This is a genomic window from Streptomyces sp. NPDC048483, assembly GCF_040651455.1.
GTDB lineage: Bacteria > Actinomycetota > Actinomycetes > Streptomycetales > Streptomycetaceae > Streptomyces.
Window position 1 is genome coordinate 1 of the sequence record NZ_JBEZJZ010000022.1, and the last position, 48,642, is coordinate 48,642.

The 48,642-nt window shown below is 71.2% G+C and carries 45 protein-coding genes, 3 tRNA genes and 5 pseudogenes; 25 read left to right on the forward strand and 28 right to left on the reverse strand.

Annotated elements, in window-relative coordinates:
* Window positions 1–102 precede the first annotated feature (102 nt).
* Both AB0D04_RS14365 and AB0D04_RS14370 read right to left on the reverse strand, forming a co-directional pair.
* Complete coding sequence (locus AB0D04_RS14365) at window positions 103–522, reverse strand: hypothetical protein (RefSeq protein ID WP_362702779.1); 420 nt, start codon at window positions 520–522, stop codon at window positions 103–105.
* 27 nt (window positions 523–549) lie between these two features.
* Window positions 550–1,326: a DUF2127 domain-containing protein gene (locus AB0D04_RS14370; RefSeq protein WP_362702781.1), complete on the reverse strand. Its 777-nt coding sequence runs from the start codon at window positions 1,324–1,326 to the stop codon at window positions 550–552.
* 682 nt (window positions 1,327–2,008) lie between these two features.
* On the opposite strand from AB0D04_RS14370, the gene AB0D04_RS14375 reads away from it, so the two are divergent.
* From AB0D04_RS14375 to AB0D04_RS14405, 7 genes are all read left to right on the forward strand, one after another.
* Window positions 2,009–2,173, forward strand: coding sequence for a hypothetical protein (locus tag AB0D04_RS14375; RefSeq protein ID WP_362702783.1), 165 nt, complete (start codon window positions 2,009–2,011; stop codon window positions 2,171–2,173).
* A 62-nt stretch (window positions 2,174–2,235) separates the two neighbouring features.
* The gene (locus tag AB0D04_RS14380) at window positions 2,236–2,529 is read left to right on the forward strand and encodes a Dabb family protein (RefSeq protein WP_362702784.1); all 294 of its coding nucleotides are present in this window, start codon (window positions 2,236–2,238) and stop codon (window positions 2,527–2,529) included.
* 214 nt (window positions 2,530–2,743) lie between these two features.
* Window positions 2,744–3,553, forward strand: coding sequence for an RNA polymerase sigma factor SigF (locus tag AB0D04_RS14385; RefSeq protein WP_362702785.1), 810 nt, complete (start codon window positions 2,744–2,746; stop codon window positions 3,551–3,553).
* A gap of 219 nt (window positions 3,554–3,772) precedes the next feature.
* Window positions 3,773–4,621 (forward strand): RNA polymerase sigma factor SigF, encoded by an 849-nt coding sequence (locus AB0D04_RS14390; protein WP_362702787.1) that lies wholly within the window; start codon window positions 3,773–3,775, stop codon window positions 4,619–4,621.
* Window positions 4,622–4,817: 196 nt separating this feature from the next.
* On the forward strand, window positions 4,818–5,609 hold the full coding sequence (locus AB0D04_RS14395; protein ID WP_362702788.1) for a hypothetical protein: 792 nt from the start codon (window positions 4,818–4,820) through the stop codon (window positions 5,607–5,609).
* Window positions 5,610–5,742: 133 nt separating this feature from the next.
* Entirely contained in the window at window positions 5,743–6,216 is a 474-nt protein-coding gene (locus AB0D04_RS14400) for a VOC family protein (protein WP_362702790.1), read from the forward strand.
* A 140-nt stretch (window positions 6,217–6,356) separates the two neighbouring features.
* Window positions 6,357–7,193, forward strand: coding sequence for an RNA methyltransferase (locus AB0D04_RS14405; RefSeq protein WP_362702791.1), 837 nt, complete (start codon window positions 6,357–6,359; stop codon window positions 7,191–7,193).
* An 86-nt stretch (window positions 7,194–7,279) separates the two neighbouring features.
* Here the strand turns inward: AB0D04_RS14405 and AB0D04_RS14410 are convergent, their stop codons facing one another.
* The gene (locus AB0D04_RS14410) at window positions 7,280–8,059 is read right to left on the reverse strand and encodes a phytanoyl-CoA dioxygenase family protein (protein ID WP_362702793.1); all 780 of its coding nucleotides are present in this window, start codon (window positions 8,057–8,059) and stop codon (window positions 7,280–7,282) included.
* Window positions 8,060–8,505: 446 nt separating this feature from the next.
* Complete coding sequence (locus tag AB0D04_RS14415) at window positions 8,506–9,096, reverse strand: MarR family transcriptional regulator (protein ID WP_362702795.1); 591 nt, start codon at window positions 9,094–9,096, stop codon at window positions 8,506–8,508.
* Window positions 9,097–9,192: 96 nt separating this feature from the next.
* Here AB0D04_RS14415 and AB0D04_RS14420 point away from each other — a divergent pair, with 96 nt between their 5' ends.
* Entirely contained in the window at window positions 9,193–10,539 is a 1,347-nt protein-coding gene (locus AB0D04_RS14420) for an amidohydrolase family protein (protein WP_362702796.1), read from the forward strand.
* Between the two features lie 121 nt (window positions 10,540–10,660).
* Here the strand turns inward: AB0D04_RS14420 and AB0D04_RS14425 are convergent, their stop codons facing one another.
* On the reverse strand, window positions 10,661–10,882 hold the full coding sequence (locus AB0D04_RS14425) for a hypothetical protein (RefSeq protein ID WP_362702798.1): 222 nt from the start codon (window positions 10,880–10,882) through the stop codon (window positions 10,661–10,663).
* Between the two features lie 217 nt (window positions 10,883–11,099).
* On the opposite strand from AB0D04_RS14425, the gene AB0D04_RS14430 reads away from it, so the two are divergent.
* The 3 genes from AB0D04_RS14430 to AB0D04_RS14440 all read left to right on the forward strand — a co-directional run bounded on the left by AB0D04_RS14430 (window position 11,100) and on the right by AB0D04_RS14440 (window position 15,229).
* On the forward strand, window positions 11,100–11,582 hold the full coding sequence (locus AB0D04_RS14430) for a MarR family transcriptional regulator (protein WP_362702799.1): 483 nt from the start codon (window positions 11,100–11,102) through the stop codon (window positions 11,580–11,582).
* Window positions 11,583–11,602: 20 nt separating this feature from the next.
* A complete protein-coding gene (locus tag AB0D04_RS14435; RefSeq protein WP_362702801.1) occupies window positions 11,603–14,191 on the forward strand; it encodes an MFS transporter in 2,589 nt (862 codons plus the stop codon).
* 195 nt (window positions 14,192–14,386) lie between these two features.
* Window positions 14,387–15,229 (forward strand): YceI family protein, encoded by an 843-nt coding sequence (locus tag AB0D04_RS14440; RefSeq protein WP_362702803.1) that lies wholly within the window; start codon window positions 14,387–14,389, stop codon window positions 15,227–15,229.
* An 82-nt stretch (window positions 15,230–15,311) separates the two neighbouring features.
* Here AB0D04_RS14440 and AB0D04_RS14445 read toward each other — a convergent pair whose 3' ends face one another.
* The gene (locus AB0D04_RS14445; RefSeq protein WP_362702804.1) at window positions 15,312–15,935 is read right to left on the reverse strand and encodes an SUKH-4 family immunity protein; all 624 of its coding nucleotides are present in this window, start codon (window positions 15,933–15,935) and stop codon (window positions 15,312–15,314) included.
* A gap of 269 nt (window positions 15,936–16,204) precedes the next feature.
* On the opposite strand from AB0D04_RS14445, the gene AB0D04_RS14450 reads away from it, so the two are divergent.
* Complete coding sequence (locus AB0D04_RS14450) at window positions 16,205–16,582, forward strand: hypothetical protein (protein ID WP_362702805.1); 378 nt, start codon at window positions 16,205–16,207, stop codon at window positions 16,580–16,582.
* A 102-nt stretch (window positions 16,583–16,684) separates the two neighbouring features.
* On the opposite strand, the gene AB0D04_RS14455 is transcribed toward AB0D04_RS14450, so the two are convergent.
* The 4 genes and pseudogenes from AB0D04_RS14455 to AB0D04_RS14470 form a co-directional block, all read right to left on the reverse strand.
* Window positions 16,685–16,990, reverse strand: coding sequence for a hypothetical protein (locus AB0D04_RS14455; RefSeq protein ID WP_362702807.1), 306 nt, complete (start codon window positions 16,988–16,990; stop codon window positions 16,685–16,687).
* A gap of 490 nt (window positions 16,991–17,480) precedes the next feature.
* Window positions 17,481–17,625, reverse strand: a pseudogene (locus AB0D04_RS14460) (TolB-like translocation protein); the annotation flags it as partial.
* A gap of 89 nt (window positions 17,626–17,714) precedes the next feature.
* A complete protein-coding gene (locus AB0D04_RS14465) occupies window positions 17,715–17,933 on the reverse strand; it encodes a DUF397 domain-containing protein (protein ID WP_362702809.1) in 219 nt (72 codons plus the stop codon).
* Window positions 17,930–18,760: a DUF5753 domain-containing protein gene (locus tag AB0D04_RS14470; RefSeq protein ID WP_362702810.1), complete on the reverse strand. Its 831-nt coding sequence runs from the start codon at window positions 18,758–18,760 to the stop codon at window positions 17,930–17,932. Before AB0D04_RS14470 ends, AB0D04_RS14465 begins: the two co-directional genes overlap by 4 nt.
* A 175-nt stretch (window positions 18,761–18,935) precedes the next feature.
* Between AB0D04_RS14470 and AB0D04_RS14475 the strand changes: the two genes are divergently transcribed.
* The 4 genes from AB0D04_RS14475 to AB0D04_RS14490 all read left to right on the forward strand — a co-directional run bounded on the left by AB0D04_RS14475 (window position 18,936) and on the right by AB0D04_RS14490 (window position 20,951).
* The gene (locus AB0D04_RS14475) at window positions 18,936–19,112 is read left to right on the forward strand and encodes a hypothetical protein (protein ID WP_362702812.1); all 177 of its coding nucleotides are present in this window, start codon (window positions 18,936–18,938) and stop codon (window positions 19,110–19,112) included.
* Window positions 19,109–19,234 (forward strand): hypothetical protein, encoded by a 126-nt coding sequence (locus tag AB0D04_RS14480; RefSeq protein ID WP_362702814.1) that lies wholly within the window; start codon window positions 19,109–19,111, stop codon window positions 19,232–19,234. The genes AB0D04_RS14475 and AB0D04_RS14480 overlap by 4 nt, the downstream gene beginning before the upstream one ends.
* Before the next feature lie 3 nt (window positions 19,235–19,237).
* Window positions 19,238–20,419, forward strand: a complete 1,182-nt coding sequence (locus AB0D04_RS14485; protein WP_362702815.1) for a methyltransferase domain-containing protein — start codon at window positions 19,238–19,240, stop codon at window positions 20,417–20,419.
* 82 nt (window positions 20,420–20,501) lie between these two features.
* Window positions 20,502–20,951 carry a hypothetical protein gene (locus AB0D04_RS14490; protein ID WP_362702816.1) on the forward strand — a complete coding sequence of 150 codons (450 nt, stop codon included), beginning with the start codon at window positions 20,502–20,504 and terminating at the stop codon, window positions 20,949–20,951.
* A gap of 218 nt (window positions 20,952–21,169) precedes the next feature.
* Here AB0D04_RS14490 and AB0D04_RS14495 read toward each other — a convergent pair whose 3' ends face one another.
* From AB0D04_RS14495 to AB0D04_RS14530, 8 genes and pseudogenes are all read right to left on the reverse strand, one after another.
* The gene (locus AB0D04_RS14495) at window positions 21,170–21,532 is read right to left on the reverse strand and encodes a hypothetical protein (RefSeq protein WP_362702818.1); all 363 of its coding nucleotides are present in this window, start codon (window positions 21,530–21,532) and stop codon (window positions 21,170–21,172) included.
* 91 nt (window positions 21,533–21,623) lie between these two features.
* Window positions 21,624–22,034, reverse strand: a pseudogene (locus AB0D04_RS14500) (amidohydrolase); the annotation flags it as partial.
* A 57-nt stretch (window positions 22,035–22,091) separates the two neighbouring features.
* Window positions 22,092–22,865: a TetR/AcrR family transcriptional regulator gene (locus tag AB0D04_RS14505; RefSeq protein ID WP_362702819.1), complete on the reverse strand. Its 774-nt coding sequence runs from the start codon at window positions 22,863–22,865 to the stop codon at window positions 22,092–22,094.
* A 54-nt stretch (window positions 22,866–22,919) separates the two neighbouring features.
* Complete coding sequence (locus AB0D04_RS14510) at window positions 22,920–24,485, reverse strand: MFS transporter (RefSeq protein ID WP_362702821.1); 1,566 nt, start codon at window positions 24,483–24,485, stop codon at window positions 22,920–22,922.
* A gap of 127 nt (window positions 24,486–24,612) precedes the next feature.
* Window positions 24,613–26,853 carry a glycosyltransferase family 39 protein gene (locus AB0D04_RS14515; protein WP_362702822.1) on the reverse strand — a complete coding sequence of 747 codons (2,241 nt, stop codon included), beginning with the start codon at window positions 26,851–26,853 and terminating at the stop codon, window positions 24,613–24,615.
* Window positions 26,850–28,184: a bifunctional glycosyltransferase family 2/GtrA family protein gene (locus AB0D04_RS14520; protein WP_362702823.1), complete on the reverse strand. Its 1,335-nt coding sequence runs from the start codon at window positions 28,182–28,184 to the stop codon at window positions 26,850–26,852. The genes AB0D04_RS14515 and AB0D04_RS14520 overlap by 4 nt, the downstream gene beginning before the upstream one ends.
* 63 nt (window positions 28,185–28,247) lie before the next feature.
* Window positions 28,248–29,945, reverse strand: coding sequence for a HAMP domain-containing sensor histidine kinase (locus tag AB0D04_RS14525; RefSeq protein ID WP_362702824.1), 1,698 nt, complete (start codon window positions 29,943–29,945; stop codon window positions 28,248–28,250).
* A complete protein-coding gene (locus tag AB0D04_RS14530) occupies window positions 29,945–30,679 on the reverse strand; it encodes a response regulator transcription factor (protein WP_362702825.1) in 735 nt (244 codons plus the stop codon). Before AB0D04_RS14530 ends, AB0D04_RS14525 begins: the two co-directional genes overlap by 1 nt.
* Window positions 30,680–31,152: 473 nt before the next feature.
* Between AB0D04_RS14530 and AB0D04_RS14535 the strand changes: the two genes are divergently transcribed.
* Window positions 31,153–31,707, forward strand: a complete 555-nt coding sequence (locus tag AB0D04_RS14535; protein WP_362702826.1) for an NADPH-dependent FMN reductase — start codon at window positions 31,153–31,155, stop codon at window positions 31,705–31,707.
* A gap of 237 nt (window positions 31,708–31,944) precedes the next feature.
* Here AB0D04_RS14535 and AB0D04_RS14540 read toward each other — a convergent pair whose 3' ends face one another.
* The 3 genes from AB0D04_RS14540 to AB0D04_RS14550 all read right to left on the reverse strand — a co-directional run bounded on the left by AB0D04_RS14540 (window position 31,945) and on the right by AB0D04_RS14550 (window position 35,120).
* The gene (locus AB0D04_RS14540) at window positions 31,945–32,838 is read right to left on the reverse strand and encodes an amidohydrolase family protein (RefSeq protein WP_362702828.1); all 894 of its coding nucleotides are present in this window, start codon (window positions 32,836–32,838) and stop codon (window positions 31,945–31,947) included.
* 186 nt (window positions 32,839–33,024) lie between these two features.
* Window positions 33,025–33,888, reverse strand: a complete 864-nt coding sequence (locus AB0D04_RS14545) for a DUF2797 domain-containing protein (RefSeq protein WP_362702829.1) — start codon at window positions 33,886–33,888, stop codon at window positions 33,025–33,027.
* A 188-nt stretch (window positions 33,889–34,076) separates the two neighbouring features.
* Window positions 34,077–35,120, reverse strand: coding sequence for a helix-turn-helix domain-containing protein (locus AB0D04_RS14550; RefSeq protein ID WP_362702830.1), 1,044 nt, complete (start codon window positions 35,118–35,120; stop codon window positions 34,077–34,079).
* 99 nt (window positions 35,121–35,219) lie between these two features.
* Between AB0D04_RS14550 and AB0D04_RS14555 the strand changes: the two genes are divergently transcribed.
* On the forward strand, window positions 35,220–36,011 hold the full coding sequence (locus AB0D04_RS14555) for an NAD(P)H-dependent oxidoreductase (protein ID WP_362702831.1): 792 nt from the start codon (window positions 35,220–35,222) through the stop codon (window positions 36,009–36,011).
* A 78-nt stretch (window positions 36,012–36,089) separates the two neighbouring features.
* Here the strand turns inward: AB0D04_RS14555 and AB0D04_RS14560 are convergent.
* A tRNA-Met gene (locus AB0D04_RS14560) sits at window positions 36,090–36,163 on the reverse strand.
* Window positions 36,164–36,329: 166 nt separating this feature from the next.
* Between AB0D04_RS14560 and AB0D04_RS14565 the strand changes: the two genes are divergently transcribed.
* Window positions 36,330–37,040 (forward strand): hypothetical protein, encoded by a 711-nt coding sequence (locus tag AB0D04_RS14565; protein ID WP_362702833.1) that lies wholly within the window; start codon window positions 36,330–36,332, stop codon window positions 37,038–37,040.
* Between the two features lie 247 nt (window positions 37,041–37,287).
* Here AB0D04_RS14565 and AB0D04_RS14570 read toward each other — a convergent pair.
* Window positions 37,288–37,574 (reverse strand): annotated as a pseudogene (locus AB0D04_RS14570) (IS982 family transposase); the annotation flags it as partial.
* A gap of 142 nt (window positions 37,575–37,716) precedes the next feature.
* Window positions 37,717–38,454: a DUF6333 family protein gene (locus AB0D04_RS14575; RefSeq protein ID WP_362702835.1), complete on the reverse strand. Its 738-nt coding sequence runs from the start codon at window positions 38,452–38,454 to the stop codon at window positions 37,717–37,719.
* A 665-nt stretch (window positions 38,455–39,119) separates the two neighbouring features.
* On the opposite strand from AB0D04_RS14575, the pseudogene AB0D04_RS14580 reads away from it, so the two are divergent.
* Window positions 39,120–39,293 (forward strand): annotated as a pseudogene (locus AB0D04_RS14580) (LysR family transcriptional regulator); the annotation flags it as partial.
* A gap of 256 nt (window positions 39,294–39,549) precedes the next feature.
* On the forward strand, window positions 39,550–40,149 hold the full coding sequence (locus AB0D04_RS14585) for a hypothetical protein (protein ID WP_362702837.1): 600 nt from the start codon (window positions 39,550–39,552) through the stop codon (window positions 40,147–40,149).
* On the opposite strand, the gene AB0D04_RS14590 is transcribed toward AB0D04_RS14585, so the two are convergent.
* Window positions 40,135–41,046 (reverse strand): IS5 family transposase, encoded by a 912-nt coding sequence (locus AB0D04_RS14590; RefSeq protein WP_362702839.1) that lies wholly within the window; start codon window positions 41,044–41,046, stop codon window positions 40,135–40,137. The genes AB0D04_RS14585 and AB0D04_RS14590 overlap by 15 nt on opposite strands.
* Window positions 41,047–41,345: 299 nt before the next feature.
* Between AB0D04_RS14590 and AB0D04_RS14595 the strand changes: the two are divergent.
* Both AB0D04_RS14595 and AB0D04_RS14600 read left to right on the forward strand, forming a co-directional pair.
* Window positions 41,346–41,426 (forward strand): annotated as a pseudogene (locus AB0D04_RS14595) (hypothetical protein); the annotation flags it as partial.
* A gap of 177 nt (window positions 41,427–41,603) precedes the next feature.
* Window positions 41,604–42,338 (forward strand): site-specific integrase, encoded by a 735-nt coding sequence (locus AB0D04_RS14600; RefSeq protein ID WP_362702841.1) that lies wholly within the window; start codon window positions 41,604–41,606, stop codon window positions 42,336–42,338.
* 157 nt (window positions 42,339–42,495) lie between these two features.
* On the opposite strand, the gene AB0D04_RS14605 is transcribed toward AB0D04_RS14600, so the two are convergent.
* From AB0D04_RS14605 to AB0D04_RS14615, 3 genes are all read right to left on the reverse strand, one after another.
* Window positions 42,496–42,568: transfer RNA gene (locus AB0D04_RS14605), tRNA-Arg, on the reverse strand.
* A 142-nt stretch (window positions 42,569–42,710) separates the two neighbouring features.
* Complete coding sequence (locus tag AB0D04_RS14610; protein ID WP_362702843.1) at window positions 42,711–42,980, reverse strand: hypothetical protein; 270 nt, start codon at window positions 42,978–42,980, stop codon at window positions 42,711–42,713.
* A 279-nt stretch (window positions 42,981–43,259) separates the two neighbouring features.
* Window positions 43,260–43,350: transfer RNA gene (locus AB0D04_RS14615), tRNA-Ser, on the reverse strand.
* Between the two features lie 240 nt (window positions 43,351–43,590).
* On the opposite strand from AB0D04_RS14615, the gene AB0D04_RS14620 reads away from it, so the two are divergent.
* Together AB0D04_RS14620 and AB0D04_RS14625 are read left to right on the forward strand one after the other, a co-directional pair.
* A complete protein-coding gene (locus AB0D04_RS14620) occupies window positions 43,591–44,082 on the forward strand; it encodes an SSI family serine proteinase inhibitor (RefSeq protein WP_362702844.1) in 492 nt (163 codons plus the stop codon).
* Between the two features lie 190 nt (window positions 44,083–44,272).
* Entirely contained in the window at window positions 44,273–48,574 is a 4,302-nt protein-coding gene (locus tag AB0D04_RS14625; protein ID WP_362702846.1) for a PAS domain-containing protein, read from the forward strand.
* Window positions 48,575–48,642 lie beyond the last annotated feature (68 nt).

Below are 48,642 nucleotides of genomic sequence, written 5' to 3' on the forward strand. Positions count from 1 at the left end.
GTGCTGGTCACCAGCACCCCGCCCACCGCGCACAGCGATCCGTCGACCGCCCCGGACATCGCCGTATTCCGTCCGCTCCCGTTGCCCGGAGAGCGCCCGGCGTCAGTCGTTACGACGGCCCAGCGCGCGGCGGACGAAGTGGACGATCAGCCAGATCACCACGACCGCGATGACCAGGAAGATCACGAACAGCACGATCGCGATGATCCCCAGCTTCTTGAAGAAGCTCTTCGACTTCTTCTTCACCTTCTTCTTCCACTTAGAGGTCTTCTTCTCCTTGGAGACCGTCTGGGAGTGGTGGGAAGAGTGGATCGAGTGCGATGTGTGGTGCGAGGACGAGCCGTGGCCGCGCCCGAACTCCGGCGCGGACGCGGGTGCGGCGGCGACCGAGGTGCGGGGCGCCGCGGCGCTCTCCGCGGCCACGGCCGGCCCGGCGGTCATGGCCAGCAGGCCGAAGAGCAGGGCCAGGACGGCGGCCGGCCGGCGGCGGCTGCGCGTATGCGGATGCATGGTGTGGGACATCGTGGGTTCCCCCTAGGGTCGTGGGCGTCAGCCATTATGGGCGGCGGGTACCCCTGCCGAGGTCTCCACCTCCATGAGTGAGGCGCTCCGACGTTCCTCGTCGAAGGCCTTGCGGCCACCCCGCAGGCCGAACAGCCGCTTGGTGACCGCGATGTAGAGCACCGCGAGAATATTGACCACCAGCGTGGCGATCTTGAGCCAGCTGACCTTCTCCGCCAGCTCGTAGATCTCCAGCGGCAGGAAGGCCGCGGTGGCGACCACCGTCAGATACTCCGCCCAGCGCTTGGCGCGCCACAGCCCCACGCCCTCGATGATCTCCACCAGGGCGTACACGAGCAGCAGCGCGGCCACCAGCATCAGGGTGGAGTGCCGGTAGCCGAAGGTCTTCTGGATGGTGCCGACGACCGGCGAGTGGTCCAGGTCGTAGTGGAAGTGCCGGGCCACCGGGCGGAGCACCGCGATGTACTCGTCGAAGAACCGGCGGACCGCGTCCTTGCGGTTGCTGAACTGCCACACCCCGACCGCCGCCAGCACGATGAACACGCCACGGATCGCGCGCTCGACGGCCAGGAAGCGCAGGATGAACAGATCGCGCAGAACCTTGCCGCGCGGGACCAGCGGGGCCTCGGCGGCCGGGCCGGAGCCGTGCGGCGCGCCGAGCGCGAAGTCGCCGCAGCGCAGACACCGCCACGCCTCGCCGAGCGCGGTGGCCGCGCGCAGCTTCTTGCGCAGGCTTTCCTCGTGCGGGAGGTAGGTGATGTGCCCGCGGCGCGCGCAGGTACGCCGGTCCCAGTCGATCTTCATCCCGGTGCCCCGTGGCCCTTTCGTCGTCCCGCGCGTCCCGCGCCGCGGCGCGCCGCCGCGCTCCGTTTCTGTCGCGTACATGATGCATGCCGACGGGCCATCCGGGTCGTGCGGGGTGGGAGACGCCGGGCACACCGCGGGCGGTTGCATACGAAGGCGGACGGGAGGGGGTACGAGGGAATCACCGGGCATACGCCACGCCGGGTGCGGCCGAACGCCAGAGCCCCGGCTCCGAGCCGCCGCTGCCGGCGGGGCCCGGAGCCGGGGCTCCATGGTCGGCCGGGGGAAGCGGTAGTCGGGGGGACAGCCGCTCCCCCCAATGAGGACAGAACCCCAAAGCCCACGCCGCAGTCAGGGGGAATGCACGCGGCGCGGGCCCCGCAGTGGGGTACCGGTCCCCGGGCCCCGCGGATTCCTGCCAGATCCGCCGGGCACCCCTTCATCCTGCCCCTGCCGCCCGCCCACGCCCCGAGGCAAAGGGCCTCCCTTGGCGGGCCTTTGGTCCTTAAAGGCCAGATCAGCGACGGCGGCCCGGCGGCGCGGTCACGTACCGGCCCCGCCTTCACAGCTGCCGCCGTCGAACACCTGTGGTTACACTCACCCGACTGCGTCCGGGACGGGGGCGCAGCACCAAAGCAGGGCACATCCAGGGACTGCCGTAGGGACAGGGGAGACGGGACCGATGGCGCAGGCGAAGAAGATCGCGTTGTATCTGGTCATTGTCTTCGTGCTGTACACGATCATCACGTCCCCGGGGCGGGCCGCCGATCTCGTCCAGATAGGCTTCGAGGGCATCTCGTCCGCTGCTCAGGGCGTCGGCGAGTTCATGACCCAGCTGATCAAATAGTCGGCCGGGGCACCGGCCGGTCGCCCGACCGGCTGCGCACCGTCCGCCGCACGGAGGTCCCAGTGATCCGCCACCTGGTCCTGTTCAAGCTCAACGAAGGCGTCTCCCGCGACGAGGACCGGGTGCAGGCCGGCGTCCGCGCATTCGAGGCACTGAAGGACGAGATCCCGGAGCTGGCGTTCTGGGAGTGCGCCTGGAACATCACCGACCGCCCGATCGCCTACGACTTCGCGGTCAACTCCGCCGTGGCCGACACCGACGCCCTCAAGCGCTACCTCGAGCACCCGGCCCACCAGGCGGCCGCCGGACAGTGGCGCGCATTCGCCACCTGGGTGATCGCCGACTACGAGTTCTGAGCCCCGACAGCCCCGCGCTGCGAGCCCCTCCCCCCCTACGGGTGAGGGGCTTTGCCGTACCCCGCCCCAGTACGGGAAATCTTCCTCCCCACCTTCTTCCCTTCCGTCGGCCAACTCTCGCCCCAACACGGCGTTATGGGGTGCTTGCACACAGTGCACATGTCTTGTGATGCTATGACCGCTTTTGCCGGATACATGCACTGTGAAGGGTGGCGTGACCGTGACGGCCCGTACTGCGCCCAAGGCTCCATCGCGCGAGAGCCGTAGCGCGGACACGCGGGCGCTCACACAGGTGCTGTTCGCGGAGCTGACGGGCCTCGAACCCGGCACGCCCGAGCACACCCGGGTCCGCGCTGCCCTCATCGAGGCGAACCTTCCGCTGGTCAGGTATGCCGCGGCCCGCTTTCGCAGCCGTAACGAGCCGATGGAGGACGTCGTCCAGGTCGGCACCATCGGCCTGATCAATGCCATCGACCGGTTCGACCCGGACCGCGGAGTCCAGTTCCCGACCTTTGCCATGCCTACCGTCGTCGGCGAAATCAAACGCTACTTTCGGGACAATGTCCGCACCGTGCATGTCCCGCGCCGCCTCCACGAACTGTGGGTGCAGGTCAACGGCGCGACGGAGGACCTGACGGTACTGCACGGCCGCTCCCCGACCACCGCCGAGATCGCCGAGCGCCTCAAGATCGGCGAGGACGAGGTGCTCGCCTGCCTGGAGGCCGGCCGCTCGTACCACGCCACGTCCCTGGAGGCCGCCCAGGAAGGCGACGGCCTGCCCGGCCTCCTGGACCGCCTCGGCTACGAGGACCCCGAGCTGGCCGGCGTGGAGCACCGCGACCTCGTCCGGCACCTGCTCGTCCAGCTCCCCGAGCGCGAGCAGCGCATCCTCCTCCTCCGCTACTACAGCAATCTGACGCAGTCGCAGATCAGTGCGGAGCTGGGGGTGTCGCAGATGCATGTCTCCCGGCTACTCTCGCGGAGCTTCGCCCGGTTGCGGTCCGCAAACCGGATCGACGCCTGAGGCGCCGGCACCCAACCGCAAACAGGAGCGATCCCTCACCGGGACGAGCTACCCGTTCCTGCACAGATATGTCGACATGGCGCTACAGCGTGTTGCCGACATGTGACATTCTGCAGAAACCGCGTTTGCCGTGGCGCTGCCTCCGGTATTCAGGTGGAGGCATAACTCCTCGGTCCGCCTTGGCCCGAGGACACCGCAGCGACACCTCAAGGGGGTGGCATGTCCGTAGAACTGGGCAGCTCGAAGGTGCTTCCCGCGATTCCCGCGCCCGCGCCGCACCTGCACGAGCAGGTGCACAACGACGACGCCATCAACACCCGCACGCTCTCCCGCTCCCTGTTCCTGCGGCTGTCCACGCTCGACAAGGACTGCGCGGAACGCACCTACGTCCGCGACACCCTCATCGAGCTGAACCTCCCGCTCGTCCGCTACGCCGCGGCCCGCTTCCGCAGCCGTAACGAGCCGATGGAGGACATCGTCCAGGTCGGCACGATCGGCCTGATCAAGGCCATCGACCGTTTCGACTGCGAACGCGGCGTGGAATTCCCGACGTTCGCGATGCCGACCGTGGTCGGCGAGATCAAGCGCTTCTTCCGCGACACCTCGTGGTCGGTACGGGTCCCGCGCCGGCTCCAGGAGCTCCGCCTGGCCCTCACCAAGGCCAGTGACGAGCTCGCCCAGAAGCTCGACCGCTCCCCGACCGTCCCCGAACTCGCCCTGTGCCTGGGCGTGTCGGAGGAGGACGTCGTCGACGGCCTCGCGGTCGGCAACGCCTACACCGCCTCCTCGCTCGACTCGCCCTCCCCCGAGGACGACGGCGGCGAGGGCTCCCTCGCGGACCGCCTCGGCTACGAGGACACCGCGCTGGAGGGCGTGGAGTACCGCGAGTCCCTCAAGCCCCTGCTGGCCAAACTCCCGCCCCGCGAGCGCCAGATCATCATGCTGCGCTTCTTCGCCAACATGACGCAGTCCCAGATCGGCGAGGAGGTCGGCATCTCCCAGATGCACGTCTCCCGGCTTCTCACCCGCACCCTGGCGCAGCTGCGCGAGGGACTCATCGCCGATTGAGGTGGAGTCCGCCGAGGGGCCTGTGGGCAGGGCGACTTGCCGCTCGGCGGACTGGGACAGCGGGCCCTGCGGGGTGCCGTACGGGAGGGACGGCCGGCCGGTTCGGCCCGCCGAGGTTTGTGGATCCCGACCCCTGTACTCCTGACGTCCCGTCAGTAACACTGACCCCCAGCTACCGCTGGGAGGTCCCCCCAAGATGCGACGGACAACGACTGTTGCCTCCGCCTCGGCGGCCATGGTGTGCCTGGGCGTCCTGCTCACCGGCTGCGGGAGCGCGGCCCACAAGAGTTATGTCGCGGTGGGCGCGGCGGGCCCCGCCGACGGCCGGGCCCCGACGAAGGCCGTACCGCCCGAGGGCGGGGTCGAGTTGACGCCTCTGGACGGCGACGACGGCGAGAGGCACGGCGCCGATACGGATCCTTCCCCCGGCCGGCCCCCATCAGCCTCCCCCTCCGGGACGGGCAGCGGCGACGCCGCGCACGCCGGGAAGTCCGGCGGTGGCGCAGGCGGCCCAGCCGGCCCGCACGGTCCGGACGCCCCAGGCGGCTCAGGCGGCAACACCCCCAACGGGCCTTCCGCACCTGACCCTTCCGGGCCCTCGATGCCCCCCGGCTCCCCCGGAAACACCGGCCCCGGCTCCCCCACACCCCCCTCCCCCACCATCCCCGCCGGCCCCGACGCCCCCGCCGGCCTCCTGATCGGCAAGCCGGACCTCGCCGACACCGACGTCCGCTGGTGCGAAAAGGTCACCCTCGACTTCCTCAACACCGGTAAGCACGCGGTGACCGAGGGCACCGTCACCTTCGGCACCCACGTCATCGGCGCCCTCGGCGTCGACTGGTCCACCCTCCACTCCACCCGCAAGCTCCCCCTCCCCCTCGCCCCCGGCGAGAAGCGGAGCGGCACCTGGCGGGTGTGCGTGGACGCCTGGCGGGTGCCGCTCGGCATGCACATCGACACCAAGGACGTGGCCTTCCACTGGAAATGACGGCGGGGGTTCGGCCGGCGCGGCGCGCGGCCGCGGAGATTTCCTCCCGATGGCCGATGACTTCCGCCCGCCCCGCCGGTCAGTACTGCTACAGGACGCCGGCCGCACGGGCCATCGACGCCAGGAGGACCCCATGCCCCAGATCATCCCCAACCTCTGGTTCGACACCGAGAGCGTGGAGGCCGCCGAGTTCTACGTCTCGGTCTTCCCGAACTCCAGCATCAAGAACGTCTCCTACTACACCGAGGCCGGCCCCCGCCCCGCCGGCACCGTCCTGACCGTCGACTTCGAGCTCGACGGCCAGGGCTACACCGCGATCAACGGCGGCCCCGAGTTCACCTTCAGCGAGGCCATCTCGCTGCAGATCAGCTGCAAGGAGCAGGAGGAGATCGACTACTACTGGACCAAGCTCTCCGAAGGCGGCGAGGAGGGCCCGTGCGGCTGGCTGAAGGACAAGTACGGCCTGTCCTGGCAGGTCGCCCCCGCGGGCATCGCCGAGCTGATGAGCGACCCGGACCAGTCACGCGCCACCCGCGCCATGCGGGCGATGCTCGGCATGAAGAAGATCGACATGGCGGCCCTCCAGGCGGCGGCTGATCAGGCCTGACGACGCCGGCATTCTCCGGGGCCCGGACCACCGCAGGTCCGGGCCCCGTTCCGCACCCCTCGTAATTCCGCCGCGCCCCGCACGGCGCCGCCGGTACAGTCCGGTAGGCGCCAACGGGGATCATCACAGGGGGAGTTCGCGTGCCGCCGGTTCAGCGGATATCAAGCCGGAATGCTCGTTTCCAGCAGTGGGAGTCCTTTCTCACGAACCGGAACAAGCGGACCAGGGCCAGGGAATTCCTGGTGCAGGGCGTCCGGCCGATTTCGTTGGCGGTGGAGCACGGCTGGACGGTCCACACGCTGATCCACGACGCCCAACGTCCGCTCTCCCGTTGGGCGGAGAGCCTGCTGCGTACGGCGAAGGCCGAGCGGATAGCGATGGCTCCCGGCCTGTTGGCCGATCTCGGCGAGAAGAGCGAGGACGCCCCTGAGGTCGTGGCAGTCGTCGCCATGCCCTCCGATGACCTTGACCGCATCATCGGGGGCCACGGCTTTCTCGGCGTCGCCTTCGACCGCCCCACGAGCCCCGGAAACATCGGAACCATCATTCGCTCCGCCGATGCCTTCGGAGCCGACGGGGTGATCGTGGCCGGCCACGCTGCCGACGTGTACGACCCCAAGTGCGTGCGGGCCAGCACCGGCAGCCTGTTCGCGCTGCCTTCCGTCCGGGTCCCCTCCCACCGTGAGGTCTCCGCGTGGGTGGAAACCCAGCGGGCCAAGGGCAATCCGATCGCCGTCGTCGGTACGGACGAGCACGGCGACTGCGATGTTTTCGACTTCGACTTCACCCAGCCGACGCTGCTGGTGATCGGCAACGAGACATCCGGGCTCAGCAATGCCTGGCGCGAGGCGTGCGACCACCTGGTCAGCATCCCGATGGGCGGAGCGGCGAGTTCGCTGAATGCGGCGAATGCGGCGACCGCGGTGCTCTACGAGGTGTCCCGGCAACGCATCGCCGCCGGGACACCGTCCCGCTGACGCCGGCCGGCCGCGGGAACTCGGGCCGCAGCGCGGCGGGCACGAGCACGCGAGCCGGAACACCCGCAGCGGCCACTACCGCCGTCTCACTCCTCCGCCAGCCCCCGCCGGATCGCGAGCTCCACCGGTGAGTAGGCACCGTCCGGCCGCTCCAGGGTGATCGGCTCGGCCGGGAGCAGCGGTGGCTGGGCCATGAAGCGCGGGGTCGTGCCCTTGTGCGGCTGGGCGGCGTGCACCAGGAACGGGTGACACAGGACGACATCGCCGGGCCGGCCGGTGACCAGCATCTCGGGCAGCTGCTCGGTCGCCTCGTACAGTCCGGTTTCTCCGACGTCGAAGAAGGACAGGCCGGTCTCGCCGTACGGCGCAAGCAGGCGGGGTACGGAGCGGTGCGAGCCGATCCGGACCCGGGTCGGGGCGTCGTCCTCGGACACCTCGGAGAAGAGGAAGAGCATCAGCAGCGCGCGGCCCCTGGAGTGGACATTGACCCACGGCGGCCAGGGCGGAGCGCCGTCGGGGTGGTAGCCGGCGTCGATGTGCCAGCCGTCGTCGCCCGGCGGGTCGGGGTGCGGAAAGCGGACGGGGATGGTGCCGAGGCCGTCGCGCGGCGCCCAGCGGCCCGGCCCGACGAGGAGGTCGAACGCCTCGTGCAGAGCCGGGGTGTTGGCGGCGCGGCGGAAGGGCTCGTCGCCGTAGCCCGCCAGGCGTACGACGGGCTCGGTCCAGGTCCCCGGGTCGTCCGGGTCGCAGCCGGTGTCGGGCCACATAATGGCGCGGCATTCCTCGGCCACTGCTTCCGGGAAGGCGCCGCGCAGCACGACGAACCCGTCCTCGATGAAGCGGTCGACGTCCACGACGTCGGTCATCGTTCCCCCTGCATGCCTCGAGGTCGTCTCGAGGCCCGACCGTGCCAAGCCGCCTCTCCTTCGGCAACCGATTTACGGGGCGGAGGGAGGGGCGGAAGACCGTGCGGCGAGCACGTCCCTATCGGCTCAGGCGTGCCAGATCTCCTTGCTGGCCTCGCCTTGCCCGCGGCGTCCAGCGTGATGTCGTAGATGTTCCCGGAGCAGCTGTACGGCGCCTTGACGGCACTCTGGTCCGTCAGGCAGTCACCGGCGTGCTTCCACAGCAGCCCGGCCACCACCGTCTTCGCGGTGGTGGGCCCCGTGGCCAGCTCCGCCTTCACGTCCCCAGGAGAGAACGTGTACCGCCGCAGGACAGCCCACCGGAGCGGAGAGCGCGAGGCGCTACGGGCCGCCGAGAGCCGGGGACGCATCGACGTCGGCCGGCGCGGCGGCCCGGGGGTGGCCTCCTACGACCGGCTCCGGTTCCGCCCCGTCCGCCTCGGCGACGGGGCGGGCCGCTCACCGCCCAGCTCGCGGAGGGCCTCGGTGGCCGCACGTACAGCCTCCGGGGAGGCCTCGGCGAAGACCGCCTCGTGCGCGTCCGCATTGGCCCGCACGGCGCGTTCGGCGAGGGTCACGCCCTCCGCCGTCAGCCGGATCATGGTGCTGCGGCCGTCGTCCGGCGAAGGCTCGCGGCGGACCAGGCCGCGGTCGGCGAGGTGGTTGACGACGTTGCTGGTACCGCCGGAGGACAGAAGCAGCGAGCGGGCCAGTTCGTTGGGCTTCATCCGGTACGGGTCGCCGGCCCGGCGGAGCGCGACGAGGATGTCGAACTCGGCGATGGTCAGGCCCAGTTCGGGCAGTACGCGGCGAGTGGCCTGGTCGAGGGCGGTCGCGAGGCGGGCGATGCGCTTCGCGAGTTCGGTGGCGGGGCGGAGGACGTCGGGCAGCTCGGTGCGCCAGGCGCCCATCAGCGCGTCGACGGGGTCGGGAGCGGGATCGGGAGCACGATCCGGAGCGGGAGCACGATCGGCAGCGGGGGCAGGTCCGGCGGTCACCCCGGAAGGATAGTTTGCGCCGCGCGTTCGACCTCTTGGGTGATAGCTTTCTAGAAAGCTTTATGTTGAACTCACCGTTGGAGAGGGAGATTTGCCATGGGGGATCACCACCGCACACCACACCGCACGCTGCTCCGCGACGGGCTGGTCATCGACACCGATCCACAGCCGGCCGTCCGCCCGCACACCGATGTGCTCGTGGAGGACGGGCGGATCGCCGCCGTAGGGACGCGGTTACCGGTCCACGACGCCCAGATGATCGACGCCCGGGAGATGATCGTGCTGCCGGGCTTCGTCGACACCCACCGGCACCTGTGGCAGACGATCCTGCGCTCCGCCGCGGTCGACGCGAGTCTCGACGGCTACCTCAGCCGCATCCTGGACCGCCACGCGCGCCGCCTCACCCCCGCCGATGTGCACACCGGGAACCTGCTGGGCGCCCTGGAGTGCCTGGATGCGGGGGTCACCACCGTGCAGGACTTCTCCCACATCCAGTACACGCCGGAGCACAGCGCCGCCGCCGTACTGGCGCTCCGTACGGCGGGCATTCGGGCCGTCTTCGGTTACGGATATCCCGTGTTCGACGAGGCTGCGCGGCAGGCCGACCGGGTGCGGCGGGTGCGCACCGAGCACTTTCCGTCCCGGGACGGACTGGTCACGATGGCGCTCGCACCCCTGGGGCCGTCGTTCGCGCCGATCGGCACGGCCCGCGAGGACTGGCTGCTCGCACGCGAGCTGGAGCTGCCGATCGCCGTCCATGTGCACGCCGGCCCGGTGGCGCAGCGGCCGATCGCCGCGCTCCAGGAGGCGGGGCTGCTCGGCGCCGACACCCTGTACGTGCACGGTAATTCGCTCGCCGACCCGGAGCTGAAGCTGATCGCCGACTCCGGGGGCGCGATGGCCATCACACCGGCCATCGAGGCGTCGATGCGGTTCGGCCCCCCGATGGTGGGGCGGCTGCGGCGGGCGGGCATCACCACCGGGCTGGGCGCGGACGCCGTCACCTCGGCGCCGTGCGACATGTTTTCGCAGATGCGGGCGGCATTGATGAGCGGCCACTTCGAGGACGGCCCGGACGGCGGCCCGGACGAAGGCCTCCCGCTCACGGTGCCCGATGTGCTGCGGATGGCCACCATGGGAGGCGCCACGGCGCTCGGCCTCGACCACGCGGTCGGCTCGCTGGGCATCGGCAAACGCGCCGACCTTCTGCTGCTGCGCGCCGACGCCGTCAATCTCGCCCCGGTCGTCCACGACCCGATCGGCGCCGTGGTGCTGGCCGCCCACCCCGGCAACATCGACACGGTGCTGGTCGAGGGACGGCCCGTGAAGCGCGGAGGGCGGCTCACCCACCAGGGGCTGGGCGGGGTCCTCACCGAGGCGCGACAGGTCGCGGAGCGGTTGCGGGAGGCGGATGCGGCTGCGGCTGCGGAGGCGGAGGAGTAGGAGGAACGCGCCGCCGGGCCGCCCGCCCGGCCAATGAATGCGGCCCGCCGTCGCATGACAGCGGGCCGGACGTTCCGTACGGGGCGGGGCAGGCGCCCTCCGCGGCGACGTAAGGGCCGCTCTACTTCAGCGCCAGCCAGGCCGCTCCAGCCACCACCAGAACCGCCACGATCACGCCGACGATGACGCCCACGCGCGCGCCGCCGCTCTGCTGCGGCGCTGCCGCGCGGCGGCCGTCAGGGCTCTGGGGGGTTCCGCCCTCGTCCACGAAGGCGCGGAACATCTGGGTGCTGCCCGCCGGGTCGTAGTTGCCGCCGGCCTGGTTCTGGGGGTTGGTCGCCATGGGGAAGGACCCTAGCGAACTGGGGGTCCGAGGGGCACCCCTGGGGCGCGTGCCCACATGACCTGCACTTTTACGGGACCGGGTGGGTTCGTTGACCGCGGCCCGGTCGAGACTTTTCGTTCGCTTTACCCCGGACGTCCGAAACAAGTTTGCCTTCAGCAACCAACATAATCTATGGTTGCCTCAAGCAACAAAGACGTGATGCGTGGAGGAGCCCGTGGCCACTCGGAGTCACTACGAAGAGCTGGCCAGGCAACTCAGCGCCATCGGCGCCGTCAAGCGGGAAATGGGCCGGATCCTGCCCCAGGACTGCCCGCCCGCATCGGCCGGCGTGCTCACCCTTCTCGACCGGCACGGCGAGATGCGGATGAGCCACCTGGCCGAGCTGCTCGCGATCGACATGTCGGTGACCAGCCGCCATGTCGCGCACGTCTGCGAACGCGGCTGGATCGAGCGCAAGCCCGACCCGGCGGACAAGCGGTCGCGACTGCTGCGCCTGACCCCGAGCGGCCGGGAACTCCTCGAGGAGCTCTCCGAGCGCTACACCCAGACCCTCGCCCGGTACCTGGACGACTGGACCGACACCGACGTCGGGCACCTCGTCGAGCTGCTCGCCAGGCTCCGTACGAGCTTCGGCGACTGCCGCACCCGGGCGCCTCACGACTCCCTCCACCCCCTCACCCGTACACCCGCAGGCTGAACAGGAACCGAAGGAACTACATGGCTACGACCACACCAGCAGGTGTGCGGGGCGGCCACGCCAAGCACGGAGGCGGACACGGCGCCTCCGACGGGGCCCCCATGACGCACCGTCAGATCATGGAGGCGCTGTCCGGGCTGCTGCTCGGCATGTTCGTCGCCATCTTGTCGTCGACGATCGTCTCGAACGCGCTGCCCGAGATCATTCATGATCTGGACGGCGGGCAGAGCTCCTACACATGGGTCGTCACCGCCGCGCTGCTGGCGATGACCGCGACCACCCCCCTGTGGGGCAAGCTCTCCGACCTGTTCAGCAAGAAGCTGCTGGTGCAGTTCGCGCTGGTCATCTACGTCGCGGGGTCGGTCGTCGCCGGGCTGTCGCAGAACACCGGCATGCTGATCGCCTGCCGCGTGGTGCAGGGCATAGGCGTGGGCGGTCTGTCCGCCCTGGCCCAGATCGTGATGGCCGCGATGATCTCGCCGCGCGAGCGCGGCCGGTACAGCGGCTACCTCGGTGCCGTCTTCGCCGTCGCCACCGTCGGCGGGCCGCTCCTCGGCGGCGTCATCACCGACACCAGCTGGCTCGGCTGGCGCTGGTGCTTCTACGTCGGTGTGCCGTTCGCGATCATCGCCCTGATCGTGCTGCAGAAGACCCTGAAGCTGCCCGTCGTCAAGCGCGAGGGCGTCAAGGTCGACTGGGCGGGCGCCTTCTTCATCAGCGCGGCGGTCTCGCTGCTGCTGGTGTGGGTGACGCTGGCCGGCGACAAGTACGACTGGATGTCGTGGCAGACGGCGGCGATGGTCGGGGGCTCGGTCGTACTCGGCGCGATCTTCGTCTTCATCGAGTCCAGGGCCAAGGAGCCGATCATCCCGTTGCGGCTGTTCCGCAACAAGACGATCACCCTGGCCTCGCTGGCCTCCCTCTTCGTCGGCATCGCGATGTTCGCCGGCACCGTCTTCTTCAGCCAGTACTTCCAGCTGGCGCGCGGCAAGTCGCCGACGATGTCCGGTGTGATGACGATCCCGATGATCGGCGGGCTGTTCATCTCCTCGACCGTCTCGGGCCAGATCATCACCAAGACCGGCAAGTGGAAGGCCTGGCTGGTCGCCGGCGGCGTGCTGGTGACCGCGGGGCTCGGGCTGCTGGGCACCATCCGGTACGACACCGAGTACTGGCACATCGCGATCTTCATGGCCCTGATGGGCCTGGGCATCGGCATGATGATGCAGAACCTGGTCCTCGCCACGCAGAACCAGGTCGCCCCCGAGGACCTCGGCTCCGCCTCGTCCGTCGTGACCTTCTTCCGCTCCCTCGGTGGTGCGGTGGGCGTCTCGGCCCTCGGTGCGGTGCTCGCCAACCGCGTCACCCACTACGTCAAGGACGGGCTCGCCGACCTCGGCCCCAAGGCCGCGAAGGCGGCCGCCCACGCCGGTGGCAACAGCGGCGGCATCCCCGACCTGGACGCCCTCCCGGCGCCGCTGCGCACCGTCATGGAGAGCGCCTACGGGCACGGTGTCGGCGATGTGTTCCTGTACGCGGCGCCCTGCGCGCTGCTCGCCTTCCTCTTCACCCTGTTCATCAAGGAGGTCGCGTTGAAGACGCGTGGCGGACTGTCCCAGAGCGCGGCGGCCGCGGAGGCCCCGTCGGCGACCCCGTCGGATGCCACCGTCCCGGACCGGGCCGGTGCCCCGGACCGGGCCGAGGAGCGCGAGCCCGCCCTGGTGGGCGCGCCGCTCACCTCGGACGAGGACGCACACACCCCCTCCTGGGCCCAGCCCGCCGTCGCGGCGACTCCCCAGCCCCTGGCGGCGTACGCCTCCGCCGGCGGCGACGGCACCCCGTCCGGCCCCGCCATCCACGGCTTCGTCCGTAACGCGGAGGGCAACCCCGTACCCCGCTCGGCCGTCACGCTGATCTCGCTCAGCGGCCGCCAGCTGGGCCGTGCGGTCGCCCAGGCCAACGGCTCGTACGTACTGAACGCCCCCGGCGCCGGCTCGTACGTCCTGATAGCCGCGGCCGACGGCCACCAGCCGCAGGCCTCCACGGTCGTCGTCGGCGAGGCGCCCCACGGCTACGACATCCTGCTCAGCGGCACCAGCGGCCTCGGCGGCCAGGTCCGCAGCGTGGTCACCGGGCAGCCGGTCGACGGTGCGATGGTCGTCGTCACCGACGTCCGCGGCGAGGTGCTGGCCACCGGAAAGACCAACGCCGAGGGCCACTTCGCCTTCGACGAGCTGGCGCCCGGCACCTTCACCGTCGCCGTCAACGCCGCCCACTACCGCCCGTCCGCACTGCCGGTCGAGGTCGGCGGCCAGGGCACGACCCGTATCGAGGTCGAGCTGCTGTCCGGCGCACGGGTCCAGGGCGTCGTACGGGCGGGTGCCCACCGCATCCCGCTGCCCGACGCCCGCGTCACGCTGGTGGACGCGGCGGGCAACGTCGTGGCCACCTCGACCACCGGGGAGGACGGCGCCTACGCGTTCACCGACCTGGACGCCGGCGACTACACGGTCATCGCGAGCGGCTACCCGCCGGTCGCCACCGGCCTTGCGGTCGACGCGGGCGGGGTCGACGGCTACGACGTCGAGCTCGCACATCCAGGGGACTGACCCCGGCCCGGGACCCCGTACGGAGCGGGCAACCCGCGGCACCAAATCCCCGGACCGGGGCGCGCGTCGAGCGGAAGCGCGTCCCGGACCGGCCCCCAGGGCTCCGGCGGCGGCGTGCGCACAGGCAGGGGACGGCCTGCACGTCGCCGTCCGGGGCCCGACTTTTTACGGACCAGGCAACAAACGGGAGAGGCAATGACTTCGAGCGGCGCGGGAGCTGCCGGACTGCGGGCGCAGGTCCGCACACGGGACGGCTGGGCGGTCCAGCACGCCGTACTGACCATCACCGACATGACGGGCGCGCAGGTGCTGCGCGCCTCCGCCGACGAGCAGGGCGCGGTCCGCAGCGAACAGCCGCTGCCGGCCGGCCCGTACACGGTCATCGTGACGGCCGTCGGCTACGCCCCGGTCGCCTCCAGCGCGATCGTGACGGCGAGCGGCCGGATGGACGTCGGCACCGTCGTCCTGGCCCGCCAGGGCGGCGCGGAACTGCCGCCGCCCGGCCCCTGGACCATCGACCCCATGCACTCCACCGTGGGCGCGGTCGCCCAGCACCTGGGCATCTCCAGCGTGCACGGCCGGTTCACCGAGTTCAGCGGCCGGATCGAGATCGCCGAGGACCTGGACAAGTCACTCGTCGAGGCGGTCATCAAGGCCGCCACCGTCGACACCGGCAACGGCATGCGCGACGGCCACCTGCGCTCCGAGGACTTCCTCAACGTCGACGAGTTCCCGGAGATCACCTACCGCAGCAGCGGCCTGTCGGCGGCCGGCCCCGACCGCTGGACCGTCCACGGCGAACTCTCCCTCCACGGCGTCGTCCGCCCCGTCGACCTCGACCTGAGCTACCTCGGCACCGGCCCCGACCCGTGGGGCGGCGTCCGCGCCGCCTTCCGCGCCACCGCCGAACTGCGCCGCGAGGACTACAAGATGAACTACAACCAGGTCGTGGCGGCCGGCATCGCGGCGATTGGGACCACGCTGAAGGTGGAACTGGACATCCAGGCAGTGCAAGGGGAGAGCCTGCCGATGGGGTGAGCGGTAGAGCGACGCACGCACGCCGGAGTCGACGATCCGCCGCGGGCCTCAGCCCGTCTCGGTCGTCACTCCATCTCCGCCGTCACTCCGTCTCCGCCGCCAATTCGTACTCCTCCTCCAGCGTTTCGAGGACCTTCTCCCACAGGGCGGATTCGACCCCTGGGTCGAGGGCCTCGATCGCCTGCCGGAACACCCCGAGCACCTCCAGCGGCTTCGGTCCCTCGAACGGCTCCCTGAATTTGGTGGCCAGCCCCAGGGCCCCTGCCAGGATCGGCAGGGAGGAGTGCGCCTGTCCGGCGTAGCCTGCGGCGTGGTCCCAGCCGTTCGGATCGTAGAGGACGATATCTCCGGTCACGCCGTCCAGCATCAGTGAACACCCGCTGCACTCACCGAACCCGAAGGCGTACTTCGTCAGCGGGGAGTCGTCGTCAGGCGTGCGTCGCCCGAACAGCTCGTCCGGGTCCTCCGCCCACGGCCCGTCCGCTTCCTTGATCCCACTTGAGTCGAAGTCGATGCATTCCAGCAACCAGTCGATCCGGACCGCGGGGAAGCCAACCGTGGTCAGGAACTTCCTGGTTGCCTCGTGCTGCAGTAGCTCCGGCAGCTCCGCCTCCCGGGGCCGCCAGAGCGAACCCGCCCCGAAACAGGACTCCAGCCACTCCGCCGTCGGGTTCTTGGCCGCAGCTACCCACGCCTCAACGTCCACACTTCCCCCTCGTCCGCACCGTGCCATCTCAGCTTCGTCGACGCTACACGCGATCACTGACAGTCCCACCGGCGTCGTGAGCGGCGGCGGCCGTCGCCTATCACACAACCGGCGCTTCCGCGCACGATTTCGACCCAGAACGAATACATGGTGCGACCCGGGCGTCTCGGGCAAACTGCCTGTCGCGAAGGCAGTTCAGCCCCTCGCGCCGGACGCGGCCGGGGGTCTGTACGGCACTTCGTGCAACCAGACCACTAGGGGGAAGAACCATGCGAAAGATCACCAAGGCTGCCGCGGCGCTCGCACTCGCGGCCGGCGCCCTGACCACCGTCGGCGCCACCAGCGCCAGTGCCGCCCAGGCCGCAGGCACCCTGCACGGCTGCCCGTCGGGGGCCGTGTGCGTCTACCCGCAGAACACCGGGTGGAACGGCGACCGCCCGTCGCTCACCTTCTACAGCTACGGCGCCCACAACCTCAGCAACCAGACCGGGCAGCACTACGTCCTCAACAACCAGACCGGGGGCGCGACGGCACGCACCTGCACGGGCTACAACGGCACGGGGGACTGCCAGGGCTTCCTCCAGCCCGGCTACTACGTCGACAAGGACCTCACGCCGATCAACTCGATCCTGCTGGTCAAGCCGTAGTTGTAGCTGTAGCTGTAGCTGTAGCTGTGCATTGATCGTCGGTTCACTCGGGCCGGGCCTCCCGTCGGGGGCCCGGCCCGGTGGCCTTTGGCCCGTCCTGGCTCAGACGTCGAAGAGCTGCGTCAGTTCGGTGATCACACCTTTGGCGTCCACGACGATGTCGTACTTATTCTCCTCACACAGCCCGTACTTGGTGGAGGAGGGCTTGTCGTCCGCAGTGCAGAGCATGATCTCCTGGATGGCCTCCTCCCTGGAGGCGGGCGACAGCGAGCCGCCCGTGCGCATGAGCTTCGCCTTGACCGTGTCCGCCAGGCGGTATCCCTCCTTCCACTCCTTCGTGGGCTTCCACTGGCCGGAGCCGGAGCCCGTGGGCATGTTCGGGTCGCACTTGGTGTCGTGGGCGCTCATCTTGGCGTCTGCACCGTAGATGCTGTCCAGCCGGACCACCTTGTGGCCCGGCTTCAGGCCGCAGCCGGAGGGAGAAGAATCGGAGGAGGGGGAGGAGGGGGAGGAAGAGGGGGACGCCGACTGGTCGCCGCCTCCGGCAGACGAGCCGCCCGCAGTGGGAGAGGGGGACTGGGAGCCGCCTCCGGCAGACGGGCCGCCCGCAGCGTCGGCCGGGGCCGACGCACTCGGCGAGCTGTCGGCGCCTGCGGCATCGTCCTTAGGTCCGCAGGCCGTTAGCGCCAGTGCGGCACTGGCGGTCAGCAAAGCGATGGTGGCGGTCTGGCGAAGTGACACGAGCGTTCTCCCGTTGGGCCCAGCGAGCGGTGTGGTGATCGATGAGATCGCCATGATCATGACATGAAAGCGGAAGCCGAAACGGCCGTGTCACGGAACCATGACATCTCGCGGGCCAAGCTATGACAGGCGGGCGGAGCGCCTGCGCCGGGGGCGCACGCAGGGTACGCAGATTCAGGGCATAGCGGCGCCAACAGGCATCGGGGGAGAGGCCGTTGACGCGCTTCCCGGGCACGAGGCCGGTGCCGTCGGGGGACAGGGACGGGCACTCCGCGTTTCGCATGGAGGGTGCGGACGGTGCGGGTGGCGGTGTAGCCGCGGGATGAATACGGGACTACGCACACGGGCCGGGCCCCCGACACGAGGCCCCGCCCTTGTGAATCGACGGCCATCAGAGGGCGGCGACGCCGCCGTCCCGCCGGACCCGGCGGACGAAGGACGCCCAGGCGTCCGCCGAGAAGCGGAGCTCCGGGCCGGGGTTCTTGGAGTCCCGTATGGGGACGGAGCCGGTGGCAATGGCGGCGGGGGCCCATTCGAGGCAGTTGCTGCCGTGCTCGGCACCGCTGTAACTGGACTTGACCCATTCGCGAGCGGCAGGGTTTCTGGTCACCTCAGCGCCTCCATCTGTCCTCTGATCAGGCGTGCGCTCTCCCGGGCCGAAAGCGCCTCCCCCGTCAGGAAATCGTAGGCACGCAGCGCTTCCCTGACATGCTCTGGCTCGTCGATGGTCGCCGCCGTACGGTACGCCTCGACGCAGACGCGTGTCACATGGTTTGACCCTGTGAGGAACGTGGCTGCGCCGTCAATGAACAGATGTGCCTCCGCGTCCGATGGCAACACCTGAATCCGCGTAGTCGCCTTGGCGCCGTGGGTCAACAGCGCGGATAGTTGCTCACACATGATCTCGCGACTGCCAATTCGTCGGCTGATCACGGTCTCGCAGAGTACGACGCGTAGGTCCGGCGGCGCGTCCCGCTTCAGGATGTCCTGGCGGGCCAGCCGCGCGGCGACGTTCGTTTTGATCTCCTCCTCGCTCGCGCGTGGTGCCCCACCACGAAGGAGCGTGCGGGAGTAGTCCGCGGTTTGAAGAAGCCCCGGCACGACCGTCGGGGACCACTCCCGTACGACAATTGCCTCCCTTTCCAGCTCCACCCGTCGCCGGTACTGCGCCGGGAAGGACTGCGCCACGATCTCCTCGTACAGCCGCTTGAACAGCCCGTCCGTCGAAAACACCTGGTCCAGCAAGGACGGGAGGTCCGGCGGGATCGGGCCGACGCATGTCTCCACACGTCCGATTGTGGACTTCGACGTCCGGAGCATTCGGGCCAACTCGGCCTGGTTCAGCCGCTTTCTCGGGTAAAGCTCCCTGCCACTGCGGCACTCCTCGGCGAAGCGGCGCCGGGGTTCCTCTGCGTCAACACTCTCTCGTTCCTTCACAACTCCCCCTGACCAAAGGTCTGATCGCGTGCAGCGGAAACGACGTCCCCGCAGGCCGGGCAAGTGCGCATATGCCATTTCGCCCACGGCCTTGGTCGGGCGCCAAAGTCCTTCCACGGTACCCACCCTGGCCCCATTCTTGTCACCAACCGGCCACATATAGTGAGGAGTTCGGATGGCTGAGCAAGAGGGCAGCGAACACTCCTGCCCCGAATGCGACGACCTCAAGGTCCAGTTGGCGGCCGCCCTGAACATCGGCGACCGGTCCAAGGCCGTAGACCACCGGGTCCTGCTACGACGTCACCCCCACCACGACGACACCCCCGTCACCTCCGAAAGGAAGCACGCATGAACACAGTCCTGCGCCACGACGACGGCGGCGACAAACTCCCCGGAGAGCCCTACCCCGGCCCCCACCAGCCGCCCACCCCCGATGGCGGCCCCGGTACCCCCAACCCCCCGAAGGCCGCCTGACCAGTGACGACCACCAACACACCCGACGAGCGCCCCGGCAACACCGAGCTGGGGCGCGCCCTGACGGCCGTCGGCGCCCTCCCTCCGGACTGGGCCCCGGCCTATGCCGCCCTACCCCGATCCGCCTTCCTGCCCGATCTGATCTGGCCGTTCGACATGGCGGCCGGGCGGAGCGTAGCCGTCAACAAGCCGGACGCTCCCGCGAGATGGCACGAGTACGCGGACGCCGCCGACGTGCCGATCGTCACCCAGTGGGACGACGGCGCGCACACGGCGACCGAACCGGGCGAGGCGCCCACCAGCTCCGCGTCCATGCCCTCCGTGGTCTTCCGGATGCTTCAGGACTTGGACCTGCGGCCCGGCCACAAAACACTGGAGATCGGCACCGCCACCGGCTGGAACGCGGCACTCATGGCGCACCGTACGGGCCCCGGAAACGTGGTCACGGTGGAGGTGGACGCCGCCGTGGCCGCGGCCGCCCGCGCGACGGCGGAGCGGCTGGGCCTGGCCGTACAGGTCGTGCACGGAGACGGGTCGCACGGGTACCCCGACGCCGCGCCGTACGACCGGATCATCGCCACCTGCGGGCTCCGGTCCATCCCGTACAGCTGGGTGGAGCAGTGCCGGCCCGGCGGCGTCATCGTCGCCCCCTGGGGGACGCACTACGGGAACGGCGACGCGGTGGCCCGGCTGGTCGTCGCGCCGGACGGGCGCAGCGCCCGCGGACGGTTCACCGGGCCCGTGGAGTTCATGAAGCTGCGGGCACAGCGGGCGGCGCACCCGGTCCACTCCGCGTACGTCACCGGCAGCGTGGCCGAGGGGGACGAGACGTCCACGACGGTCACGGAGACGGAGTTCGTGGGGGAGCCGTTCGCGCCCCAGCGATTCGTCCTCGGGCTGCGCGTACCGCGGTGTCGGCAGGTCATCGCGGAGAAGCGCGACGGTGCCCGTCCGGTCTGGCTGTACGGGGTGGACGATCGGTCCTGGGCGTGCGTCTGGTTCCGCGACGGGGACGCGGCGCGCGTCTGGCAGTCGGGGCCGCGGCGGCTGTGGGACGAGGCGGAGGCCGCGTACCGGTGGTGGGAGGAGCGCGGCAGGCCGGGACCGGAGCGGTTCGGGCTCACCGTGACGGGAGACGGGCAGGCCGTCTGGCTCGATGATCCGGAGCACTCCTGGAGCGCGTGAGAACCGTCCCACCCCTCGCAAGACCCCCGCGACCTGGCCGGGTCCGGGGGCATGGCCAACAGCTTTCCAAGGAGCTGAAGACGTGCGTGACCTTACCGTGCGCCTTTTGGGGCGTCTCGTACTTCTCCTGATTCCCGTAGCGGGCGGAGCAGGCCCTCGTCCGGCCCTGGCCCTGATCCGCTGGGCCGAGCGACTGTTCCCGGCGAACGGCCGGCACCGCGCCGCGGCCCCCGCTCCGGCGCCCGGCCCCGCACCGCGGCCGCGCCCCCTCGCCCTGCCGCGCCACAAGAGCCCCTACGCGCAGGAGGCGGCCGTCGACGCACCCTTCGACGAACTCCCCGTCCCCGTACGGCCGTACGTCCTCGAGCCCCACGTCCCGCAGGCCAACGACCCCGAGCGGATCGCGCAGGCAGAACGGCGCTGGGCCCTCGACATGGCCCTCCGCGGTATCGACGTCGGCCCGAGTCGCATTCACGGCGTCGAGGTTTCGCCGGGCCGGCGCACCGTCCCCGTGTCTGTGGCGGCCGGCTGACATGCCCGATCCGCCGTCACACCACGCGCTGCCCCCTCACCCCCCACTCTGCGGCGCCACCCGGCCCGTGGAGAGCAACAACCCCCGTCCGTGCGCGCGGGCCGAACACCACAACGGAGACCACGTGGACCGGCAGGGGGTGGCATGGCCCGGCCACAGGTCCGGTGACCAGCCCGCCTTGATGTGGCAGATGCGGTGACAGCGCCTGGCCTCGGGGCTCAGCCCATCGCCGGGACGACCCAGAGGAAGAACTCGATCGCTGTCCCGCACAGCAGGCCGGTGGCATGCAGCGCGAAGAGCGCGTACCGGTTCGCCCGGCGCACCGCCGGCACCAGCAGCATCAGGGCCGGTACCGCCAGGCCAAGCACCGGCCCCGAGATCAGCATCAGCACCATGGCCACCACGCCCCCGTATGCGCCGACGCCGAGCGCCATGAGGCCGGTCACCAAGCCGTTGCCCGCCATCATCATCAGCATCGGGGCGGCGGCCAGCAGCTGCAACACCCCCCACACCACCCATGGCCAGGCCACTTCGCCGGCCGGACGGGCCTGGTGCGGCACGCCAAAGGCAGTATTCGTCATGCCGCTGACTCCCCCTCAGATGTCTTTCGCTGCGCTTGCGGCGCTTACGGATCCATTCTCGGGAGCGGGCAGGGCTTCGGCTTGAGTACCCCTACTCACCTTGGCCTTGTGCACTTCGCCGACCGCTCCCCAGTGCCCCGGAACACGGGAGCGCGACGTGGGTCCGCTCCGCGATCCAGCCCGCCATCGCTCGTACGCCGACGCCGATGGCACGCTCGTCCGGGGCGAAGTCGGGGTAGTGCGGGTAGCCGGCTGTGACGGGTGCGCCTGGGGCGCGGACGCCGAGGAAGGTGTACGTGCCGGGGAGGCGGTCCAGGTAGAGGGCGAAGTCCTCGCCGCTGAAGGGAGGGAAAGCGGCATGGAGCACGGTCACCGCATCCCGGCCCAGGGTGCGGCGCAGGTGGCGGGCGAGCATCTGGGCGTCGCGTTCCGGGCAGACCATGGCGGGGAACGGCTCGGCGGGGAAGCGCACCCCGGCCCCCGCGGGTGACGAGACCAGCCTGCTGTCCCCGCAGACCGGCCGGCGGCGGCGAGGGCGACCGGCCTTCGGACAGAACGCCTAGCCCCGCTCCCGCATCGCCTCGATCCCCGCGATCTGCAGATCCAGGGCGAACGCGAAGTCCCGGTCGAGCATCTCCAGCGCGCTCAGGCCCTCGCCGGCGTACGCGGCCCGAACGGACAGTTCCATCGTCTCGGCGAATTCGGGGCGGTCCGAGATCGCGGCGACGACCTGCGCGAAGTAGTCGTCGAGGCCGATGCCCGCGGCGCGGCAGCGGGCTTCGTGGAGGGCGCGGATGGTGGCGAAGCCGTAGACGAAGTGGAAGACGGAGGCGAGGGCGCCGGAGGTGTTTTCCGGGTTCAGGCCGCTGTGGCGCATGGTCCGCAAGGTGGCGTTGGCGAAGGCCGTCGCCTGCGGGCCGACGTTGATGAACTCGCCGAGGAGCCGGGCCGCCCAGGGGTGGCGGAGCAGCATGTCGCGGTAGCCGGTGGCGAGGAGGCGGAGCTGGTCGCGCCAGTCGACGGCGGCGTCCGACTCGTCGGGGAGGGGCATTTCGCCGGCGACCGCGTCGATGGCCAGCTCGAGCAGATCGTCCTTGGTGTCGACGTACCAGTAGACGGACATTGCGGTGACGCCGATTTCGGCGGCGAGCCGGCGCATGGAGAACTTCGCCAGGCCCTCGGCGTCCAGCAGCCGGACCGTCGCCGCGATGATCTTGTCGAGGTCGAGTCCGGCCGGCTGGTCCGCCTTGCGTTTGAGCGGGGGGCGGTCGGTCAGCCAGACGCTGTTCGGGTGCGTCGGTCGCTTCCTGGCGCGGCCGTCCGTCGCTGCCATGGCGCCTCTCTCCCTGCTCATCGTGCGTGATCGGTGTCTGTGTCGTGATCGATGCTATTGCGCCGGGGCCGCGGACGGGTCCGGTGCGGACGGCGTCCCGGCCTCCTGGCCCGTCCGTTCGGCGCGGCGCAGGAGCAGCGCGGCGAGCAGCCCGCCGAGGAACACCGCGGCCGCACCGACCAGCTGGCTGGTGCCGATGCCGTCGGCGAAGGCGTCCTGGACGGCGGTCCGTTCGGCGTCCGTACGGGTCCGGGCGAGCGCCGCGGGGAGCGATCCGGCACCGGCGGCGACCAGCGGAAGCAGCGCCACGAAGCGGGAGTTGAGGACCGCGCCGAGGACCGCGACGCCGAGGCCCTGGCCGAACTCCATCAGCGTGCCGTTGACGCCGGCGCCGACGCCGGCCTTGGCGGGCGGTATCGCGGACATGACGGCGTTGGCCATCGCCGGCATGGCGAGCGCGACCCCGAGGCCCATCACGATCAGGCCGGTCAGCATGCCGCCGTAGCCGTCCCCGCCGAGGAGGGAGATGGCGGCGAGGCCGGCCGCGAGCAGCGTCATCCCGGAGGCGATCGTTCCGGGGGTGCCCAGCCGCGGCATCAGGCGGGCGCCCAGGCCGGTGAAGTTGATCAGGATGACGGTGACGGCGAGCGGCGCCATCCGCAGCCCCGCCTCCAACGGACCGTAGCCGAGCACCAGTTGGAGGTGCTGGGTGAGGAGGAACATCGAGCCGCCCATGCCGAAGGCGACGAGGATGCCGCCGGAGACGGCGCCGATGAAGCGGCGGTTACGGAAGAAGTGCATGTCCAGCATGGGGTACGGGATATGCAGCTCCCACAGGGCGAAGGCGGCGAGGCCGATGATGCCGACGGCGGCGGAGAGCAGGACCTGGGTCGAGAGCCAGCCGGACACCGGGCCGGTGATGATCGCGTAGACGACGCCCACCATGCCGATCACGGAGAGCAGGGCGCCGAGGGGGTCGGGCCTGTCGCCGCTGGAGTTCTTCGATTCGGGGACGAGGGCGATGACGGCCATCAGCGCGATCACTGCGACGGGGAGGTTGACCAGGAACAGCGAGCCCCACCAGAAGTTGTCGAGGAGCGTGCCACCGATCAGCGGGCCGGCGGCGAAGCCGAGGGAGTTGATCGAGCTCCAGATGCCGATGGCCTTGGGGCGCTCGGCGTCGTCGAAGATCTGCATGACGACGGCGAGGGTGGTGGTCATCAGGAGCGCGCCGCCGACACCCATCGCGGCGCGGGCGGCGATCAGCTGTGCGGGGGACTGGGCGAGGGCGGCGCCGAGCGAGGCGACACCGAACAGCGCCAGGCCGATGGCCAGCATCTTCTTCCGGCCGTAGCGGTCGGCGGCGTTGCCGGCGGTGAGCAGCAGGCCGGACTGGACGAGGGAATAGGCGCTGATCGTCCACTGGACGTCGGCGGTGGTCGCGTCCAGCTCCTTGGTGAGGGAGGGGATGGCGACGTTGAGGACGGTGTTGTCGAGGACGACGGTGAGCTGGGCCAGGCAGATGACCCCGAGTATCAGCCAGCGGGCGGCGTTGCGGCCGGGTGGCTGGAGCGGGGTGGCGGAGGAGGGGGAGGTGGCGTGGGAGGTCACTCGGGGCATACGGGCTCCCTGTACGGTGCGGCCGGGATGAGACTTACACCGTACAGGGAGTGTTATACGCCGTACATTTCATTTGTTCGGGGCCGGGTTCTGCGGCGTCACGCTCCGCGGGGCCGCTTCCTCCGCGTCAGGCCTGCCGCGTCAGGTCGTAGAAGGTGGCGCTGCCGACGGTGACCTTCTTGAAGTTCTTCTCCACCCAGGTGGAGATCTTCGACGAGCCGCCCTTGCCGCCACCGGGTCCGCCGGAGCCGCCCCGGCCGCCGCCGATGAAGTAGTGGATCTTCCCGTCCGCGACGTACTGCTGGAACTGCGCGAGGGTCGGCGACGGGTCACTGCCGTTGAAGCCGCCGATCGCCATCACCGGCTTCTGGGTGGCGAGTTGGTAACCGGCGGCGTTCTGCGAACCGATCGCCGCGGCGGCCCAGGTGTAGCGGTCCGCGTCCCGCTCCAGCAGCGCCTTGGCCCGGGCACCGACCTTGGCACCGTTGAGCAGGCCGCCCATGCCGCCCATGCGGCCACCCGTACGGCCGGTTCCGCGCGTGCCGGGGCCGGCGCCAGGTCCGGCGCCGGCGCCGGGGCCGCCCGCCGTTCCGCCGGGGAAGGCTTGCTGACGGCCCTTGGGCTGCTGGCCCGCGGCCTGGCCCTGGGCCTGACCCGGGGCCTGGCCCTGCGGCCCGCCCTGGGTCTGGCCCTGGGGTCCGCCCTGCGGCCCGCCCGGGACATTGCCGGCGCGCCCCGGGCCGCCGTACCGCATCCCGCCGGGGAACCCGCCGCCCGGCCCGCCGAAGGAGCCCTGGACCTGCGGCCCGGCCGTGATGATCGAGCCGCCCTTGGCGGTGTTGACCGTGTTGAGGAGATACGCGAACGGGCCGGCCAGCGCGGTCACCACAGCGAGCCCGGCCGCGAGCGCAGCGAGGCGGGAGCGCGTGACTGCCGCGGCTCCCCTTCCTTCCGCGGCTCCCCTTCCGCCCGCGGCCCCGCTTCCGTCCGCCGCTTCGCCCCGTACCGCCGCTCCGTCCCGTACCGCCGCTCCCTTACGGAGCACCAGCAGCACGCCCAGCGCCGCCAGCAATCCGAGCGCCGGCACCGTCCAGCGCAGCCACGGCAGCCAGTTCGGCGAACGGTTCAGCAGCACATACGACCAGCCGGCGGTCACCGCGACCGTCCCGGCGAGGACGAGCGACGCGAGCAGCCCGCCACGTCGCCACAGCAGCGTGGCGCCCATGCCGACCAACGCCGCGATATAGGGCGCCAGCGCGATGTTGTAGTACTGGTGGAAGATCCCGGACATAAAGCTGAAGGTCACGAAGGTCATCAGCAGCGCACCGCCCCAGACCAGGAACTCCGCCCGCTGAGCGACCTGTTCGGCGGCAACGGCGCGCCGCGCCCGCCACAGCACACACACGGCCGCGACCAGCAGGATCAGCGCGGCGGGCAGCAGCCAGGAGATCTGGCCGCCCATGTCGGCCGAGAACAGCCGGGTGATCCCGGTCTCCCCCCAGCCACCACCACCGCGGCCGCCGCCACCGCCACCGCCCACGCTCCCGGTCTCATTGCCGCTGATCCGCCCGAACCCGTTGTAGCCGAAGGTCAGCTCCAGAAAGCTGTTGTGCTGCGAGCCGCCGATGTACGGCCTCGAGGACGCGGGCCACAGCTCGACGGCCGCCACCCACCAGCCGCCGGACACCACCATCGCCAGCCCGCCGAGCAGCAGCTGGCCGAACCGGCGGCGTACGGCCACCGGCGCACAGCACGCGTAGACCACGGTCAGCGGCGGCAGGATCAGCCAGGCCTGCAGGGTCTTGGTCAGAAAGCCCAGCCCGAAGCAGAGCCCGGCCCACAGCAGCCACTTCGTCCGGCCGTCCTCCAGGGCCCGCAGCACCGCCGCGATCGCGCACACCATCAGCAGGCACAGCAGCGCATCGGGGTTGTTGAAGCGGAACATCAGCGCCGCGACCGGCGTCAGCGCCAGCACCCCGCCCGCCAGCAGCCCCGCCGCGGCGCCGAACCGCCGCCGTACGGCCCCGTAGAGCACACCGACCGACGCGACGCCCATCAGCGCCGCGGGCACCAGGATCGCCCAGGAGCTGAGCCCGAAGAGCCGCACCGACAGCGCCATCGGCCACAGGGCGGCCGGGGGCTTGTCGACGGTGATGGAGTTGGCCGCGTCGGAGGAGCCGAAGAAGAACGCCTGCCAGCTCTCGCTGCCGGCCTGTACGGCGGCCGAGTAGAACTGGTTGGCGTAGCCGTTGGCGCCGAGGTTCCAGAGGTAGAGCACGGCGGTGGCCACCAGGAGTGCCAGCAGGGCGGGGCGCGCCCAGCGGGGGTCCTGCGGCCGGGCCGCCGGATCGGGGTGGTGCGGGGTCATCGGGCGCTCCTGGTGCGGTTGTCGCAGTTGTCGCGGTCGTCGCGGTCGTTCTGGTGGTTCGGGTGGTTCGGGTCGTACGGGAACACCCACGCCCGGAAGAGCAGGAAGCGCAGCACCGTCGCCGCGAGGTTGGCGGCCACCAGGACGGCGAGTTCGGTGCCGTGCGAAGGGTTTTCGGTGGCGGCGTCGAGGGCGGCGAGGGAGCCGCTGGTCAGGGCCAGCCCGATGGCGAAGACGACCAGCCCCTGGACCTGGTGGCGGACCGCCCGGTCCCGGCCCCGCACCCCGAAGGTGAGCCGCCGGTTGGCGGCCGTATTGCCGAGGGCGGACACCAACAGGGCGGCGACATTGGCCAGTTGGGCTCCCGCTCCCAGTCGGAAGAGGGAGTAGAGGCCCAAGTAGAGCAGGGTGCTCAGGGCCCCGACGACACAGAAGCCGACCAGCTGGCGGGCCAGTCCGCCCGGTATGCCGGTCAGCTCGCGGTCGCGCGGATCGTCGCCGAAGGGGCGGGCGAGCCGGTCCAGGGGCAGCCGCCCGGTGGCCAGCGCCCGGCCCACCCGCCAGACACCCTTGAGGTCGTCGGTCGCCGTCCGCACGAGGTGCACGGTGCTGCGGGGGTCATCGACCCAGTCCACCGGCACCTCGTGGATCCGCAGCCCGGCCCGCTCCGCGAGCACCAGCATCTCGGTGTCGAAGAACCACCCGGTGTCCTCCACCATCGGCAGCAGCCGCGCGGCGACATCACTCCGTACGGCCTTGAATCCGCACTGCGCATCGGAGAACCGTGCGGCGAGCGAACCGCGCAGGATGAGGTTGTAGGTGCGCGAGATGAACTCCCGCTTCGGTCCGCGCACCACCCGCGCACTGCGGCTGAGGCGGGAGCCGATCGCCAGATCGGAGTGACCGGAAATCAGCGGCGCGACCAGCGGCAACAGGGCATTGAGATCCGTGGACAGATCGACGTCCATATAGGCCAGCACCGGCGCCTCGGACAGCGCCCATACGGTGCGCAGCGCCCGGCCGCGCCCCTTCTGCTCCAGCCGTACGGCCGTGACCTCGTCGATCGCGTCATCGAGCCGGGCGGCCACCTCGGGGGTGCGGTCGGTGCTCGCGTTGTCGGCGATGGTGATCCGGAATCCGTACGGGAAGGTGCGGGCGAGGTGGGCGTACAGCCGCCGTACGCAGGGTTCGAGGTCGGTCTCCTCGTTGTAGACGGGGATCACGACGTCGAGGACCGTCTCGGTCTGGCCGAGGCGCAGATGCTCGCGTGGCGGCAGGGAGCCCAGTGGTGGGCGGAGGGGCGGCGTGGGGGCCGGCGGTGTCGTCGTCATGACGGCGACACTCGCCAACTGGACTGTCACGGGGGTGTGGTGAGGCTGTGGCCGGGCTGTGAGTCACAGCCGGGGTGCGCCCCGGCCCGCAGTCGGCGCCTCCGTCCCGGGCGCCGTCTCAGCCGCCATCTCGGCCACCGTCGCGGCATCCGCCTCGGCCGCCACCGCCGTCACCGCCTCCGCCTCCGCCTCCGGGCCCGCCATCGGCAACGTCACCGTGAAGACCGTCCGGCCGGGGACGCTCTCGACGGCCACCGTGCCGCCGTGCGCGCCGACCACGGCCTGCACGATGGCCAGCCCCAGTCCCGTACTCCCGGCGGCCCGCGATCGCGACGCATCGCCCCGCGCAAACCGTTCGAAGACATGCGGGAGCAGTGCGGGCGGGATCCCCGGCCCGTCGTCCTGCACCTCCAGACGGACGGCGGGCGCAGGGGCAGCGGGCGCCCTGGTGGCGGGCGCCATCGTGGCGGGCGCCATCGTGGCGGACGCCATCGTGGCGGACGCCCCGGTGGCGGAGACTCGGCCTCGGCCCTCCGGGCCCCGCACCCGGGCCGTCACCGTCGTCCCCTCCGGCGTATGCGTACGGGCGTTGGCCAGCAGATTGACCAGGATCTGGTGCAGTCGGCCGCCGTCGCCGTGCACCAGCACCGGATCGCCGGGCAGCTCGAGCCGCCACCGGTGACCGGGGCCGGCCGCCCGCGCATCGCTCACCGCATCCACGACCAACGCCGAGAGATCAGTGCTCTCGTACGAGAGCGGGCGTCCGGAATCGAGCCGGGCAAGCAGCAGCAGGTCCTCCACCAGCCCCGTCATCCGTTCCGCCTCGGACTCGATCCGCCCCAGGGCATGCCGGGTCTCCGGCCCCGGCCGCTCCCGCCCGCGCCGGGTCAGCTCGGCATAGCCCCGTATCGAAGCCAGCGGCGTCCGCAGCTCATGGCTGGCATCGGCGACGAAACGGCGCACCCGCGTCTCGCTCTCCTGCCGCGCCGAGAGCGCCGAGGCGACATGCCCCAGCATCCGGTTGAGCGCCGCACCGACCTGCCCCACCTCCGTACGGGCATCCGCCTCGGCCGCCGGCACCCGGACATGCAGCGCCACCTCGCCCTGGTGGAGGGGGAGTTCGGAGACACGGGTGGCGGTGGCCGCGACCCGGCGCAGCGGCCGCAGCGCGACCCCGACCATGGCGGCGCCCGCGATCCCGGCCGCCACCAGCCCGGCGACCGTCACCCATGCCTCGACGCGGATGAGCCTGGCGACCGTGCCGTCGACGTCGCGGAGCGGCATCCCGAGCACGAGCGTGCCGTCCTTGGAGGACCGCACCCGGTAGTCGCCGAGGCCCGGCATCTCGACGGTGTGCGGTGCCCCGTCCCGCGGCACACGGGCCAGCGTCGCAGCCTGCGCGCCGCTCAGGCCGTCCTGCCGCTCGGACGGCAGCCGGCCGGCGGAGTTGTTGCTCTTCGCACCGTCCTCGATCACCCCGTCGGGCCCGAACCGCGCGCCAACCGTCCCGATCGGCGTCCCGCCCATCGCCACAAAATCGAGGTTCGGACCGGCCACCGGCCCGTGACGCGGCAACTGGGCACGTACCAGGCCGTCGGCGACCTCGCCGTCCAACTGGCCCTGCAGATACGACTGCAGCGCGATGCTGGTGACCGTACCGATGACGGCCGCGACAACGGCGATCAGCGCGACCGCCGAGACCACCAGCCGGGTCCGCAGCGTCCAGCGCCCACGGAGAGCGGGCGCGGAGCTCTTCCGCACTACGCACCCGGCTTGATCAGATACCCCGCACCGCGCCTGGTGTGAATCATCGGCGCCCGCCCGGCATCGATCTTCCGCCGCAGGTAGGAGATGTACAGCTCGACGACATTCGCCTGCCCGCCGAAGTCATAACTCCACACCCGGTCCAGGATCTGCGTCTTGCTCAGCACCCGCCGCGGATTACGCATCAGATAGCGCAGCAGCTCGAACTCGGTGGCGGTCAGGTGGATCTCCTGCCCCTCCCGCCACACCTCATGGCTGTCCTCGTCCAGCACCAGATCGCCGACCGTGAGCAGCGACTCGGTGCGCGCGGCTGCCGCCCCGGCCCGGCGCAGCAGTCCGCGCAGCCGGGCCACCACCTCCTCCAGGCTGAACGGCTTGGTGACGTAGTCGTCGCCGCCCGCCGTCAGCCCGGCGATACGGTCCTCGACGGCATCCTTGGCCGTCAGAAAGAGCACCGGCACGTTCGGCAGCTCCCGCCGCAGCCGCCCCAGCACCGTCAGCCCGTCCATGTCCGGCAGCATCACATCGAGCAGCACCGCATCCGGCCGCCAGCTCCGCGCACACCGCAGGGCACCCGCCCCGTCCCCCTCGGCCCGGATGTCCCAGCCCTCGTAACGCAGCGCCAGCGACAGCAGATCGGCCAGCGAGGACTCGTCGTCCACGACCAGCACCCGCACCGGGCTCCCGTCGGCCCGCAGCAGCTCGGACCGCTTGGCGGGCCCGCGCGCCACGGCACCCTTGGCGGACGGACTTACGGAACCCCCGCGCGCGGGGGGCGCCACGGAGGGCCCGGCGGCGGACGGCGCTGAGGACGACGAAGTCACGGTCATGGCCGTGAGCATGACCCGCGCTCGTGAAAGCTCCCTTTCGGGTTTCTGTGAATCTCCTGAGAATTGGGGAGGCCCGGGGCGACGCACCCACTTCTCTCTTCCCCTCCCCCGGGGGACCGTCCCCCACCCACCCCACACCACTCCCGCCCCTCATCACCCCGTCACCGCCACCCCGCCCCCCGTGCGCGACCGGCCTGGGCCGCCCCCCGCGCGGTCCAGCCCGATCACCACTCCCTCAGCATCGCACCCACCACTGACAATCGACCTGACCAGCGAAACACCCCCCGGCGCCCCCTTCTCGTGCGGGTTTCTGCACCCTCCCCCACACCCAGACCCCTCGCCCTGCCCCCGACGTCAACCCGTACCGTCACCCCATGCGACTTCTCGCCCTCTCCGGGAGCCTCCGCGCCCGCTCCTCCAACGGCGCCGTCCTGCGTTCCGCCCTCGCCCTCCACGACGGCCCCGCCACCACCGCGGACATCGGCGCGCTCCCGCACTTCAACCCGGACCTCGACGGCGAGAACGCCACGCCCCCACCCCCCGTCGCCGCCCTCCGTACGGCCGCCGCGGCCGCGGACGCGATCCTCATCGTCAGCCCGGAGTACGCGCACGGCGTCCCCGGTGTGCTCAAGAACGCCCTCGACTGGCTGGTCAGCAGCGGCGAATGTGTCGACAAGCCGACCGCGGTGATCACCGCGTCGCCCTTCCCCACCGGCGGCGACCACGCCAACGCCCAACTCCGCGAGACGCTACGGACGATGAGCGCCGACGTCATCGCCTCCGCCTGCGTCGAAATTCCCGCCATCGGCCCGAAGGTCGACCCCACCACGGAACGCATCACGGATGAGGCAACCCTGGCGGGCCTGCGGACCGCCCTGTCCCACCTGACCGCCGAGCCCGCGCCCGCGCCCGCGCCCGCGGAAGCCTGAGCCATACAGCCCTCCGACTCCGACACCACCTGGCCCCTGCGCTCCCTCTCGTGGCACGCACTCGACCCGCGCGGCGCTCCTCGCCCTCGCCTACGTCCTGGCCCTCGAGGGACACACCATCGACAAGATCGGCCCCCTCCAGATCCCCCGCTGGGCCGAGGACCGCCGAGGCGCCGAATTCCTGCCCCGCCTCGTCTCCACCCTCATCTCGGCCACCACTGACCACACCGCCCGCCCTCACACCCCGAACAGCCGAGCCCCGTTCCCGTAACACACACCCCGCAGCCACTCGTCCCCCAACTCCAGCCGCACCAGGGCCTCCAGGGCATGCACATACCCGTAGGGGATGTTCGGGAAGTCGCTGCCGAACAGCACCCGGTCGCCGAGATCCGCGAGCCGGCCACGCTCCCCCCGCGGAAACGGTGCGCCCCGCTCCGCGAAATCGGTGAACGCCATCGTCGTATCGAGGTGGACGCCCGGATAGCGCTCCGCCAGCTCGAGAAAGTCCGTGTACTCCGGCATCCCCAAGTGCGCAATGATCAGGCGGAGCCGGGGATGCCGGGCCAGCAGCCGCGCGATCGGCTCCGGCCCGGTGTGCTTGCCCGGCGTCGGCCCCGACCCGCAGTGGATGACAACCGGCGTACGGGCCTCCGCTATGGCTCCCCACACCGCATCGAGCGCCCCATCGGCCGGGTCATACCCACCCACCTGCACATGCGCCTTGAAGACCCGTACCCCGCCCGTGAGTTCGGCCCGTACATAGTCCGCCGCCCCGTCCTCCGGAAAGAACGTCGCGGTCCGCAGACAATCGGGCGTACGGGCCGCAAAATCCGCCGCCCAGCCGTTCAGCCACTGCGCCATCCCCGGCTTGTGCGGATAGATCATCGAGGTGAACACCCGCACCCCGAACCCGCGCAGCACCGCCAGCCGCTCGTCCTCCTCGTACCGGTACGCGATCGGCCACGGCCGTCCCACCAGCGGCCCGGCGGCGTCGAAGTACGCCCAGACCTTCGCCATCACCCGCTCGGGCATGAAGTGCGTATGCACATCGATCAACCCCGGCAGCCCCAGCCCCCGCCAGAAATCGCCTACCCGGGCATCCCCCTCCACCGCATCCGGCACCTCCACCACGCCCGTCCCCTCCCACTCCCGCCACGGCTACAGCCACAGCCATATACCTGCACCTCGCACCTATCCCCTCATCCAACCGCCCCCACCCCCACCAGAGAACCCCCACAGAGCACAGAGCGCAGAGACCACCCGCCGGAGAACGCACCCACTCCCCTCCCCCGGCTCCCCCACCCTCCCCGCTCCCCCTCAGAACAGCCCCTCCTGACGGTCCCCCTCCATCCCTCCACCCCCCTGACCAACACCTCGCCCCCTCTCCCCCACCCGCCGCACAGGCACCGTCGTCACCACCCCCGACGCCACCCCCAACACCCACCCCGACAACACCCGCAGATCCAGCACCGCAACCCCCGCCCCGCCCTCCGACGCCTCCCCCGCTCCGCGCAGCCGCAGATACACATCCGACCCCACCCCGGCCACCACCTCCCCCACAATCTCCGCCCCCGCCGCCAGACCACCCAGCTCCGCGACCTCCCCCGGAACACGGTCGAGCCCGAACACCTCCGTATGGTCGACACACGCGAACCCCACCGGCTCCAGCGTCTCCGGCCACCCGGCCAACTGCCGTGAGGCATCGTGTAGTTGGGCAAGCTCGGCGACCCGGTCGGCCACCGCCGGCAACGCCCCCCGCGCCGCCCGCTTCGCCGCCTTCCCCAACCGGTCCGGCACCCCCAGCGCGCTCCCCAGCAACGCCTCCGCCCGCCGCGCCGCCATCAGCGGCCCGCGCCCCAGCCACGCGTAGGCCACGGCCCCCTGCTCCACCAGCCGCGCCGGGCCCCGTTCGGCGGCCGTGATCCCCACCTTGAGCAGCCCGGGACCGAAGTACGCGAGATAGACGCCGTACGGGCGCGGATCGTCGGCCATGGTGTCCGCGGCCACCGACCGCGAGCGGTCCAGCTGGGCGCAGCTCGCGCACTGGTCCTTCGCACTCGCGCCGTCGAGCACCGCCGCATACGGGCACACCGTCCACCGGCCGCCCCGCCGCACCCCGAGACACCGCCGCTCACCCCGCGCCGCGAACGCCAGCACCTTCCCGGCGGGAAGCGGGCTCACCCTCCCCCAGACCCCGTCCGGGGGCACCCCCCTCTCGCCCCGCTCGGCCCAATACCACCCGAGCCCCTGCTCGTACCGCTGCCCGGCGGCCCCCGATCCATGGCCTGACCAGCGCGGTCCCGTACATCGCCACACACCGCCAGCGTACGACGGGGGTATGACAACGCCACCGGCCCGGCCAGGGGCCCTCAGGCGCTCCGCAACTCCGGCCCCCGGAACGTGCTCCGATAGGCCCGCGGCGACACCCCCAACGCCGTCTGCAGATGCTGCCGCAGCGAAGCCGCCGTCCCGAAGCCGGCCTCCGCCGCGATCCGGTCCACGCTCAGCTGGGTCTCCTCCAGCAACTGCCGTGCCCGCTCGATCCGTTGCTGGGTCAGCCACTGCACCGGCGACATCCCGACCTCCTCCCGGAACCGCCGGGTGAAGGTCCGTACGCTCATCGCCTCCCGCGCCGCCAGCTCCCGCAGGCTCAGCGGCCGGTCCAGATGCTCCAGCGCCCATGCCCGCGCCGCCCCGGTGGAGGACACCTGCGGCTCCGGCACCGGCCGCCGGATGTACTGCGCCTGCCCGCCCTCCCGGTGCGGCGGCACCACGGTCCGCCGGGCCACTTCATTGGCCACCGCCGCCCCGTGATCGCACCGCACCATGTGCAGACACAGATCGACGCCCGAGGCAACGCCGGCCGCCGTCAGCACGTCCCCTTCATCCGTGTACAGCACATCCGCATCGAGCTCCACGGCCGGAAACAGCCGCCGGAAGTCGTCCACCGACCGCCAGTGGGTAGTGGCCCGCCGCCCGTCCAGCATCCCGGCCGCGGCCAGCACGAACGCCCCCGTACAGATTGACGCGATCCGCGTCCCCGGCCGGATCCGCGCCAGCGCATCCGCCATCGCCGGACTCAGCCGCCCGTCACTCCGCTCCGTCGTCGGGCCGTAGTCCATCCCGGAGGCCGGCATGACGACCGTGTCCGCGTCCTCCAGCGCCTCCACCCCGTGCGCCACGTTGACCGTGAAATCCGTATCCGTACGCACCTCCCCCGGCTCCATCGCGCACGTCACCAGCTCGTACAGCGGCTCCCCGTCGGCCGACCGCGCTTCACCGAAGATCCGGTGCACGATCCCCACCTCGATCGGCAGCATCCCTTCCCGTACGAACACCGCCACCCGGTGCCGCCGCCGAAGCCACTCCCCTCGCTCCCCTGGGAGCACCGCCCCGCCCTCCTCCACACCCATGGCCTGCCTCCGCACATCCCTGACGCCTTGGCCCGATCCTTGCACATAATGGCTATCTGGCCACTCCTCCCTGCGCCGACCACCCCGGACAGTGGACGCATGAAGATCCTCTGGCTGTTCGCCCACCCCGACCGGCGCTCCCTGAGCGGCGCCCTCAAGACCGAGGGCCTGCGCACCCTCGACGCCCACGGCCACCAGCACCGCGTCTCCGACCTGTACGCCATGAACTGGAACCCGCTGGTCGACGCCGCCGACTACCGCCGCGACCCGGCCGACCGCCTCCTGATCGGCGAGGCCTCCGAACGCGCCTACGCCGCCGACCACTTGAGCCCGGACATCCGCGCCGAACAGCAGAAACTCACCTGGGCCGACACGCTCGTCATCCAGTTCCCCCTCTGGTGGTACGGCATGCCCGCCATCCTCAAGGGCTGGTTCGACCGCGTCTTCGTCAAGGGCTTCGCCTTCGGCATCACCGACCCCGCCACCGGCCGCCCGCAGCGCTACGGCGACGGCAAGCTGGCCGGCAAGCGCGCCATGGTCGTCGTCACCGCCGGGGCCCGCGCCGCCACCCTCGGCCCGCGCGGCGTCAACGGCGACCTCAACGACCTCCTCTTCCCCCTCCAGCACGGCACCCTCTGGTACACCGGCATCTCCGTCGTCCCGCCCCTCCTGATCCCCGGCGCCGACCGCACCACCCCCGAGGCCTACGAGACCGCCACCACCCGCCTGCGCGACCGTCTCCTCACCCTCCCGACCACCACGCCGCTCCCCTTCCGCCACCAGAACACCGGCGACTACGACGACGACCTCCTCCTCCACTCCCACCTGACCCCACCCCACCCGGGCCCGGCCGCCCACTACACGTCCCCGCCACCACCGGCCCACACATGACCGGCCGCCGCCCTGCCCCCGAACGCAAAAAAGCCGCAGGCCCAGCGGATACAAGATCCACTGGGCCTGCGGCGTCAGTAGCGGGGACAGGATTTGAACCTGCGACCTCTGGGTTATGAGCCCAGCGAGCTACCGAGCTGCTCCACCCCGCGTCGGTAGACCTAACAGTACGCGACACCGCCACCAACACCTAATCGTTTCTCCCACCCCCCCCCCCAAGGCCCCACCCGCACCCCACCCCGTCCCCACAACCCCCCGCACTCTCCGCCCCCTTGTCCCTCTTCCCCACCCTCTTGCCCACCCTGAAAAGCTCCCTCCATGACGACACAACCCCCACCCCCGGCGCCCCTGCACCTCATCTCGGTGATCGGCAACAGCCCCGGCGTCGGAAAATCCACCCTCTGCCGCACCCTGGCCACCTGGTTAACGGACCGCGGCGCCAAGGTCGACCACTTCCAGGAGCCCGACATCCTCACCCGCCCGGCCTTCCGCCCGGTGGCCGAGGAATTCGCCGACGGCACCGACAGCGTCCGCCCCGAAACCCTGATAGCCGCGACCCGCGCCTACGTCACCGGGTCCCGCGCCGCCGGCCTGGACGTCCTGGTCACCGACGCACTGATCCCTTTCATCCCGTCCCTGGTCGCCTGGGGCCACGACGAAGCCTCCATCGCCCGCACCCTCCGCGACCTGACCACCGCGCTCGCCCCGGCCCAGGTCACCGTCGTCTACGTCCACGACGACCCCACCGCCGCCCTCCGCCGCGCCATCGAACGCGAGGACCCCGACTGGGAGCACTGGTACCTCACCAAGCTCCACACCTCCCCCGGCACCCGCGCCGTCCACGACCTCCCCTCGGCCGCCACCCACCTCCGCCAAGAAGCCGCCCTCACCCAGCGCCTCCTGTCCGCCACCCCCTGGACCGTCATCCCGGTCGACGCCACCACCCGCAACGCCCCCCAGACCGCCGCCTACACCCGCCAACAGCTGCTCACCCTGCTCGACCTCCCGGGCCGGCAACCGGACCAGTGACGGGCCAGCGAGGGGCCCGTGACGGGCCGAGCTGAACGCCCAACAGCCGACGCGCGGTAACCACGGCTCGCGATCCGGCACGACACGACAAAGCCCCCGCCGGATGGCGAATTCCAGGGGTCGTTGCCACACGTGTTGATCAACTGGCTGTGGCCAGGAGCTTGGCGAGACGCTCGGCTGGGGTGTGCCAGCCGAGCATTTTGCGTGGGCGGCTGTTGAGTTCGGGCAGCCGGGTCACTCGCCGCGGCAGCTCGGCGGCCTTGCGCAGGCGCTTGTTGTAGCCGGGCTGCCTGGGCAGGCAGGGGAAGAGATGCCGCAGGTGGAAGCGGGCGTAGCGAAGCCACTTTGCCTCGGAGGTGAAGCCCGGCATGGCCTGCATCATCGCGAGTGTGGCCAGCTCGGCATCGGTCAGTTGCAAAACGATGCCGATAGCCGGACGCCAGGGCGCCAGGGCGCCAGATGCGATGATGCCTTCAGCAGGTCGTCGGTCTTCACATCGAGTGCGGTGGCACGAGAGTCCAACTCTGTCTTCACACACCGACGTTGGGCTCCCTTCCCTTGTGCGCGCAGCCGATCCCTTGGAATCGATCATCCAGGGGAACGCGCCAGCGAAAGCGCACGGGATAAGGCCGTGACGCTATGTCAACTCAGGGCGGGGGAAGGAAAGTTCGGACCGTCAACGGCCGATGAAGTACAAGCCTTCCATGTCGGCCGTGGCCGACTCGGTGTGCCGCACACGCAGCGCCGACAGGTTCAGGCCGGGGACGCCCCACGGGTCGGCGGCGCCCAGGGCCAGGCCGGCGAACACTCCCCATTCGATGTGGTTCGGGTCGTCGTCCAGGTCGATGAAGGCGTCCAGGTCGTCGTTGTTGTCGAGGTCTTTTTGTGTCATGCCGAGGGCGGCGAGGACCGCTGCGGGGTCTCCGGAGACAACGAACGGTTCGTCGCCGGGCCATCCGGCGGCGTGGAACATCGTTCCGTCAGGCAGCCACACGAGGTCTTCGGTGTGTGTGGCTCCGCAGTGGACCTCTACACGTCCCACGATCCGCGCGTCGGGGAAGCGTTCACGCAGCGCCGTCGCTTCGTCAAGGAGAGGGGTGTCGTTGCCGTCGGAGACGAACGCCGGGTCGGATACGGCCAGCGCGTTGCCCCAGGCGCCGGCATGGACGATGTCCAGGTCCGCGGCCGTGCTGAAGACCGGCGGGTTGGCGGCCGAGCGGGGGCCGAGGTCTTCCAGCACCGCGTCCACGCTCGACAGGGACGCGCAGAAGGCGGCAGCCAGGGCCGGATCATGAGAGGGGAAGCCGGTGGTGTCCACGATGAACGGCGGCTGTAAGACGGTCAGGTTGCCATGGACCATGGAGCCGCGGACCGTCTCGGACGCGGGCATGGTCCAGAAGCTTTGATCGGTCATGCGGGCCACCGTAGCGGCCGGCACTGACGGGCGAGGCTGGGACGCCTCGGCGTGCGGCGACCGGCGCTGTGCGCGCGGGGCGCGTTGCATCACCCCCCCTCAAGAGGCAAAAGCCGAAGAGACGGGAGGGGAAGGAAAGGGCTCCTGGTGGCAGGCTTTCGTCGTCTTCACTCCCATCTGGGCCATCGCGCGGTTCACCGAGCTGGAAACCGGCCGGCTGGTGGCGTGCCGGATCCTGTGCTCCCTTGGGGCGATCTGCGGCCTCGCCGAATGGTCCTTCACCATCAAGAGCGGCTTCAGCGGCCCCGCCGCGTACTTCGGCATCGTCGTGTACCACCTCATCCTCGTCGGGATCTTCCTGATCCTCATCGGCGCCTGCCCAACCAGCCACCCCCGACCGCATCCGGTGGCCCCGCCGCCCCAGAGAGGAACACGCCGGCATGTCTTCCGAGACGCAAGAGCCCGTCAAGCAGCAGTCGAAGAGGGAGAAGACGCCAGCGCGCCGGTGGTGGTACGGCAGGGCCGGCGGCCCCAAGCGTCGCCGGTCCGCGACGGTGGCTGTTCGCCAACTGCGTGGCCCGCCGTTGACTTCAGCATCGCCGAGCAGGCATCCATGGGCCCAACACATGGTTGTCATCCGATCCATCGTGTTTCGCGATGGCTCAATGGATCTGCAGCAGATGCGCTACGTCCTCACGGTGACGGAGGCCGCGAGCTTTACCCGCGCCGCCGAGAGGCGCCACGTCGTCCAGTCTGCGCTCAGCCACCAAGTGGCCCGTTGGGAGAAGGAGCTGGGCGCCCGGCTGCTCGAGCGGAACAGCCGACGGGTGCGGCTGACTCCCCCGGAGAGGTGGGGCCATCCCCGCAGCTGGCGGGGAGGAGCTTCATGGCTACTCGTCGCGTCGATCGCTCGCCAGATCGGAAGGGCGTCCGTTAGCGGGTTTCGGGGTGGTGGACGGGGTGGGTTGGCGCAGTAGTAGGAGGCCGGTGGAGTAGGCGCGGCTTTGCCGATGCCGTCGGCCAGGGCCTGTCCGAGGAGTCACCAGTGGTTGCGGGTGACAGCATCACCAACTTCGCTGGGCTCCCGTCGGGAGAATGGAGGAACCGTTTGACTACGTGATCGGGGCCTCTATGAGTCTGTCGGGACAGATACTTCCGTTGGTAGGTGTTGCGCTGGGCGCTGTCGGGTCGTTCCTGGTGAGCAGCTTGAACGACCGGGCGCAGTGGCGGCGTGAGCAGTCCGTGCGGTGGGACGGGCGGCGTCTGGACGCCTATGGCGAGTACATCCACGCAGTCAAAGAGCTTGCGGGCCGCTATCAGCGCATCGCTGCGGGTCGTGGGCTCGTGGCTGGTCCCGCGCCACTGGAGCTCACTGCCGAGGTGCTCGCCGAGCTCGGCGCGGCTGAGGCCCGCCGTTCCGCGCTGGGGGAGACCTGCGAATTGTTGGGAGACACGGACACGAACACCGCGTCCAAGACGCTGAACCACTGCCTGTGGCGGCTGGAGCACCTGGCGCGGGGCGTGCCCACGGAAGTCGAACAGAGCTGGGAACAGGCGTACTTGGAGTTCAGAGATGCACAGCGCCGGTACCTCGAGTGCGCACGGGCCAGTCTGGGGGTAACCAGTCCGGTCAACCGGGACGTCGCCTGGCCCTCGGCCTGGCGACCCGTGAGTCGGTCGTCACGCACCGAGTGATGAGCCGGGCCCGGTTCGCGGCAGGAGCCAGAGCCGGATCCCGGCGACGGTGACGGTGCCCTGGAAGATGTAGGCCCTCTTGTCGAAGCGCGTTGCCATGGCCCGGTGACCCTTGAGCTTGTTGATCATCCGCTCGACCTCGTTCCCCCGCGCATACCGGGTCCGGTCGAAGCCGGCGGGTCGGCCTCCCGAGCTTCCGCGATGCCGGCGATGAGCCCGCTGGTCCCGCCGTTCGGGGATGGTGTGCTTGATCTGCCGACGGCGCAGGTAACGGCGGATGCAGCGCGAGGAATACGGTTTGTCGCCGCTGAGGTGGTCCGGCCGGGTGCGGGGACGACCGCCGGCCGGGCGCGCCACGCGAATGCGTTCCAGGACCGGGATCATCTGCGGGGCGTCAGCCCATTGCCCAGGCGTGACCAGCACAGCCAACGGCCGCAGTCCGCCCTCACCAGCCAAGTGGATCTTCGCCGTCAGCCCGCCCCGCGAGCGGCCGAGGGCTTCGTCCGGACGGTGCTGGGCGGGCCGGGTGCGCTCGCCGGGCTTCTGCGGTGCCTGCCTGCGGGCTCCGGCGGCGTGCTGATGAGCTCGGCACACCGTGGAGTCCACGCTCACCATCGACCAGTCGATGCAGCCCTCGGCGCCAGCGTCGGCCTGGACGGCCCGCAGAATCCTGTCCCACGTCCCATCCGCTGACCACCTGCGATGCCGGTCATGCACCGTTTTCCACTTCCCGGACCGTGTCGGCAGATCCCGCCATGGGATGCCGGTCCGCTGCCGGAACAGGGTCCCGTTGATCACCTGGCGGTGGTCCTTCCCACGCCCACCCCGCCCCACGTTCTTCGGCAAGTGCGGCCTCAACCGGGACCATTCCTCGTCCGCTAAGTCACCCCGCCCCACGCGGACCGAAACGATGAGGACGCTCGGCCGTCACACGACCCGCCGGACAGGCCCCCTGATGGCCGCCAAGCCGAAGAAGAACGCCACCAACGAGGGCACCATCTACCAGCGCAAGGACGGCCGCTGGGAGGGCAGCGCGTACGTACTCACCAGCGACGGCACGTACAAGCGGCGCAGCGTCTACGGCAGGAGCTGGGACGACGCACACGAGAAGCTGACCAGGCTCAAGGCCGACAGCCTGAACGCCCTCCCGGTCGCGACCAGCAAGATGACGCTGAGCGCGTACCTGAACGTACTGGCTGGCCAACGTCGCCAAGGGCAAAGTCCGCAGGACCACTTACGTCCACTACGAGTCGCTGGTCCGCACCTACGTCACCGCGGACTTCGGCAAGAAGAAGCCGGCGCGGCTCACCGCCCGCGACATCCGCGCCTTCCTCACCAAGACGGCCGCTACCTGCCAGTGCTGCGTGCAGGGCAAGGACAAGAACCGTCCGAAGCACAAGCAGCGCTGCTGCGCCCTCGGGAAGTGCTGCAAGAAACTCCCGTCTGACCGGACCGTGCGCTTCCTGCTGGTAATCCTGCGCGCCGCCCTCCAGCACGCGGTGCGTGAGGACGAGCTGCCGCGCACCGTGGCCCGGAACGTCGAGCTGGGCATGGGCACAAAGCGCGAGATCGAACCGCTCACCTCCGCAGAAGGACGCCGGCTCCTGGCCGCCGCGCGGTCCAACCGGCTGTGGGCCGCGTACGAACTGGCCGTCCGCATCGGCCTGCGACGCGGTGAGGTGCTGGGCCTGCGCTGGTCGGACGTGGACCTGTACGAGGGTGTCCTCACCGTCCGGCAGGCGCTTCAGCGGGTGGGTGGGGAACTGCTGATCGTCGCACCGAAGACACAGCGCTCGGCCCGCCGCGTGGCGCTGCCGTCCGAGTGCGTGACGGCTCTCCGTGCCCAGCGCGCCCAGCAGACCGCCGATATGAAGGCCGCCGGCGAGACCTGGAAGGGGAACAGGCACGACCTGATCTTCACCACGAAGAACGGGACGCCCATCGAGCCGCGCAACCTGAACCGGTCCTTCGAGGCGCTGTGCGCCCGCGCTGAGGTTCGCAGGGTCCGCTTTCACGACCTGCGTCACACCTGCGCATCACTGCTCCACGAACAGGGCGCCGACGCTCGCATGATCATGGAAGTGCTGGGCCACAAGCTCGATCCGCGTGACCATGGACATCTACACCTTCGTGCGGCTCGACTCCCAGCGCTCCGCCTTCGACCGGGTCAGGGACGCGCTCAGGGGTGACGGCAACCGGCGGGCCGACGATGACGGCTCGGCCGGCGCCCTGGTAGCCGTCTGACTCCACCCGCACCAGCCCTTCAAGGCGGTTGCCGTCAAACACTGCCGTCAAGAGAAACACCAGAGGCCCCGTTCGATTTCGAACGGGGCCTCTGGTCTGCTGTGCGCTCGGCAGGATTCGAACCTGCAACCTTCTGATCCGTAGTCAGATGCTCTATCCGTTAAGCTACGAGCGCTTGGCTTTCCGGCGGTTTTTCTTGCCGGTCGGCGTTGCGGGAACAACATTACATGACCTGCGGCGTCAGGCGAAATCCATTCCCCGCACGCCCTCTGACCTGAGAAAACACCCTGATGGCGGGGTGCTGGGGGTTGCTGCGGTCAGGGGGGCTCCTCGATGACCTGGACGAAGTTCGGGCGGGTGTAGCCGTCTTCGCGGCGGGCCAGGACGTCGGCCTTCAGGTATCGGTGGTGGCGGGTGCAGAGGCCGACGCGGGCAGCCAGGGTCGCGAGGGGAATGGCCTGCGGTGATCTCGTCCCGGAGGGCGCGCGGGGTGGCCCGCGGGTCAGGTCCGGACCCTCGTCGGCCTCCTCCAGGGCGAGCGGGAGATCGCTACCGGCAGGGACGCCCGGTGGAGGTGTGGCGGGCACTGTCGCGGACGCAGAGCGCGTCCGGGTGGGCGGAGAGGGTGCGCAGGCCCCCGACGGGGGCCCCGCCGCGGCCGACAGATGCCTGAGGCCGGGGTGATGTCGCGGCCGTCCGGGGGCGGACGTGGATCACGTAGCGGCCGCCCGGCCGGGCCGTGGTGCTGACGCCCTCCAACGGTCCGGTCGTGTCCAGCACTCGGCCGCTCGAAGACCGGCATGGCGGCAGCCCCCGGAAAGCGTTCAGGCCCCGGTCGCGATGACCGGGGCCTGAACGAAGAGAAGCGGAGGCGGAGGGATTTGAACCCTCGATCGGGGGTAAGCCCGAAACCGCATTAGCAGTGCGGCGCCATAGACCGGACTAGGCGACGCCTCCACACACTCCACGCGCGCACGCACGCTGTGGTGTGTCCAGATGATGGCACAGCTCTGCGGGCTGTCACCAATCGCCCCCTACGGTACTAGGCGCGCGGCCCACCCGGCAAAGACGTTCCTGCGGCGCAACGTCGGGATCGGCGACGCGTTAGGCGTGTCGGGGCCTGTCGACCCGCGTGTCGTGCGCCCCCGGCGTATACGTACCGCGTACCGCCCCGCACTCGCCTCCCAGGAGTCCGTGATGCCCTATCGCCGCACGTTGTCCCTCCTCGCCGCCGTGACCGCCGCCATGTCCCTCGCTTCGGCCGGCTCCGCGGCGTCCGCCTCCGCCGCCCCGATCCCGATCCCGCTGCCCGACCACGGGCCGGTGGACGTCGGCTTCCCCGCCCACCGCCACCGTGCGGCCGACCGCCTCACCGTCACCATCGCCGACTCCGGCTCGTCGGAGACCGACGGCACCTTCGTGCTGCGCTGCCACCCCTACGGCGGCACCCACTTCGCCCCCCGGGGCGCCTGCCGCACGCTGGACGGGCGGACGCGCTGGGGGCGGGACACCTTCGCGCCGGTACCGCAGGGGGCCTACTGCACGATGATCTACGGCAGCGCGGCCACCGCCCATGTCACCGGCACCTGGGCGGGGCGCCCGGTCAATGCCCGTTTCGAGCGCACCAACGGGTGTGAGATCGCCCGCTGGGAGCGCTTCGAACCGCTGCTTCCGCACCCCACTTCATGACCCGGTTCATGCCGGAGTAACGCGCCAGATCAGGATGCGGGGCACATGTCGGGCGTGCGGCGAGTCACACCGTGCCGCGGCATTACCTCCCCGTCATGCGCCTCCGCTTCGCGGGCAAGTGCCCGTAGACTCCCCCCAGCGGCCCGCCTCGGTGGGCCGGCAAGGTGCGGTAAAAGGGAGGAAGCGTCTCGTGAGCAGCAGGCCATCCCGAGGCGCTGCTCGCCTCGCAGCCATACTCGATGCCCTTCCCGACGCGCTGTTGCTCGTCAACTGCAACGGCACGGTCGTCAACGCCAACTCCATCGCGCTGGAGACCTTCGAGGCGCCGGGTACCGCTCTGGTCGGACGCGGTCTGCTGGATCTGCTGCCGTCGTTCGACTCCAAGCGCATCCCGGGCTCGATGCGGCGGCGGGACGAGGAGACCGAGGGCGGCCGGACGAAGCCGACGCGGATGGTGGCGCGGCGTACGGACGGGACCGAGCTGCTGGTCGAGGTGACCAGCGCCAACCTGGAGGACGGCCGCACCCCGTACGAGTCCGCCTTCGAGGCCGCGTACGCCGACCACCGCAACGGCTACACGGGCGATGAGCTGCTGATGCTCGTCGTCCGCGATCTGACCGGGACGCTGGACACCGAGACCGAGCTGGCGCGCCAGCAGCGGCAGACCGAGATGATTCTGCGGGCCGCGGCCGAGGGCGTCGTCGGGGTCGATGCGGAGGGGAAGGTCGTTCTCGTCAATCCGTCGGCCGCGCAGATCCTCGGCTATCGGGCGAGCGAGCTGGGCGGCAAGGAGCTGCATCCGCTGATCCATCACTCGCGGGCGGACGGTTCGGCGCTGCCGTGGGAGGACACGCCGCTCGCCGACACCCTCAAGTCCGGGCGCAAGCACCGGGTGCGGGGGCAGGCGCTGTGGGCGAAGGACGGCCGTGTGGTGTCCGTCGATCTGACGACGGCGCCGGTGCGGGACGGGGATCAGCTCGTCGGCGCGGTGATGACCTTTACGGACCGGCGCCCCTACGACGCGCTGGCGGCGCGGCACGCCCAGCTGCTCGCCGTCCTCGAGCAGGCGCTGCGCGGGCCGCTGGAGGAGCTGACCGGCGAGCTGAGCACCCTCGCGTCCGACCCGGCAGGACAGCTGTGGCCGGAGGCGAACCAGATCCTGCACCACCTGGCGGCGGGCCATGCCCGGATGACGACGCTGGTGGACAACGTCCTGAGCTATCAGCGGCTGGACTCCGGTGCGGAGCGGCTGAACCGTGCCACGGTCTCGATGGACAAGGTCGTCGCGGCGGGTGTCGAGGGCGCGATCGAGCTGATCGGGCCGGGCCGGGCGCAGTTCGCGGTGCATGCACCCCCGATAGAGGCCATGGTCGACGCGGACCGGATGGCCCAGGCGCTGTCGCATCTGATCGCGGATGTCGCGGGCGTGGACTCGACGGGCCGGATGCCGGCGGGCGCGGCCGCGCCGGGGTCGGGCCCCGGTGGCCGTACGGGGCCGATCCCCGGCGACTCGACGATCGTGGTGGCGGCCGCCAAGCGCGGGGATGTCGTACGGATCGAGGTGCGCGGGCCGTTCGGCGGCGGCGACCCGGTCCATGAGCCCCTCGTGCGCGGGATCGTGCGGCAGCACGGCGGGCTGCTGCAGACGCATGAGGTGCCGGGCGGCGCGGGTGCGGGCGGCAGCGCGTATGTGCTGGAGCTGCCGGTGACGGCGGACGGCCCGGTGGCCGGTGCGGAGAAGGCCGGCAAGGTGGCCGAGCCGACCGGTAATGAGACGACGGTGATGCCGATTCCGGCCGCGCGGGCGCGGGGCACCCAGCCAGCCGATGCGGGCAAGGGCGAGGGCGAGGGCGACGAGAGCCAGGACGCTGCCACTGCCGGGGATTCCGGTACGGAGGGCGGCGCGGGGCTGCCGGCGCAGGGCAGCGGTGCCCAGCCGACCGGGCGGCGCCGGGCGCGGCACTCGGGGGCAGAGCAGGACGCGGCGGCCGGGGCCGGTGCGGCCGAGGGCGGCCCGTCGGGCGTGGACGGTACGGGGCTGCCGCCGGGCATGGCGGGGGCGCAGCCGTCCCCCAAGGTCTCCACTTCGTTCGAGCAGGGGGGACCCCCATCGCCGAGCGGACGGCGCCGGGCGCGGCAGGGCGCGCCGGAGGGTGGCGCGCCGGCGCTTCCGGCGGGGCCGGGCGGTGGCAGTGGCCCCGGCACTCCGGGCGAGGCCGGCCACGGCGGTGCCGCCGGGGTCGGTGGGGCCGCTGGTTCTGCCGACAGTGCGGGCGCGCCTGGCACTGCCGTCGGTCCGAGCACGGCAGGCGGTCCGAGCGATGGCAGCACTGCGGGCACCGCCGGCGATGCGAGCGGTGTGAGCGGTGTGAGCGGTGTGAATGCCGCGAACGGCGGCGGCGAGGCGGGTGCCGGGCAGGCGCCGCAGGCGCAGCGTCCGGTGCCGCCGCGGGGGCAGGCCCCCGGCCCGGTGCAGGGGCAGCCGCAGATTCCCGGGCAGGGACAGCCGCAGGGGCTCTCGCCCGTACAGCCGAGTGGCCGGCGGGCGCGCCGGGCGCTGGCCGAGGCTCCGGAGCGGGCCGGGCAGGGTGACCGCGCCCAGATGCCCGCCGCGCGGTCCGCGGAGGCGCTGTCGCCCACGGGCGCGCGTACCGCTTTTGCGCTGCCGCCCGCCGCGGCCGACCGGACCCCGCAGTCCGCACCGTCCCCGCAGTCTTCGCTGCCCGCGCTCCCTGCGGCCTCCGGGCAGGTGCCCGCGCAGGCCGGGCCGCAGGACGGCGCCGGTACGGGGCGGCGCCGGGCGCGGCGCCCGGCCGGCGACGGCACGGACGCCGCGCCCGGTGCACAGCCCGGGTTCGAGCTGGAGGTGGCCGCCAACTCCGGTGCGGAGCAGGACAGTTGGGACGGCGAGCCGACCGGTAGGCGCCGGGCCCGGCGGGCCGCGGCCGAGGAGCGGGCGGCGGCCGCGATGGCCGATTCCGAGGCGTCGGGCACGTTCGTCGCGGGCCCGGAGGGGCTCGTGGCGCAGCCGACCGAGCCGACGGAGGAGACCGGTACGGCAACGGGTACGGCACCCGGCGTCGCCCCGGCCCCTGCCCCGGACGGCGCCGCGCCGGCCGCATCCGGCACTCCCGCCGCACCCGCCCCCACGGGCCGTAGGCGCGGCCGCCCCAGCCCCGCCGAGGAGTCCGCGGCCCAGGTGCCCGTACTCCCGCAGGGTCAAGCGGCGGCGCAGGCCCCCGCCCCTGTCCCCCCGCAGGGCCAGGCGCCCGCGGCCCGGCAGCCGCTGCCGCCCGCCACCGACGAGGAGAGTCCCGCAGCGGGGCAGTCCCACGGGCGGGCCTTCAGCGTGCGCACCCTCGGGCAGGGCGTGCCGTTCGCCCAGCAGATCGCCGACCAGCAGCGTCCGGTGGCGCCCCAGCCCCCCGGCAGCACGCCCCCCGGTGGCACCTCCGGCGGTTCGGGCCGCCGCCGTAAGCTCGCCGCGCCCCAGGAGCGGCTCGCCCAGGACGACGAGCGCGCCGCGGCCGCCGACCCCCGGGCGGCTCAGCAGCTGCCCCGCCAGGCCAAGCCCCCGCAGCCGCAGCCGCAGCAGCCCCAGTCGGCCACGCAGCCGCAGCCGCAGCCGCGCCTGATGGATGTCGGCGAGGGCCGCGCCTTCGCGATCTCCGCGCCCGACGAGGGCAGCGAGGGCCCCGAGCCGCTGGACGGCCCGAACGGCGCCATAGAGGTGATGGACCGTCCGCAGCTGCCGATGGACGACGAGTTGCCGCCGGAGCCGCTGGACAATCCGCGCCGGCTGCTGGTCTGGCCCGCGCCGGACGTGGTCACCCAGCAGGCGCTGAGCGACCGCGGCTACCGGCCGGTGATCGTCAACTCCCGCGAGGAGGTGGACGCACAGATCGCGGCGTACCCCGCCGCGCTCTTCGTCGACCCGCTGACCGGGCCGATCACCCGTACCGCGCTCCAGTCGCTGCGCCAGGCGGCCGGCGCGGCCCAGGTCCCGGTGCTGGTGACCGCCGGACTGGGCCAGGCGACCCGCGAGGCCGCGTACGGCGCCGACCCGGCCGTACTCCTCAAGGCGCTCGCGCCGCGCGACAGCGAGAACCACCCGGCGCGGGTGCTGCTGATCGAGCAGAACGACGCGATCGCGGGCGCCCTGACGACGTCCCTGGAACGGCGCGGAATGCAGGTCGCACGGGCCGGCGGGGACACCGACGCGGTCACCCTGGCGACGCAGATGCGGCCGAATCTCGTCGTCATGGACCTGATGCAGGTACGGCGCCGACGGGCCGGCATCGTCGACTGGCTGCGGGCCAACGGGCTGCTCGACCACACCCCGCTGGTCGTCTACACCGCCGCCGACATGGACCCGGCCCAGCTGCCGAGCCTCGCCGCCGGGGAGACGGTGCTCTTCCTGGCCGAGCGCTCCACCAGCGCCGAGGTGCAGGCCCGGATCGTCGACCTGCTGGCCAAGATCGGCACGAACTGACGGACCGGTTCGCACTCACGGACCGGTACGCAGCGACCGGTGGTGGGGCCCGGCCGGGCCCCACCACG

Bases quoted from the DNA above. Each gene is read 5' to 3' on its own strand.
- AB0D04_RS14370 (WP_362702781.1), bottom strand. From the start codon at position 1,326: ATGAAGATCGACTGGGACCGGCGTACCTGCGCGCGCCGCGGGCACATC.
- AB0D04_RS14435 (WP_362702801.1), top strand. From the start codon at position 11,603: ATGGCTACGACCACACCAGCAGGTGTGCGGGGCGGCCACGCCAAGCAC.
- AB0D04_RS14455 (WP_362702807.1), bottom strand. From the start codon at position 16,990: ATGAGCGCCCACGACACCAAGTGCGACCCGAACATGCCCACGGGCTCC.
- AB0D04_RS14550 (WP_362702830.1), bottom strand. From the start codon at position 35,120: ATGGGTGTGGAGGAGGGCGGGGCGGTGCTCCCAGGGGAGCGAGGGGAG.
- AB0D04_RS14505 (WP_362702819.1), bottom strand. From the start codon at position 22,865: ATGGCAGCGACGGACGGCCGCGCCAGGAAGCGACCGACGCACCCGAAC.
- AB0D04_RS14495 (WP_362702818.1), bottom strand. From the start codon at position 21,532: ATGACGAATACTGCCTTTGGCGTGCCGCACCAGGCCCGTCCGGCCGGC.
- AB0D04_RS14400 (WP_362702790.1), top strand. From the start codon at position 5,743: ATGCCCCAGATCATCCCCAACCTCTGGTTCGACACCGAGAGCGTGGAG.
- AB0D04_RS14510 (WP_362702821.1), bottom strand. From the start codon at position 24,485: ATGCCCCGAGTGACCTCCCACGCCACCTCCCCCTCCTCCGCCACCCCG.
- AB0D04_RS14515 (WP_362702822.1), bottom strand. From the start codon at position 26,853: ATGACCCCGCACCACCCCGATCCGGCGGCCCGGCCGCAGGACCCCCGC.
- AB0D04_RS14365 (WP_362702779.1), bottom strand. From the start codon at position 522: ATGTCCCACACCATGCATCCGCATACGCGCAGCCGCCGCCGGCCGGCC.
- AB0D04_RS14440 (WP_362702803.1), top strand. From the start codon at position 14,387: ATGACTTCGAGCGGCGCGGGAGCTGCCGGACTGCGGGCGCAGGTCCGC.
- AB0D04_RS14425 (WP_362702798.1), bottom strand. From the start codon at position 10,882: ATGGCGACCAACCCCCAGAACCAGGCCGGCGGCAACTACGACCCGGCG.
- AB0D04_RS14565 (WP_362702833.1), top strand. From the start codon at position 36,330: ATGACGACACAACCCCCACCCCCGGCGCCCCTGCACCTCATCTCGGTG.
- AB0D04_RS14620 (WP_362702844.1), top strand. From the start codon at position 43,591: ATGCCCTATCGCCGCACGTTGTCCCTCCTCGCCGCCGTGACCGCCGCC.
- AB0D04_RS14520 (WP_362702823.1), bottom strand. From the start codon at position 28,184: ATGACGACGACACCGCCGGCCCCCACGCCGCCCCTCCGCCCACCACTG.
- AB0D04_RS14395 (WP_362702788.1), top strand. From the start codon at position 4,818: ATGCGACGGACAACGACTGTTGCCTCCGCCTCGGCGGCCATGGTGTGC.
- AB0D04_RS14575 (WP_362702835.1), bottom strand. From the start codon at position 38,454: ATGACCGATCAAAGCTTCTGGACCATGCCCGCGTCCGAGACGGTCCGC.
- AB0D04_RS14390 (WP_362702787.1), top strand. From the start codon at position 3,773: ATGTCCGTAGAACTGGGCAGCTCGAAGGTGCTTCCCGCGATTCCCGCG.
- AB0D04_RS14420 (WP_362702796.1), top strand. From the start codon at position 9,193: ATGGGGGATCACCACCGCACACCACACCGCACGCTGCTCCGCGACGGG.
- AB0D04_RS14480 (WP_362702814.1), top strand. From the start codon at position 19,109: ATGAACACAGTCCTGCGCCACGACGACGGCGGCGACAAACTCCCCGGA.
- AB0D04_RS14410 (WP_362702793.1), bottom strand. From the start codon at position 8,059: ATGACCGACGTCGTGGACGTCGACCGCTTCATCGAGGACGGGTTCGTC.
- AB0D04_RS14555 (WP_362702831.1), top strand. From the start codon at position 35,220: ATGAAGATCCTCTGGCTGTTCGCCCACCCCGACCGGCGCTCCCTGAGC.
- AB0D04_RS14535 (WP_362702826.1), top strand. From the start codon at position 31,153: ATGCGACTTCTCGCCCTCTCCGGGAGCCTCCGCGCCCGCTCCTCCAAC.
- AB0D04_RS14475 (WP_362702812.1), top strand. From the start codon at position 18,936: ATGGCTGAGCAAGAGGGCAGCGAACACTCCTGCCCCGAATGCGACGAC.
- AB0D04_RS14585 (WP_362702837.1), top strand. From the start codon at position 39,550: ATGGAGGAACCGTTTGACTACGTGATCGGGGCCTCTATGAGTCTGTCG.
- AB0D04_RS14375 (WP_362702783.1), top strand. From the start codon at position 2,009: ATGGCGCAGGCGAAGAAGATCGCGTTGTATCTGGTCATTGTCTTCGTG.
- AB0D04_RS14450 (WP_362702805.1), top strand. From the start codon at position 16,205: ATGCGAAAGATCACCAAGGCTGCCGCGGCGCTCGCACTCGCGGCCGGC.